Origin of the sequence: Acinetobacter sp. PK01, assembly GCF_022819285.1 — a bacterium.
Classification (GTDB): Bacteria; Pseudomonadota; Gammaproteobacteria; order Pseudomonadales; family Moraxellaceae; genus Acinetobacter; species Acinetobacter tandoii.
The window spans coordinates 1,499,458-1,557,128 of sequence record NZ_CP094643.1 but is presented as its reverse complement, the minus strand read 5'-3'; the positions used below and the strand labels follow the sequence as shown (position 1 = coordinate 1,557,128).

Sequence of the window (57,671 nt, the reverse complement as noted above, 5' to 3'; positions counted from 1 at the left end):
CCGTCAGCTTCACTCTAAGACACCGGGTCATCCAGAATTGGGTTATGCGCCTGGTATTGAAACTACAACTGGGCCGTTGGGTCAGGGTATTGCCAATGCTGTAGGTTTTGCGTTGGCTGAAAAAACTTTGGCAGCGCAGTTCAACAAAGAAGACTTGGCAGTTGTTGATCATTTCACTTATTGTTTCTTGGGTGATGGCTGTTTAATGGAAGGTGTTTCGCATGAAGCATGTTCACTAGCAGGTACTTTAGGTCTAGGTAAATTAATTGCTTACTACGACGACAATGGTATTTCAATTGACGGTGAAGTCGAAGGTTGGTTCTCTGACGATACAGAGCAACGTTTCAAATCTTACGGCTGGCAAGTACTTCGTGTAGACGGTCATGATAACGATGCGATTCGCGCAGCAACTTTAGAAGCGAAAGCGGAAACTAAAAAACCTACCATCATTATTTGTAAAACAATTATTGGTTTAGGTTCTCCAAACAAACAAGGTAAAGAAGACTGTCACGGTGCACCTTTAGGCAATGATGAAATTGCATTAACACGTGAAGCTTTAGGCTGGACAGAAGGTCCATTTGAAATTCCTGCTGACGTTTATGCAGCATGGGATGCAAAAGCAAAAGGTGCTGAATCTGAAGCAGCTTGGAATGCTGTATTTGCTCAATATCAAGCGAAGTATCCTACAGAAGCGGCTGAATTGTTACGTCGTATCGAAGGTGACTTGCCTGTTGAATTTATTGCTCAAGCAGATGCGTTCATTGCAGAAACTAATGCTAAAGCGGAAACAATTGCGACTCGTAAAGCAAGCCAAAATACTTTACAAGCGTTTGGTCCATTATTGCCTGAATTATTAGGTGGTTCTGCGGACTTAGCTGGTTCTAATTTAACACTTTGGAAAGGTTGCCAAGGTGTTCAAGATAACCCTGCCGGTAACTATGTACACTATGGCGTACGTGAATTTGGTATGACTGCAATAGCGAATGGTGTTGCATTGCATGGTGGTTTCATTCCTTACGTTGCTACATTCTTAATGTTTATGGAATATGCGCGTAATGCAGTTCGTATGTCTGCATTAATGAAACAACGTGTAATTCATGTATATACGCATGACTCTATTGGTTTGGGTGAAGATGGTCCTACACATCAACCAGTTGAACAAATTGCATCTTTACGTGGTACACCTAACTTAAATACATGGCGTCCATGTGACACTGTTGAAGCAGCTGTGTCTTGGAAATCTGCGCTTGTACGTAAAGAAGGTCCTTCTGCGTTAATCTTCTCTCGTCAAAACTTACCATTCCAAACTCGTACTCAAGCACAAATTGAAAACGTAGCAAAAGGTGGTTATGTTCTTGCAGAAGAAAAAGGCGAATTAAAAGCAATTATTATTGCAACAGGTTCTGAAGTGTCACTAGCGATGGAAGCATATGCACAACTTGAAGGTGTGCGTGTCGTTTCTATGCCATGTGCTGAAGAGTTCATGAAGCAAGATGCTGCTTACCGTGAAGCTGTATTGCCAGCTCATATTCGTGCGCGTGTTGCAGTTGAAGCTGCGCATGTCGACTACTGGTGGAAGTTTGTTGGTCTGGATGGCAAAGTAATTGGTATGACGACTTATGGTGAATCTGCACCTGCGAAAGACTTGTTCCAGTTCTTTGGTATTACGACTGAAGCAGTTGTAAATGCAGTAAAAGAATTGACAGCTTAATCGGTCATTTTTATAAAAAAACGCCTCTAATGTGAGGCGTTTTTTTATGGTTATAAGGTTCATAAATCATAGTAATAAAAGATCACAACAACAAAAGCAGATAAAACTAAATTTAAAATGGATCACAGTGCTAAAAGTCTTAGGGTTGTATATTCCGATTTATAAAAAAACGCCTCTAATGTGAGGCGTTTTTTTATGGTTATAAGGTTCATAAATCATAGTAATAAAAGATCACAACAACAAAAGCAGATAAAACTAAATTTAAAATGGATCACAGTGCTAAAAGTCTTAGGGTTGTATATTCCGAAGTGGATAGATCAACTGTTATTTGAAAAATACCAAAATGAAAATATAGATGATTAATTTAGTGAGGAATCTGTCACAATCGTTCTAATAAAATCCATAATAATATTAATCCTTTAAACTGTTCTAAATTTGAAACATATCGTCTTATCCATAACAGTGAATTATAATTTCAAAGGTATACACTAATAATCATTCTGAAACGAGATAAAATCACATGAATTTAAAAGCATTAACTTTGGGTTTAGCAGTTGCTTCAGTTGCAACATTTTCTATGGCAAAACCTGTGGCGTATCAAATTGATCCAACACACACGGCAACAGTATTTTCTTGGAGCCACTTTGGTTTTTCTACACCATCTGCAAACTTTAGCAATATTCAAGGCACAATCAATGTAGATAATGAAAAACCTGCGAATTCTTCAGTGAATGTGACTATTCCATTGTCTAGCTTAAATACCAATGTGGCTGCATTAGATGAGCATTTGAAAAAAGCTGAATTTTTTGATGCGATTAATTATCCAAACATCACGTTCAAAAGTACTAAGGTAGAATCTTTAGGCAATAACCAATATAAAATTACAGGTAACTTAACTGTTAAAGATGTCACTAAACCTGTTGTGCTTGATGCTGTAATGAACAAGCAAGGTGAACATCCAATGACTAAACTACAGTCGATTGGTTTCAATGCTACAACTTCATTTGACCGTTCTGCGTTTGGTGTCGGAGCATACGTGCCAAATGTTGGCGATAAAATTACAGTAAATATCACTACTGAAGCATCAGTTCCTGCGAAGAAATAATCTCCCCACGATTTCTTCGGGAAAGTAAAAGGCACTCTGATTGAGTGCCTTTTTTATGTCTGTTGATTCTTGGGGTAATAGAGGATCGATTTGATTGAGCAGTCTTACTCAATATGCTGCATAAAAAACTCAAGCACTTGTGGTGCATGTTGCTCTAAATCAGGTGCAAAACGTTGGTTATCGGCACGTAGGCTAGGAATATCAATTTTTGCATGGCGTAATTCGCAGGTATGACCAATCAGCCATTTTTCCATTGCATCCGCAGCGACTTCAACATGAAATTGTAGTGCTAAAATATTATTACCAATTTTAAACGCTTGGTTTGGATATAGGGTAGAACTTGCCAGAAGTTCTGCATTTTGCGGTAAATCGAATGTATCGCCGTGCCAATGTAAAACTGGCGTATCAGCTAGGCTTGTGAGAGGATTCTGTGCGACAGGCTTGATTTCTAAACGACTCCATCCAATTTCTTTTTGTGATCCCGCATAGACTTTGGCACCTAACGCATGGGCAATCAATTGAGCACCTAGACAAATGCCGAGTGTCGGTAAATTGCGTGTTAGTCGCTGCTTGAGTAGCTCAATTTCTTGTGTAAGAAAAGGATAATCTTCGGTTTCATAGACCCCAATTGGCCCGCCTAAAATTACTGTCAGCCCTTTATGCTCTAGGGCTTTACGCAGGTCATCAACACCTGCCTCTACATATCGAACGCGAAAGCCAAGTTGATAAAAAGTATCCTCTAAAGCACCTAGGTCTTCAAAAGCAAGATGTTGAATGGCATAAATGGTCTCAGGAAAATCGGGATCTGTTGTTTTCATACGCTTTAAATTGTGATGAATAAACGAAATGGTTTTGAATATATACCAAAATAATAAAGCTAAGTAAGTAATAAAGTTTAAACATTAAGGCTTGCTTTTAAAAAAGCTTTGCTAGATTCGATCACTTGTTTTTGTATATTTTCATCTGCCATACCACGCGCAAGACTAATCGCACCCACCAGTTGGCAAAGTACAGCCCATGCTTTGTCTTCACTACCTAAATGTTGAGTAAATAGGGCATGCCCGCGCAGTAATTCTTGTTGATAAATCTGTTTGATGTCGATATCCGAGCGGGCTACTTCACTGGCAAGCGCAGGTAAAATACAACCATGATCTGCATGCTGCACATGAGAGATATTGAGGTAACGGTTTAACTCAAAATCTAGCCATTCATGCGGACTATTGTGAGGATTATTTTCCCATCTGGAAAAACTTTGCTGTAGTTCTGACTCTAATAAAGCTTTTAATAACGTATGTTTGGAAGCAAAGTGTGAATAGAAAGCTCCACTGGTTACACCAGCAGCTTTCATGAAGCCATCCACGCCTGTTGCAGCAAAGCCTTGCTGTTTAGCCAGTTGACCACTGATATACAGTAATTCTTTGCGTTTTTCTTGTTTGTAGCCTGGTTTATATCGCATGTGAATGACTCATAAACGAGATTTGACGATAAATAAATTATAACATAGTATTCGTTATGGTAACGATCGTTATTCAATAGAATGCAAAAAATGAATGAGAAAAATGAGCCAGGAATTGGACAAAAGGGTGTTGCCCTAGTTATTGGTGCAGGTGATGCAACAGGGGGGGAGATTGCAAAACGCTTTGCGCGTGGCGGATATATAGCATGTATGACACGCCGTAATGCTAATAAGTTACAGCCTTTAATTGATGAAATTGAAACCATGGGAGGTACGGCTTACGGTTTTGCTTCCGATGCACGTAAAGAAGAACAAGTGATTGAATTAATTGAACAGATAGAAAGTTCAATAGGTCCGATTGAAGTGATGGTCTTTAATATTGGGGCGAATGTACCGTGCAGTATTTTAGAAGAAACCGCGCGTAAATATTTCAAAATTTGGGAAATGGCATGCTTTAGTGCTTTTTTAGTTGGACGAGAGGTTGCTAAGCGTATGGTGCAGCGTGAACAAGGCAGCATTATTTTTACAGGGGCAACGGCTGGTGTTCGAGGTGCTGCAAATTTTGCCGCCTTTGCAGGTGCTAAACATGCATTACGGGCTTTGGCACAAAGTATGGCACGTGAATTAGGACCAAAGAACATTCATGTTGCACATGTTGTAGTCGATGGAGCAATTGATACAGATTTTATTGAAACCACCTTTCCTGAACTTTATGCACTTAAGTCGCAAGATGGCATATTAAACCCCGCGCATATTGCAGAAAATTATTGGCATTTGGCACATCAACCTCGTGATGCATGGACACATGAATTAGACTTAAGACCTTGGATTGAACGTTGGTAATGCAAATATTTCAAAATGTTAAATAGGGAGATTTAAAAATGCAAACAATAGAATTTTATTTTGATTTAGGCAGTCCATATAGTTATATAGGTTTTCATCGTATCCAAAAAATAGCTGCAGACAGACATGCCAACATTCTTTGGAAACCGATGCTTTTGGGCGGGGTATTCAAGGCAACGGGTAACAGCAGCCCCATGATTGTTCCCGCAAAGGCACAATATGCCATGAAAGATTTAAAGCGCTGGTCGAAGCTCTGGCAGATTCCCATGCAAATGAATCCTTATTTCCCAATTAATACTTTACAATTAATGCGCTTAGTCACTGCTGTACAGATTTATCAACCTGAGCAATTTTTGCGTGTACTTACAGGTGTATTTCATGCCATGTTTGGTGAGCCACGTAATCTGAATGATCTACAAGAGTTTAAAAAAATGCTTATAGATTTGGACTTGGATGTACAACAGGTACAAGATTGGTTGGAAGATGAGCAAGTCAAACAACAGTTAAAATCGGTTACTGAAGAAGCTGTACAACGCGGGGTGTTTGGGGCGCCGACGTGGTTTAGTCAGAATGAAATGTACTGGGGTATTGATCATCTGCACTTTTTAGAACATGCATTAACTTCCGCTTAAATTATATTAATAGTTTCAGAGCAAATCTCTTGGATGGTTTTTCAGGAGATTTTTTCATTCGCATTCTTCAATATTTAACTTTTAAAAGACATTCATTCCTTTCAAATAGATGAATTTTAGTTTGCAATTTTATATTCATTTTTATAAATTAGGTAGATCGGTATACCTATTAGGGTTGTTAGCATGAGTAATAAGTCGGCAAAGGAAAAAATTTTAGATGCAGCAGCCACCTTGTTTTATAACGATGGTATTGCCAATACAGGGATTAATGCGATAACTGATCGGGCGGGTGTAGCTAAAATGTCGCTCTACAATAATTTCCCGACCAAATCTGATTTGATTGCTACTTATATACAAGCTCGTCATCAAGAATGGCTAGACCTGTATGCCAAGCGATTAGTCGATTGTAATTCTGCTTATGAAAAAATTTTGGCTGTATTCGATGCCTATCAAGATCATGCGGAATGTGCATACGAAAAGGGATTTAGAGGTTGCGGTTTATTGAATGCAGCGGCGGAGTTTCCTGCTGCTAGTCCAGAGCGGCTCACGGTGAAGCAACATAAAGATGAAGTTGAGCAGATTTTAGTAGAGCATTTAAATGCAATCTTTCAGGATCAAAATAAAGCTCAAGAATTAGCATTATTCATTTCTTTTGTTTTAGAGGGTTCGATTGCCCGTGCAGGTTTGGAAGGCAATGGAACGAAGGTACATGCTGCGAAGCAAATGATAGAGCGCCTTTTACAACAGGAGTTGAATGTGTGAGCCAGAAGTTTGATTTAAGTCCACATTATGGTTTTATCGCGGTACTGGTTGCCTCAGTATTATGGGGAACTACAGGTACAGCTGCATCATTTGCTCCTCATTTAAGTCCCTTGGCAATTGGAGCTTTGGCTATGGGTGGTGGTGGGCTTCTACAGGCATTATTAGCTAGAAAGAAAATTGCAAAACATCTTCAAGACATTCCTAAAAATAAAGGCATATTATTAGGTGCTCTTTCTGTGGCAATTTACCCGCTAGCCTTCTATAGTTCTATGCATTTGGCAGGCATTACCATTGGGACTGTGGTGTCTATAGGTACAGCGCCTTTATTTACAGCCTTGCTAGAGCGTATTTTTGATCAAAAGCAATTATCTAAACGATGGTTCTTAAGTTGTTTTCTGGGCATATTTGGAGTGTTGTTACTCTCACTCGGCGAGTCACATGCTACGACTCAGTTACAACATTCAACCGATCAGAAAATTGTAGGGGTTATTCTAGGTTTAGTCGCTGGACTGACTTATTCGCTGTATTCATGGGCTGCCAAAAAACTTATTGATCGCGGTGTAGAAGCGAAAGCATCAATTGGTTTAATTTTTGGATTCGGTGCAGCATTATTACTTTCTACAGCCTTTTACACCGGGGCAAATCTGTTTGATCAAGCCATTCATGTGTATGTTGTTGGTTATATGATGCTGATTCCAATGTTTTTGGGCTATTTATTATTTGGTTATGGACTCAAAACTGTGCCTGCAAGTCGTGCAGTGACTTTGACCTTGTTTGAACCATTTATGGCTGCTGTATTTGCAATGCTGATTGTCGGAGAGAAATTAGATGGATTTGGTTGGTTAGGAATGGGACTAATTTTTGTTTGTTTGATGATTTTATTTAAAGAAGAACCTGCAACTGAACCAAATCATACGATTGTTTCCACTTAATGTAAGTAAACAGTAAATAACAGATTCAAAAATGAAAACAGCGAACCTAGGTTCGCTGTTTTCATTTTCGTGCAAAGGAAACAGGTTTCAATAGAGGAGATTAGAAGAAACCTGCTGGTTTGGTCGAGTAGCTCACTAACAAGTTTTTAGTTTGTTGGTAATGATCAAGCATCATTCTGTGGTTCTCACGACCAATACCTGATTTCTTGTAGCCACCGAACGCCGCGTGCGCAGGGTAGATGTGGTAACAGTTGGTCCATACACGACCTGCTTCAATCGCGCGACCAGCACGATAAGAAGTGTGTGCTGAACGTGACCATACACCTGCACCTAAGCCATAAATGGTGTCATTGGCAATTTTGATGGCTTCATCAAAGTCTTTGAAGGTAGTTACAGACAAGACAGGTCCAAAAATTTCTTCTTGGAAAATCTTCATGCTGTTATTACCTTTGAAGATGGTTGGTTCAATGTAGAAACCACTACCGACTTCGTTACGTGCACCACCGCCAGTAAGTACTTCTGCACCTTCGCCACGACCTGTTGCAATACAGCCCAAGATTTTTTCTTGCTGCTCTTGAGAAGCTTGCGCACCAATCATGGTGTCTGTGTCTAATGGATGTCCTGTTTTAATACGTTTTACACGTTCAATAGCTTTTTCAAGGAATTTGTCTGCAATGCTTTCTTGAACGAGAGCGCGTGAAGGACATGTACATACTTCACCTTGGTTTAAAGCGAACATTGCAAAACCTTCAAGGGCTTTGTCTAGGTAGTCATCTTCACGATCCATGATATCTTCAAAGAAAATGTTTGGAGATTTACCACCAAGTTCCAGCGTTACAGGAATAATGTTTTCAGTCGCATATTGCATAATTAACTGACCTACTTGCGTAGAACCAGTAAATGCGATTTTTGCAATACGTGGGCTAGTTGCAAGTGGACGGCCCACTTCAGCACCAAAGCCATTGACGATGTTCAAGACTCCTTCTGGTAATATGTCTTGAATTAATTCAGCAACCAATAAAATACCGACTGGGGTTTGTTCGGCAGGCTTAAGAACAATACAGTTGCCAGCTGCCAGTGCTGGAGCAAGTTTCCATGCTGCCATAAGAATTGGGAAGTTCCATGGGATAATTTGACCCACTACACCCAATGGTTCATGGAAATGGTAAGCAATTGTATCTTCATCAATCTCAGAAATTCCGCCTTCTTGTGCACGAATACAACCTGCAAAATAACGGAAGTGATCAATCGCTAGAGGAATGTCTGCCGCAAGTGTTTCGCGGACAGGTTTACCATTGTCCCAAGTTTCTGCAACCGCCAGTAATTCAAGATTTTGTTCTAAACGATCTGCAATTTTAAGTAACAGATTTGAACGCGTTGTAGGAGAGGATTTGTTCCATTGAGCCTTAGCTTTGTGCGCTGCATCAAGCGCAAGTTCGATATCTTCAACCGTTGAGCGAGGAATTTTTGTGAATACTTTGCCATCGACAGGCGAGATGTTTTCGAAGTATTCTCCTTTAATAGGTGCAACCCATTGGCCACCAATAAAGTTTTCGTATTGTGCTTTAAATTGAACCTTAGAACCAGGTTGATTAGGATCGACGTAACGCATATATAATTTCCTTTGCTTGTTGTTTATCTCAGCTTCTACAGCTTTGGTATAAGGTACAACAGTACATTATTTGTTTAGCATAACTAGCATAAGGTTGGAGAAAGGTTGGAAAGTAGAAGGTTTACAACAGGACGACAAATGCTTACAAAAACAGTTAAGTACAGGACGTCGAATCATTAGTTGTTGAGAGAAAGCAATGATGAATAAGCAAGCATTATTAGAAAAAAGACAAAGGATTGATCAGTTTCGCCAAAGCAGTAGCCTTTCGCCATTACATGCAGAACAATTAGGGCAAAGTATTGCAAGTTCATGGCAGCGTTCTGCTTCGGCAGCGATTCCTAAAGACCGTATGGCAGCGCCAATTAATCATCAGCATCGTCGTGGTTTAAACGGTGCATTAGAGCATGCCTTACAACTTTGCACGGAAGATCTCAAACATATTGCACAGCAATCTTCCATGGTGATTGCTGTGGGCGATATCGGTAGTACCATTGTGTGGTCGGCATCGAGCCATCAAATGCAGAGAGCTGCTGAAAGTGTACACTTTGTTGAAGGTGGGCAGTGGCGAGAAGAGTTGGTCGGTACTAATGCATTAGCATTATCGTTAAAAACCCAGCAATCGAGTTGTGTGTTTTCTAATGAGCACTACATGACTTCTATACAGGACTGGGTGTGTTATGCGGCACCTATTATTGATCCTTATTCAAAGCAACTCTTGGGGGTCATCGACTTATCGACCACATGGAAAAACCACAATAGCTTGGGACTTTTGGCTGCTGAGCGCTGTTCTTCGATTATTCAATCCGCTTTATTGGAATATCAAAAGCAACAGTTATTTATTCGTGCATTTGCTGTGCCACAAATTTTGTTTAATGGTAAAGCCTTGGTACTGACGCCGCGTCAAATTGAGATTCTGGCGATTTTGGCTTTGTGTCCTCAAGGGCTAACTTTGGATACCTTACATCAAGCGCTATATGGAGAACGTAAGGTCAGTGTGGGAACGTTAAAAGCGGAAATGTCACAACTTCGTGATATTTTGGGAGGCATGTTAGGCTCAAGACCTTACCGTTTGTTGGTCAATGTCGATGCGGATTTTTTACAGGCTGAGCAAGCTTTAGACGCTGGATATTTGGAAACCGCTTTAAGGTTGTATACAGGCGTGTTCTTGGCGAAAACCGAAAGTCCATTTTTATGTGCTTGGCGGGATTGTTTGGAGTCACGTTTAAGTGATGCCATTTTTAAAGCCAACGAAACTGATGTATTACTAAAACACGTGGCGCATTTTCCAGAAGCAATAGATGCGGTAGAGCGTTTGATTGAACTGATGCCTAAGACACATCCTGTTCATCAAACGCTATTGAAATTTAAGGATAGAGAGAACTTTTAATTCAGATTCCTTTCTCCTTTATCCAAGCAAATAAGTTCTGATAAACCTGCTCACGAACTTTAGGTGCGGATAAAACCAAATCGTGCAAACCATTTTCAATGGTTTGAATACTGATATCTCCGATCATTTTCTCGGCGTATTTTTGAATGTCATTAACGTTTAAAATCACGTCACTGGTCTGAGCTTCAATCCCCCATTTTTTCGGGTTGGTGGTTTGATGTGAATGCATGACTAGGGTGGGAATAGTGAGTGTTACACCTGCGTGAATCTCTTTTTGAGCTTCATGGATGGCTCGAACAAAGCTGAGTTTTACCATTTTATAGCTTGGTTGTTTCCACTCCAGATTAAAATTCCATTCACCGTGATAGTGACAATGTAGGCTAGGGACGTACCATTTATTCAAACCGCTTGGAATAGTGAGATTCGGAAGCAATCGACCTAGTTTGCTAAGTTGAGGCAGCGCCTTATTTTTCTCAAACTCGCTCATATTGAAATCATAAAAAGGACTGTTTGCCCATAAACCCTTAATCAATGAATGCTGCGGGTGATGGGCTGCAAATAAGGTACAAATGAGGCCTCCCGTTGAATGCCCGCTTAACAACACAGCATCATGACCTTCAGCTTGAATAATTTCTAACGCTTTATTAATTTCTGCATCGTATTCACTTAAATCACGAACATTATAGAGTTGTTGATGCCCTAAACGGGAACGTCCATATTTGCGTAAATCCAGTGCGTAGAAATCAAAACCCTGCTGATTGAATTGATCTGCCATTTCAGTTTGAAAAAAATAATCAATAAAACCATGAATGTACAGAATTGCTTTGGTGGTGGCTTGAGTATTTTTTTTGCGGACTAAAGTCGCAACGACTTTGCCTTCATAATCATCGGGGAATTCAAGCACAAACTGTTGATAATCTGGTCCCAGAACATCGGCTTGATAGGTGGTAGGAATTTTGAGCGATGTCATTTTTATACTCATCAAGATTTATTATGGTTTAATCCTTGATGATGTTGGAACATTTGTCAAATTGAATTGATTGTAAAATAAAAAAATGCAACCCAGTGCCTTCTTCTGTAAAGAATCTAGACTGCAGCCAATGGTTAGTCAACATTGGCTACATTCCATGCCCGATTCAAACAGAACTGGGTTGCCAAAAGCAAAAAGTAAGAGATTGGAGAGACTTACACCGCTGCTTTAAAATCTACAACTTCAGCGCCACTTTTTAATGCCGCTTTGAAAATATCAACCACTTGAGCATGAGTAGCTTTACGTGGGTTAGTCAACATACAAGCATCTTTTTGAGCATTTTCAGACATAATGCCTAAATCTTGCTCTTTCACACCGAGTTCAGATAGGTTTGATGGAATACCGATAGAAGATGACAACTCACGGATTGCTTCAATCGCAGCATAGGCAGCTTCAGTCACGGTAAATCCAGTGGTGTTAACACCCATTAACTCGGCAATACGTGCATAACGGTCAGGGCAGGCAATTAAGTTGAATTCGCATACATGTGGTAGTAATACCGCATTACATACACCATGTGGTAGGTTATAGAAGCCGCCTAATTGGTGTGCCATGGCATGAACATAACCTAAAGAGGCATTGTTGAATGCCATACCTGCAAGATACTGTGCATAGCTCATTGCATCACGTGCTTCAAGGTTTTCACCGTTGGCAACCGCTGGGCGCAACCATTCACTGATCATTGAAATCGCTTTTTCAGCACATGCATCGGTAATTGGATTTGCAGCAGTAGAAACATATGCTTCTACAGCATGAGTCAATGCATCCATACCTGTAGCAGCAGTTAAGCTAGCTGGTTTTGCAATCATGAGTTTAGGGTCATCAATTGCAATCAGTGGAGTGCAGCGCCAATCGACAATTGCCATTTTTACATGCGTGTCTGTGTTGGTAATAATACAGAAGCGCGTCATTTCAGATGCTGTACCAGCAGTTGTATTTACTGCAATCAGAGGAGTCATTGGGACAGAGCTTTTATCAATGCCTTCATAATCACGAATATGACCGCCACCTGCTGTTACCAGACCAATGCCTTTTGCACAGTCATGTGATGAACCACCACCTAGTGAGACAATAAAGTCACAGGCATGGTCATTGTAAGCTTGTACACCGTTATGTACGTTAATATCTGTTGGGTTTGGTTCTGCACCTGGGAAGATGTGACTGTCGACACCCGCATCTTTTAGATAGCTTGCAATCATGTCTGCTACACCAAACTTAAATAAGCCAGCATCGGTAACAATCAGTGCTTTTTTAGCACCTAAATTTTGTGCTTTGGTCCCAATCTCTTTAGCACAGCCTGGACCAAAGAGTGAAACACATGGAATGTAAAAACCGTTTGTTTGATCTGCAATATTTTTAAAAGCCATGGTGCGATTCCTTCTACCATTGTTATGTTTTAAGCGGTGACCCTCACCGTGGTTTGAGTATTAAATGAAGACACATTTAAGCCTACCTACCAAACACCTACCATCATATTTAGATTGGAAAATTGTCGTGGAGAGGTAGGATGCTGTTGAAAATTAATACTGTAATATTTTTATCTAATATTTTGAAAAATAACAAAATATGTGAATTTTTTTCTTTAGGTGCTTTTTTAAAAAATTTGATTACAATAAAGAGAGGCATTATACAAAAGTAGAATGAGGGGCGTGTATGGAACAAGAGCGTTTAATACCGCAACAACGTCAAATTGCTCAGTTGATTCTGAGTTTTTCTCCAGATTTGATGACCATGCAGCATCAACAATGGCAAATCTTGGGGGATATTAATGCGCAAAATATGTTTCGGATAGATCAAGAGAAACATACCATCTATATAATGAATGAGATGTTTCATCTTTCTTTTGAGTTAGTCCAAAATCAACAGACGCCTTTTATTCAATATAACTTCCATTATCAAGATCAACATGCAGAATTACTTGAAGATTTTTTTTTGAATGATGTCGGTTTTTTGACTGATCAATTGAATGAACAACATTCCTTATTTCTTAAAAATAAAGCGCAGCAATTACGTGAACTTATTGCGAAACAAATTTATCAGTGGGTGGATGGATCTACACGTGTCATTACATGTTTAAACCACATGAGCTTGGCGCAAGCTGAGTTGTTAGATCGGCGTTTAATGGTACTTGGAATGGCAAAATACGCTTGTTTTGCCCAGTCTAAACAAATGGGAATTGATTTGGATCCTGCATTACAACAACATTTTAGCCAGCTTTGTGCTTTACATATTGTGAATGGAGATGATTTTTTACCTTTGCAGGGTTTAATGGATTGTTATGATGAGCTTTGTCACAGTGCAGCGCAGTTTTTACCTTCAGCACTGTATCGGATAGCGACTTTAACTTTTGAACAAAAATTTAATTTAGATGAGTTGCTTGATCATCAAATGGATTTTGCATTACTGCAACCTTATGCCTTACAGCAAAGTCATGTTTTATCTTTTGTGCGTTTGATGAATCGGGAGTTGTGGCATAAAGATGATTTATTGGCTAAACAGAATTTTTTGCAGCCAAATGCGCAGATTTGGCAAAAAAAAGTGGCGCGTTTACCTATATTTGACTATTCCAGAACGGTCAATTGGCTGTTTAAGCAAGACGCAATGGTACTGGACTGGTTAAGTACACACATTCAACACAGTCATGTACGCGTCGCCGTTACCGCTTTAAGTTTTGTCGATACTAGTCAAATTCACCCTTGTATCATTTTATTAACATTACAATATTTTCAACATACCTGTGCGCGGATGTTCATTCAAAGTTGTGATATTCATGCGACCACAGAACAATGGTTTGAACACCAGAACAATCAAAGCGTGGTGCTGAAAGGACAACAGCAAACGGTAGAGGATCAGCGTATCGCCATCAGTCCATCTATTTTATATTTGGATGAATGGATGAATTTACTGCGTAATGTTGCCAATAAAAATGAAACCATAGTGAAGCAAGTCTACAAGAAAATTAGCCGTGTCATGCAGGCATATATGTTGCATTTACATCATATTGTGCAAGATTTACCTCATGAGTTATTGAATTATGTACATCCAAGTACACACCAAAATCGGGGGTTTTATCGTACCTTACGTCGGCATCATGTCCCTGTGAATGAGTTTAGGGCTTTATTTTATTTAAGATATCAGAATTTAAGAGTGTCTGTATTTGATGCTTATGTTCGAGATTACTTGATCTATTGTTTTAATGAAAATCGTGAAATTGCCAAAAATAGTACATGGCTAGGTCTGTTTCACCATGCCGTAGAATGGCATCGGCAGTTACATAAAGATGAAATTTTAGCGCGGTTAAAACAAAATTTTGCAGTGAATACTTGGAATGCTGTATCGCCTCAAACTATTTTGCAATATTCAGGTTGGAGTTTTGAGGAACTGCATCATATTGAAAGAATAATTGAAGAGTCGAATGTATTTCATCATTGCTTGGCGATGAGTTATGCGGAACGGATTATGCAAGGAGAATATGTTGCTTTTCATATGTCATCACCGCATTACGCGCAGTCTTTAACACTAGGTTGCCATATTCAGGCAGGTAAATTGTTGTTTGATCAATTGGAGTATCCAAATAATCAAAAAGCGGAGCAATTGTTGGTGACGATTGCAGAACAATTCATTCAATGGTTTAACGAACATTTTTCACCAGCACTGAAATAAACTTCATAAAAGTTAAACAATCAACAAAAACTATTTTGCTTCATTTAAAAATTGATAGATAAGCTTTTGTAATTTATTGGAGTAATCTAGAAAAAGATAACTGTGTTTCTTCTCAGACTTAACTTTTAACGCAAAACTCGTTAGGCTATAGCCGTTATTTATTGGTTATCGGTCATATGAAACAAGAAACTGCACTTAAGCTCCTTAAAGCTGGCGAAAATGTCTTCCTTACAGGTTCGGCTGGTGCAGGAAAAACCTATACTTTAAATCAGTACATCAATTATTTGAAAGCGCGTAAGGTGCCTGTTGCGATTACGGCGTCTACAGGTATTGCTGCAACGCATATGAATGGCATGACCATTCATACTTGGGCGGGTATTGGTATTAAAGATAGCCTAAGCGATGATGATCTTAAGCGTATGAAAGAACGTAAATACCTCAAAGAACATTTAGAAAATGCACAGGTATTAATTATTGATGAAATTTCGATGTTGCATGCAAAACAACTCAATTTAGTCAATCAGGTTTTAAAATACTTCAAAGAAAGTGACGATGCTTTTGGCGGCATTCAGGTGATTGTTGCGGGTGACTTTTTTCAGTTGCCGCCCGTTGGGAAAAAAGAAGAGCTGAATCGGGATAAATTCTGCTTTATGTCTGAGGCGTGGGTTGAGGCCAAGTTTCGTGTTTGCTACCTGACCGAGCAACATCGTCAAGGCAATGATTATCTCAATGATATTTTGAATGCAATTCGTAGTCAGAGTATTACTTCGGAACATATACGTGTATTAGAACAAACGCGTTCACAAGATATTGGTGATACATTTACGCGTCTTTATACCCATAACATGGATGTCGATTCAATTAATTTTCAGCATTTAAATGCCATTGAGCAGCAAGGTCATGAATTCATGGCAGTCTGTGATGGTAATGATAAATTAATTGAAACCCTGAAATCTTCTGTACGTGCACCAGAAGCGTTAACTTTAAAAAAGAATGCCAAAGTGATGTTTGTGAAAAATAACTTTGACATGGGATATATCAATGGCAGTTTAGGTGAAGTCATTGGTTTTGAAGAAGATGATGATCATGGTATTTTGCCAAAAGTGAAACTCACTGATGGTTCAGTCTTATTGGTTGAACCAGAAACATGGTCGGTGGATAACGAAGCGGGGAAGAGTATTGCCAGTTTGCAGCAAATTCCACTGCGTCTGGCATGGGCAATTACTATTCATAAATCACAAGGTATGACCTTGGCAGCGGCAGAAATAAACTTAAGTCATACTTTCGAGAAAGGACAAGGTTATGTTGCGTTATCACGTCTAAAATCATTAGATGGTTTAAAATTGCTGGGCTTTAACATGCAAGCTTTGGAATTAGACAGTCTTGCTATTAAAGCAGATCGACGCTTTCAAGAACTCTCTGCTGAAGCTGAAACAAATTTTGCTGATACTGATTTAAGCGTACAACATAAAGCTTTTATTCGACATTGCGGTGGAACGTTAAATGAAGTTGAAATTGAGCGAAATGAAAAGAAAATTGCTCGGAGTGCGGGTAAGCAAAACTATGCTTCGGCAACTTTAGACGAAACTCGAGAACTATTTGAATCTGGCTATGAGATTGAAGATATTGCAACAGAACGTGGGCTCACTCCTGCCACCATTATTAATCATTTAGGGCGTTTACATAAAGAGCAAGGTTTGGATATTTCTGTCGCGCATCCAGGTGAAGAGGTTGTAGAGGAAGTCCGTAAAATCTATAAACGTTTACAGAAGCGTCAAAGCCCAGATCATTTCGCAGATGATGGTGCAATCAAATTACGTCCAATTGTGGAAGCAACTAATCCACGTATGGGCTATGACCAAGTACGTTTAGCGTTACTTTATATAGAATAAAACTTAAATGAGAGAAAAGAGTAGGCAAGAGGAATTCTTGCTTACTTTAAATTAAAGTTCATATACACTGATTTATAAGCGATAAGAATAACTTAGAACAGCAATGAAATTTACGGCATGGTATACGCTACGCAAGTTTGTTTATAACAATTTGCACAATGAAGATTATGAAACCCGCTTAAGTCGTGCGATTAATTATTTTCTGATAGCACTCATTATGAGTAATGCTGCTGCGGTATTACTTGAGTCAGTACATCAATATTATGTACGTTACGAAGCTTTTTTTTATTATTTTGAACTTTTTTCAATTTTTATTTTTACCACAGAATACATTTTACGTTTTTGGTCAGTTGCAGAGTCAGACAGTTTTGAATCGGCTTGGAAAAATCGTTTAAATTGGGTTAAAAGTGGCGGGGCGATTATTGATTTACTGGCTATTTTGCCTGCATATCTCAATTTCTTTGTTCATTTCGACCTAAGATTCCTCCGAATTGTCCGTTTACTGCGATTATTAAAACTGACTCGATATTTTGTTTCATTGCAAATTTTATTACGAGTCATCGAACGCGAAAAAGGTTCATTCCAAGCCGTCATTTTTATCTTGGTGATTATGATTATTATGGCGGCAGCAGGTGTGTATTTGATTGAAAGTCGGGTACAACCTGATGTTTTTAGTTCAATCCCAGCATCGATGTGGTGGGCGGTCGTGACTTTAACTACGGTGGGGTATGGTGATGTGACTCCTGTAACGCCGCTTGGCCGTTTTTTAGGGGCACTGATTACCATTTTAGGTGTGGGCTTGGCCGCTTTACCCGCGGGTATTCTAGCCAATGGTTTGGCAAATGAGCTTGAATTGCGAAAACAAGAATTGGAACTCAGATTTCGTGAATTGATTCAAAACAGTGATATTGATTTTATTCTAGAAAAAGAAAAGATTGAGGAAATACGTAAAGAAGTGGGACTGACTCAAGAGCAGACCCAAGATATTATTCTTCAGTTGATTCGAGAGCAAAAAGAGGAATCTTTGAAACAGGAACGTGAACAATATGCTTATTGTCCACATTGTGGTAAAAAATTACCTGAATAATATTTAAAAATTGAGAGTCAAGCGATGGGTAAAGCAATGAAAACAGAAAGCACTTTCATTGCTTATTTCACATATGAACACGTCTAGGCATTGTGTTAGATAGATTCATGACATGATGAAACGACTAGATTATTTTTCTCATGCTGAAAAGCACAAAATAAAATAATTAAACCACCGAAACTCAGTAATGTACCAACCCAAATGGGCGCGAGCCACCCCAAGTTTTGACTAATTAACCAACCGCCCAGAAAAGCACCAAAAGCATTGGCAATATTGAATGCTGAATGATTCAGAGAAGCTGCCAAACTCTGAGCATTACCTGCAACATCCATGAGGCGCGTTTGCAGCAATGGTCCTAAACCTGCAATGCTAAAACTGACTAAGAATAATGCAGCAAATGCCGTATAGAGGTTGCCTATCGTGAGTGCGCAAATAATATAAGAGCCAGCATTTGAAAGGAGTACCCAAATAATTGCCTTATTCAGATTTCTATCAGCGAAATGTCCTGCAACTAAACCACCAAGTACTAAACCTAAACCAATACTTGCAAGTGCAAAAGGGACGATTTCAATACGGGCATGTGTGTATTCAGTCAAAATTGGTGAAACGTAACTATATACCGAGAAAAGACCGCCAAAACCAATAGCACCGACAGCTAAAGTTAACCACATTTGCGTATTTTTAAGTCCGCGAAGTTCATTTTGAATGCTGGCAGTGTGGTCGAGTTGAATTTTTGGCAAGCAAAAACAAATTGCAATCACTGTTACAAATGCAATTGAAGCTGAAAATTCAAACCCAGTACGCCAACCATAATGTTGTCCCAACCATGTCGCAAAAGGCACGCCAATAACCGTTGCAACATTTAAGCCCATCATGAGTTTGGCAACAGCAGAAGCACGTTTTTGTTTGCCTGCAAATTCAGCAACAACTAAGGCTGCGATACCGAAATAAGCACCGTGAGGCAACCCTGCGATAAAACGTGATAGCAACATACTTTCATAGCTATTTGTTAAAGCAGTGATGACATTGGCGATACCATAAAAAAGCATCAACCCAATCAATAAGATTTTTCGGGGTACTTTAGCCGCTAAGATTGCGATGATTGGAGCACCAATAGTGACGCCTAAGGCGTAAGCACTAATAAAATGACCCGCAACAGGAATACTCACATTTAAATTATGTGAAATTTCTTGGATAAGACCCATCGCGACAAATTCAGTTGTGCCTATACAAAAACCACCTAAGGCAAGTGCAAGAATAACCCACAATAGGCGATAGGATGGCGTAGGATCAGTCGCCGTATTTATATCCACAGAGATCATTTTTAATAGAAACATTGGGAGGGGGAGAATGAACAATTATAGGTGAAATGAACGAATAATGTTAAGTAATTCACTCGGAATTTATTGTAATTTGAACGTAATTGAAATTTTGAATGTTAGATTGGCTGTTTTAAATTAATGAATTTAATCATATAGATGAGATAATTTTTTGTATATTTTTGATATAAATTAAAGGATATGTTCAGTATTTTTTTAAAGAAAAAGTATTAAAAAATCTCACTTGATGCCTGAGTGTATTTAACCTAAAGATTAAGGAAAATATATGTAAATGCGATCTAATAAAGAGATGCTGAAATGAACAAGTGGTGAAATATATTAATTTATTTTGTGATAGAATGAGTTAAATTCATTTTTTTTGATTTTTGTTTTTAATTATATCAATCAACATTTATGTCGTTGCTCGCTCGGTTTGCGGTATTTCATCCGATTTAAACTATTACGCAGACATTTTATTTTTGATTTTTTGCGGACTGATAATAAACATGCTTGAAATTCGACATCTAAAAACATTACTCGCACTTCGTGAACATGGCTCTTTGGTTGCAGCCGCCAATGATTTGTGTTTGACGCCTTCGGCTATTTCGCATCAATTAAAAGAGTTAGATCATTGGTACGGGGTAGAGGTGGTGAATCGTCGTAGCCGTCCTGTCTCATTTTCCAATGTAGGACAACGTCTGTTAAAGCTTGCAGACGATGTTTTGCCACAAATTCAAATTGCACAAACTGATATTACGCGAATTGTACATGGTCAAACTGGACGTATTATTTTCTCCTCAGAATGTCATAGTTGTTTTGATTGGCTCATGCCATTGTTAAATCAATATCGCCAGCAATATCCAGATGTAGATTTAGATTTTGCTTCTGGCTTCGAAGCCAATCCGCATGAGTTGTTACAAAATGGCGAGTTTGATTTGCTTATTACCGCAGATCCAATTGCTTTAAAAGGGGTGGATTACTTTCCAATCTTTGAATACGAATCGCGCTTAGTATTATCCAATACACACCCTTTGGTACGTGCTGAAAAGATTACAGTACAGGATTTGGCTGAAGAAACTCTTATTACTTATCCAGTTGATAAACATCGCTTAGATATTATGTCTAAGCTATTCATTCCAGCGAATATTCTACCTAAACAGATCCGTACCACGGACTTAACTCAAATGTTAATTCAATTGGTGGCAAGTGGGCGTGGTATTGCGGCTTTGCCTGATTGGGTTGTGAATGAGTATGAGCAAAAAGGCTGGGTAACATCACGTCGTTTGGATTGTGTTTCTGAAAGAGGTCTGCGTAGGACATTATATGCTGGCTATCGAACTGAGGAAAAAGAGAAGAATTATTTTGAAGGCTTCTTGAAACAGTTGGATAAATTTTCACAGAAGCGTCATCAGTATTATTTGTCTTAATCTAATAGATATGTTTGCTGTGATGGTGCAATTCAAAGATTGCATCATCACATTCAATTGAATTGGGCTAAGAGTGTCCTATAAATAATGACAACACGCCTGCGGCAATTAAAGGACCTACAGGTACCCCACGTAACAGAGCAACCCCTGCTACAGTTCCAATCAGTAAACCTGCAACTATATTGGGTTGATGGGTCATCAGTTTGACCCCACGTCCACCTAACCAAGCCACAAATACGCCGATTGCAATTGCAAGTAATGATTTCCAGCTTAAAAATGATTTAAGAATGGCTTCACCAGGGATTTTGCCACTGGCAATTGGGGTTAAAACACCGATGGTTAAAATAACAATACCAATATTTAAACCGTGTTGTTGTAATAGCGGGAAAAACTCACTTAATGGTGTTATTTTGAAGACAATCAGTACAGCAGCGGCAATGGTAACAGCAGAGTTGTGACTGAAAATACCACAAGCCACTAAAACCAAAAGTACTATCAGATTTAAATCTAAATTAGGCATGAGATGCAGGGAGAATGTGTGAAAATGCAACTATTGTAACGACTTTTTATACATTGCATTCAGAAAATCAGCGGGAAATTAGAAAATTGTTTAAAATGCAGCACTTTGATATAAGGTTTTAAATTATGTATTTGGAAAAAATGTTGCAATCTCAAGGTTTTGGTTCGCGTAAGCATTGCCAGCAATTAATCAAATCTGGAGTTGTTAGCATTGACCAAGACATTATGCAAAATCCTAAGCAAAAGCTAAATTTAGAAAACTTAGTTTTTGATGTGTATGGAAAGCGCTATCAATATCGAGAAAACATTTATATTGCGCTAAATAAACCTGCGGGCTATGAATGTTCTCATCAGGCAACGCATCATTTTAGTGTATTTGACTTGTTTGATGATGTACTGTTGAATCGTGGATTACAATGCGTTGGACGTTTAGATCAAGACACCACTGGCTTATTGCTGCTTACGGATGATGGTCAATTTCTTCAAGCATTAACCCATCCCAAAAAGCATGTGGGTAAAGTTTACCGTATGCAAACTGCTGATCCAATTTCCTCTGAACAGATTGAGCAGCTTAAACAGGGGGTTGAGTTACGTAATGAACAAGGTACTTTTGCAGCTACAGATGTACAGCAATTGGCAGCCTGTGAGTTGCAAATGACAATTCATCAAGGCGTTTATCATCAAGTGAAAAGAATGTTGGCTGCAGTGGGCAATAAAGTAGAACAGCTGCATCGTGTGCAAATTGGTGCGTTAGAGTGCCCTGAGCTAAAAGAAGGCGAATGGATTTATTTGACACCTGAGCAGATAGCGTTAGCACGTACCCGAGAAGCTATTTGAGGAAACAATGGTAGGTTCTAAACTCATTATCAGCAATAAAACCCATAGCTTCATATAGCCGATGAGATTCACGATTGGTTTTTTGCGTTTCGAGGCTAATGCGAAGCGCATTTTCATGTCGTGCAAACAAAATGGCAGTATCAATAAGTTGTTTGGCTGAGCCTTGACGGCGAAATTGGGGTGTTACATAAACATCGTCTAAAATATAGTAGGTTGAACAGGCAACAGAAGAGAAACCTAAATAAAGCAAAATGAAACCTGTAAATACTTCATCTTTGATATGAATAAAAATGACACTTTCTTGGTTTTCAAAGCGTTGTTTTAAAAATTGTTGGGAAAGATTTAAATTGGAAGAAGCACCATAAAATTGGCGGTATTCATCAAATAAAACTGCAAGTTGATTGAGATCATCTAATGTCGCTCTTTTTACAATCATTGATTGCTCCATGCATTTTTTATTGTCATTGCATGAAGCATACCTAAGTTTTTAAATGAAAAAATTTAAATAATGTATAAAAATGCAACAGGGTTAATTTTTATCACCTTCACCCAAGATTGCGTTAAGTTCTTCAAATAAGTCTAGATGGTCATCATCAATGAGAAATTCATCGTTATGTTGAATGCTGTTTGAGCTGTCATTGCTTTCATGCGTAACAGCAGCCGTTTTCTGCTCTTGTTTGAGTCGTCTTAACTTAATCAATTGCTCTAAATTGATATTCTGATTTTCAATAGAAAAGGGGATGGACTTTGTCAGTACAACTTGTTTGAAAAAAAGCCGCACCGCTTGTGCTGGCGTGATCCCCAACTGTTTAAAGACAGCAAAAGCCTGTTTCTTTTCCTGTGAATCGAGACGAATTTGATAAACTTCGGTTTTTCTCATGATTTTTATAAATTTGAAGATTAAAATTTTAGACTTCATTTTAATCAATTTTATTGTAATTTCAATATTCTTGAGCTTAAAACTTTATTTTTTTGTAATGACAAACAAACTACAGTGTCAGTTCAAAATTGGATGAAAAGTCCATAGACTTGTTTGTAACAGGATCGATGAATTGAATTCGCTTAGCCAGTAGTTGTAATGGGTTAGAGAAATCATCATCAGATTTGTGCTGCACTATTGGGTAAAAAGGATCATTTTTAATGGCTATGCCTAAATGATTCAGGTGAACCCGTAATTGATGCTGTTTTCCAGTTTCGGGTTTTAGTAGATATTTCGCCCATTGAGAGTTGTGTTCCAAAATATCAATCTGGGTTTCGCTGTTTGGTTCACCTTCTACAATTGTCATGGTGTAAAAAGGTTGACCTTTGTCCATTCTTAAACAAACGGTACGTGGGAATTCAAGAGTGGAATGATAAGCTGCAATCGCATGATAAGTCTTTTTAACTTCACGGTGAGCAAACATTTGTTGGTAAATACCACGCGTTGCTGGCCGTTTAGAAAATAAAACCAGTCCTGCCGTTTCACGGTCTAAACGATGTATCGGGGTTAAGTCCGCATTTCCCGTTTGATTTTTTAAGCGAACTAATAAAGTTTCCTGCACATACTGCCCTGTAGGGCTCATGGTCAGGAAATGTGGTTTATCAACGATATATAAATCATCCGTTTCATACAAAATATGATGCTGAAATGGAACATGGATTTCGTGTGCTAAAAAACGATAGTAATAAATATGTTGATTGGCAAGATAAGCGCTATCTAAACTTAGAATTGTACCGTCGGCTGCATAAATCAATTGGTCTTGAAAACGTTGTTGCCACTCTTGTGCTGAAATATGTGAAAACTGTTGGCAGAGATAATCATACAAACGCTGTGGCGCAGGTTGTAAAGCTGGTAAGAACAGTTTGCTTGCAGTTACTCCGCGAATCATCGGCGGAACAAAGTCATGCGCAGTCATAAGATATCAATCACAACAGGTTGGCAGAATGCATGTGCTGTATTAAAAATACACATTTCGTATGCATGGCATAGGTATTAACAGCGTGGCGATGCTATCATAATTCTACTTTTGAATCATGTTGTGAGTCATATGTCGTATTCATTTCATTTGCCCCTAAACTCTGAAGCAGATACCCAGCAACTTGCACGTGTGGTTGCACAACATTTTACTGAGGGTGTAATTTATTTAATTGGCGATTTAGGTGCAGGGAAAACGACATTCACTCGTTATTTGTTACAACAACTTGGGCATCAAGGTTCAGTAAAAAGTCCAACATATACTTTGGTGGAACCATACAGCATTCAGAATAAACAGGTATTTCATTTTGATTTGTATCGACTGAATGATCCCTATGAACTTGAGTTAATGGGTATTCGCGATTATTTGGATACACCCAACGCTTTATTCTTATTTGAATGGCCAAGTAAAGGTGGTGAAGAAATTCCTACAGCAGATTTAACTATTGAGATATTAAAGTCCGAAGACGAGCTAACTCGTCATGCCACATTGAGCTTTAAAGATGAAGTGCTCTATAAAGCACTTGAGCAGGCATTTCAACATGCATGATGAAGTTTCTGTTCGCCGCATTCACACTTTAGATCCCGCACTTGCCAACCAGATTGCTGCGGGTGAAGTAATTGAACGACCAGCTTCTGTCGTCAAAGAGCTGTTGGAAAACTCAATTGATGCAGGTGCAACAGAACTGATCATTCGTGTTGAACAAGGTGGTAGTACGCTGATTGAAATTATCGACAATGGTCGAGGTATTCATCCTGATGATTTGTCTTTGGCGGTGATGCGTCATGCGACCAGTAAGATTCAAACCGCAGAAGATTTACATGCGATTGTGAGTTTGGGTTTTCGTGGCGAAGCATTAGCATCGATAGCAGCAGTTTCTCGTTTAACCTTGACCAGTAGTCAAGTAGACGATGGTATTGGTTATCAGGTTGAAGTGAATGGCACTGCATTTCAACACCAACAAATTCAAGCTGTAGCAGCATCGCGTGGCACACAGATTCGAGTACAGGATTTATTTTTTAATGTCCCTGCGCGCCGAAAATTCTTAAAAAAACCAGGCACGGAATTCGGTCATATCGAAGAAATTGTGCGCCGCTTAGCGCTTACTCATTTTGATATTCGTTTTGTGCTAGAACATAACAATAATATTCGGTTGAATTTGCCCGTTGCCGATAGTGGTGCATTACGCTTTCAGCGGGTACAACAATTACTGGGGCGTCAATTCACAGAAAATGCGTATTGGATTGACGCAGACAGCGTCAATATGCGTCTTAGTGGTTGGTTGGGTCATCCTTCGGATGCAAGAGCACAAGCAGATTTACAGTATGTCTATGTCAATGGACGGATTGTCAAAGATAAAACGATTTCTCACGCTTTACGCATGGCTTATGATGGTATTTTGCACGGGCATCAACACTCTGCATATTTGTTATTTTTAGAAGTTGATCCTGAAAATATTGATGTCAATGTTCATCCAACTAAGCATGAAATCCGTTTTCTGAATCAACGCGAGGTTCATGAGTTTGTACGTCATTTTGCAAAAGACACGCTGTCTCAATTTCAAACTGCGAGCGCAGATTTAGCCCAAGCATTGAAAGTTGAGCCAACAAGCCCAACTAATACACAGCAACCGCGTTATCAGGAGCAGTTCCAACTGCATCGTTCGGTAGAGTCTACACCAACACCTGAGTCTGTCGCCATATTAACAGACTTCGAGTCTTCACAGCCACATGCTGTGCAATATGTGGCGCAAGATTCCCGAGCGTATCAAGTCAATCCTACATCAAGGATAAATGCTGCTGCTTTACAGAGCTACCTCGCACCATTACGTACAGTAGCTGAGTCTACTGATGATGTTGTAATTGATGATGTGGCACCTAAGGTAGATGAACATCCCTTAGGGATTGCAATTGCACAGTTGCACGGCATTTATATTTTGGCACAGAACACCGAAGGTCTGATTATTGTTGATATGCATGCTGCGCATGAACGGATTTTATTACAACAAATGAAATCTGCTTGGGAAAATCCAGAGTTTTGGATCTCTCAGCAGTTATTGATTCCAAAAGTAGTTAATGTGAATAGGATGCAGGCCCTTCGAGTAGAAGATTTGAAAGAACCTTTAGCACGCTTGGGTTTGGAAATTGATCAATATGGAGATGAACAAGTCATTGTTCGTGGTGTGCCTGCTATTTTACACAAAGCTGATTTTTCGGCTTTGATTCCCGAATTACTCAACGATTTGGATCCAACAGATGAGGTGCGTGGGCTATTGCAGAAACGTGATCAGATCTTGGCGGGTATGGCGTGCCATGGTGCTGTGCGTGCGCATCGATTATTAAGCCTTTCTGAAATGAATGCCTTGCTTCGTCAAATGGAGCAGACGGAATTTGCGAGTCAATGTAACCATGGTCGACCAACTTGGCGTGCATTCCCATTGGCTCAGCTAGATAAACTTTTTGCTCGAGGAGAGTAAACCTAAATGTCGAATCAATTGTCTGTCATCAATTTGATGGGACCTACAGCCAGCGGTAAAACGGCTTTAGCATGTGAGTTATATGAACAGGGCAATTTTGAATTGATTTCTGTTGACTCGGCATTGGTTTATCGAGATATGGATATTGGGACAGCGAAACCAAGTAAAGCTGAGCAGGTGCATTATCCACATCATTTGATTGATATTATAAGCCCGTTAGAAGTGTATTCTGCTGCGCAATTTGTAGAAGATGTATCTAAACTTATTGATGGCATACATGCCAAAGGGAAAACGCCGATTTTGGTCGGTGGAACGATGTTGTATTTCAAGGCTTTGCTAGAAGGCTTATCAAGCAATCTACCAAGTGCGGACTATGCTATTCGAGCAGAAATTGAGGCACAAGGTGAGCGTGAGGGCTGGGAGGCTGTATACGCATCGCTATGCGCAGTGGATCCATTGGCGGGCGAAAAGTTCAAGGTGAGTGACAAGCAACGTATTATTCGTGCGCTCGAGGTGTTTCGTATTACAGGGCAACCGATTACCAAACTACAAGCAGAACAACCTAAAAATGTACCATATCGTTACACTTTTCATAATTATGCTTTGTTACCAGATCGGTTAGAATTGCATAAGCGAATTGAAAAACGCTTAGAAATTATGTGGGATATCGGTTTTTTAAATGAGGTCGAGTCACTAATTGAAAAATACGATCTAACCGATGATTTGCCTTCAATGAGATCAGTAGGTTATCGACAAGCCTTAGATTTTTTATTAAAAAGCGACAAAAGTCTCGAAAATAAGAAAGAAATGGAGGATAAAGCCCTTTTTGCGACACGACAACTTGCCAAACGTCAATATACTTGGTTAAGATCTTTGCAACAGTCGCATAAATTTAAAACATATTTAACAATAAAGCAGGCTCAAGAAGACTTGCGAAACTGTTACGGATAAAGCAAAATTTACATACTGTCTTTTTTATAATTTTTAATTGAAAAATAAAGATAGTTTTTTGCGCTGATTTTTAATATTTTTGGAGTTGTATAACATGTCTAAAGGTCAAACTTTGCAAGATCCGTTCTTGAATTCTCTCCGTAAAGAACGTATTCCTGTATCTATCTTCCTTGTAAACGGTATTAAGTTACAAGGTCATATTGAATCTTTTGACCAATATGTTGTTCTGTTGAAAAATACTGTAAGCCAAATGGTTTATAAACACGCTATTTCTACGGTTGTTCCTGCACGTAACCCTCGTCCTGCTGGTGCTCCTGCTGGTGCACAAGGTGCTGGCTTTGGTGGCGGTCAAGGCGGTGGCTTTGGTGGCGGTCAAGGCGGTGGCTTTGGTGGCGGTCAAGGTGGCGGCTTTGGTGGTGGTCAAGGCAGTGGCTTTGGTGGTCAAGGTGGCTTTGGCGGTCAAGGTGGTGGTTTCGGCGGTCAAGGTGGCTTCGGTGGCCAAGGTGGCTTCGGTGGTCAAGGTGGCTTTGGTGGTCAAGGTGGCTTTGGTGGCCAAGGTGGTTTTGATAGCGAAACTAAATTTGATGACTCTCAAGAAGACGACAACAATCGTTAATTGATATTCATGAAAAAAGCCTCTCAAATGAGAGGCTTTTTTTTAATAAAAAATACGGGAATTTAAGAAATTGTTCGGGATAGATGTTACAGGATAAGGTTCATGCAAAGTTAATAATAAGTATAGAAGGTGTACAAAATTTTTATAAATGGCAAATGAATTACATAACTGTAGTAAAAAAAGCCAGTCATTTGACTGGCTTTTCAAGTTACCAATTAAGATGTTTTATTGTTCTTACGATCCAAGTTTGGGTCTTTAATTTCAACAAAAGCATTATTACGAATTTCACGTAACCAACTATCTAATTCGGCATCAAATTGGCGCTCACCTAGAATTTGGCGAGCCATGCGCTCTTGATATTCCTGTGTCATATCTTGCTGGCGCGTCTCAGTCACTTGAAGAATATGCCAGCCAAACTGGGTTTGGAAAGGTTGGCTAATTTGACCTACAGGAGTGCTCTTCATTTGCTCTTCAAATTGAGGAACCATCATACCTGGGCTTACCCAACCTAAGCTACCGCCATCACGAGCAGAGCCAGAATCATTTGAGAATGTAGCTGCCAACACTGCAAAATCTTCACCCGCTTTAAGTCGGTTGTAAATGCTATCAATCATTTGTTTGGCGCCTTCAGGACTTACAACTTCAGAAGTTTGAATCAAAATATGACGCGTTTGATATTGTGGAATAATGGCTTTTTGTTCAGACCCTTTGCGTTCTAATAGCTTAATCACATGAATACCATCACGTGCGGTAATCAGTTCACTGGTTTGACCAACTTGGAGGGGAGTAACACGTGCAGCAAGTTCAGTGGGAATTTCAGAAAGATTTCTGAACCCCATATCTGCACCTTCAACTTTAACGCTGTTGGTACTGAATTGCTTGCTAATCGCTGCAATATCATCGCTGCTGGCTAAAGCAGTGCGTACTTGTTTGGCAACGGCTTCTACATTGCTGTCACCCGCTATACGCGCATGAATGACATGAACTTGGCTGCCCAGAGCTGCTTGTCCTTGCGGGGTTTTAAGGAAATTGGCAACGTCTTGATCGCTAATTTTAATACGTGACATCACAATCTGTTGGCGTAAACGAGTGATCGCTAAATCTTCTGCAATACGTTTGCGGAGAGATTCGTAGGTGCCTGGTGCCATTTTGTCTAACTTTTGCTGGAATGCTTCTAACGAGTTGATTCCAGATTGATTGGCTACTTTAAGCACAGCTTCATTTAAGCTCTTTTCATCGGCTTTAATGTTATAGCGTTTTACTTGCTCTAATTGAGTTTGACGTAAGATAAGTTGCTCGAGTGCTTGTTGCTCAAGATACTGCTCTGGCGGAACAGGGCGCTTTTGAGCTTCTAATTGATGTTTAGCTTCGGCAACATTCTGCTGTAAATCACTGCGTAAAATGACACTGTTGTCGACAACTGCTACAACTTCATCTGAAGTTTGGGCAAATGTCGGCATTGATGAAGAAAGGGCAATTGCTAGTGCAGTCGCCTTAAAGAATTGTTTTAACTGTTTTGTCTTCATTAACATCGTGTCCAAATTAATTAATATGATCGTAACCTAAAATTCGATTTTCAAGCATGGATGCCAGTTTATTATTGAAACCAGCTAAACCTTTCAGGTTAATTTCAGCCATAAAAGCACGTTTTGGTTTAACGCTAGAATCGCTTACATCATCCAAGTCGTTGTAGTAAGAACGTCCGTAGAGAGAAAGCCCCCAACAGCACGATTCGTAATTCACACCGAGTAAGTATTCACGCGCAACATTATTGTCCATGTCATATTGAGCGTGGCCCATAATACGCCAGTTGTTGTGAATAGGTTGTATAAATGATGCAACAAATTGGTCATATTTTTCTTGGCGGTTAGCAATTTCCTTGCGATAGAAATAACCTGCACTATAAATATTCCCTTGGTCGCCCATGTAGTAAATTTGCACATCACGTTGAGCATTGTCTCCATTTGCCATCCAAGCTGAGTTGGCGCTTACACGATAATGCTGCGAGAGTTGGCTTGAAAGACTAACAATTGGGCCCGTATGTGATTCTGTATTTAACTCATCTGTTGTGCCATCTAAAGTGACTCGGCGATCATCAAAATAGAAACTTTGGCCTACGCTCGCTTTGATGCGTTCTAAGCCAATATCATCAAATAAGCTATAACTTAAGCCCAATGATAAGAAATTGTTGTCCTCTAAACGGTCATGACCATAGAAACGTCTTGAACTAAACAATTGATCATAGTTGATTGAGGCGCTAATAGTGTCGAAGTTTGGATAATCCGCTTGATTTTCATAAGGCGAATATGCATAGAAGGCACGTGGTGTAATGGTTTGTAAGTATTTGCCATCTTTTTCGAATGTTAAACCGGTGTCCAAGCTAAATTGCGGAACGACGACAGATTTGTTTTGGTCAGCATTACTGACACTTGTGGTCTGATTCTGCTGTGCTGTAATCGTGTCTTGGTCGTAGAAGGTATTAATACTGCGTACCGATACTTCTGGGATAACAAACGACCAAGGATTGCGGTAATTGTAGCGTACAGCAAAATCGTTATAGAACCTTGTGCCGCTTGGTTCTGAAGTTGCTGAGGTTGTACTGCCAATATTCTTTTTGAAATAAGCAGTGTCGTTATTAAATTCATACTGGAAACCTTGTGGATTTCCACCTTTGTAGGTGAGTAAGAATTGAGGTAGACGCGCGTAAGGACGGTCTTCATCAGAAACGGTTTTATCTAAAGTCTGGAAATCTTCAACTTTTAATTGTGCAGTAAGACCAGGGATGCCGTTTTTGTAATTAAGTTCCCAAGCGCGGCGTAAGTTCAGGTCGGTTTTGGTGTTTGGATTATTATTTAGGTCGGTAAAGTAGTCTTTATCCGATGCATAGTTGTATTCGAGGTTGGTTGAGAAGCTGTCGTTGATTTGCCATTTGTGGATAACGTGCAAATCTTTACGATCTTGATTTTTATAGCTTTCATCTGAAGGTAAATAGCCACCCCAAATTTTACCTTCACCAAAGTTTTCTGTTAAATAACGGAACTCAGCATCTATCATGGCGCCACGGTCGCTCATATAGCGTGGTGTCAGTGTGGCATCATAATTCGGTGCAAGGTTTAAATAAACAGGAACTGAAAACTCGATACCACCATCGTTGGTATAGCCAAAACCAGGAGTCAGAATTCCTGTAGTTCGACGGTCATCAATCGGAAAGTTGAAATATGGTACAGCTAAAACAGGAACATCCTTCACATATAACTTAGTGCCTTTGGTAACACCACGTCCAGTGTCTTGATTCAATTCAATTGTATTGGCTTGAATTTTCCAAGTTGGTTTTTGTTCCGGTGGGCAAGTGCTATAGGTGGCATTGCTTAATACGACAACATTTTCAGAGGTGCGAGCAATTTTGGCTGCGTGACCATGCGCATGTTGTTCTTCGGCAATATAGTAACTGTTATTTAAATCACCCTGTTGGGTTTTTAAATTGTAATTAATTTGGTCACTTTGCGCCAAAAGACCAGCTTGTGCCATTTGCACACGTCCTTGCGCATTGGCGAAAGTTTGTGTTTTATCAATGGTAATTTTATCGGCACGAATTTGACGTCCTTCTTGATCTATCAGGACATTACCTTCAAGAACAGAATCGCCGTTCGGGTCATAGTGGCCATAATCGGCCGTAACCACAGAGGTTGCTTTACTTGGATCAACCGCTGCTGTATTCGAAGCAATTGGAGTGACCCATGCGCCTTGACAATAAGCTGCACTCAGTGATTTACCCTGACGTTGCTGTGCTTCTGGGGCGGATTTGTCGACATAGTATTGTTCAAAAAAATGCTGCCCCGCATAGGCTTCATTTATACTTGCTTTCAGTTGTGCATTGGTTAGGGATGAAACAGTATTAGATGTATCTGCGTATGCCGTAATCGAGCTTCCGCATAAGAGGCTGAAAATAGCAGTCGCTAAAGGATTGAATTTAAACTGATGCTTCATTTGTATCATTAACCAAGTATGCTTAATCGCAATTAATTATTGTCGCATCATAGAGAAAAAGTTGATAAGTGGCTACACTTAGCACTTTAAAAACTCAGCCTGTATTAGAATTTATCGCAAATGAATACACAACGTGAACAATTGATACAAACATGGATTACATCTGTACTTGGTTCAGATCAATTTGAAATTAATTTTTTAGCAGGCGATGCAAGCTTCCGTCGTTATGCACGAATCAATTTGAATCATAAAACATTTATGTTGATGGATGCACCTCCTGAGAAAGAAGATTGTGTACCTTTTGTGTCGATTGATGAATTTTTTGATGCACATGGTGTACGTGTACCCCATATTGTGGCGAAAGATTTAGAGCAAGGTCTGTTGTTGCTTGAAGATTTTGGCGATGTGTTGTTATCAACCCAGTTAGATGAAAACACCGTCGATGCACATTATGAGCAAAGCTTTAAACAGTTGATTCAATTACAGTCAATTAATGGTGAGGGACATTTCCCCGCATATTCTTATGAAAAGTTAATGACTGAAATGTCGTTATTAACCGATTGGCTGCTGCCAAGTTTACAGATTCAACCTTCGGAAGAGGAATCTGCGCTGATTAAAAGAACATTTGCGATTTTAGCTAATGCTGCTTTGGCCCAGCCACAAGTGATTGTACATCGTGATTTCCATAGTCGTAATCTCATGCTTTTGGCAGACGAGCAAGAGCAAGGTGTGATTGACTTTCAAGATGCGGTGATTGGTGCAGATACTTATGATCTAATTTCAATTACGCGTGATGCTTATGTACAGTGGGATCCTGTGCGCGTGTATGGTTGGTTTAAAGTGTTTTATGACTTATTGCCTGTTTCTGCGAAAGAAGGTCGTGACTTTGAGCAGTTTAAGCAAGATGCAGACCTAATGGCGATTCAGCGCCACATCAAGATTTTAGGCATTTTTGTACGTTTGTTTGAACGCGATGGAAAATCGGGGTATCTCAAAGATTTACCGCGAGTGATGTGGTATTTGCTGGAAGAAAGCAAGCCATATGCAGAATTACAACCATTTATGCAGTTCATTCGGGTTAAAGTTATGCCAAAATTTGAACAAAAATATGGCAAATACGAGGTCGTTGCTGCATGAAAGCCATGATTTTAGCTGCGGGATTGGGCAATCGGATGCGTCCCTTAACGCTGTATAAACCTAAGCCTTTACTCGAAGTTGGTGGTAAGCCACTGATTGTATGGCATATTGAAAAACTCAAAGAAATTGGTGTGACAGACATCGTGATCAATTCTGCATGGTTGGCTGATGTGTTGATTGGTGCATTAGGTGATGGCTCGCAATTTGGTGTAAATATTTTTTGGACACGCGAAGAAGAAGGTTTAGAAACAGCGGGTGGCATTATTAATGCATTGCCTTTATTGGGAACAGAACCTTTTATTCTAGTCAATGGTGATGTCTGGACGACCTTTGACTTTGCTTCATTACTGGAAATACAACTTGATCAGGATTTGGCGCATTTGGTCTTTGTGAAAAATCCCCCACAGCATTTACAGGGTGATTTCACATTGGTGAATGGACGAGCATATACTTTTGAACAAGCACAGCAAGGCGAAGATTTAACCTATAGTGGTGTGGCTGTTTTACATCCGCAGATGTTTGCTGGCTTGGAAAATGGTAAACGTCCTTTGGCGCCTTTATTGAAACAGGCGATGCTAGATGGTCGAGTTTCTGCAGAAAAAATGCATGCTTCATGGGTTGATGTGGGCACGCCAGAGCGTTTAACTGCTCTAGATTTGCAGATTCGACAAGGCATGTATGCTTAAGTGAATATTCACTAAGCACAAGCCACTATGACTTCATGGATAAATCGGTATACTTCACCTAACATTTTCGAGACGTTAATTGTATATGCACATGTTTTTTCAAGAACTAAAGCAGGGTAGTCAAACTTTAGGTTTAGAGCTCAGCGAAGAGACTTTAAATTTATTACTCAAATACCAAGACGCTTTAGTCCTTTGGAATAAGGCGTATAACTTGACAGCAATTCGTGATCCTAAAGAAATGCTGGTCAAGCATTTGCTTGATAGCCTCAGTATTTTAAAAGACTTGCCAGAAGGTCGCTTGCTCGATATTGGTACTGGTGGTGGTATGCCAGGCATGATCATTGCATTATGTCAGCCTGAACGTAGCTGTGTGTTATTAGACTCGAACGGTAAAAAAATTCGTTTCTTAAAGCAGTTTATTGCAGACTTAAAATTAAAAAATGTGGTTGCTGTACAAACGCGTGTTGAAGATGAAGGTAGTATTCAAAATTTAGGAAAGTTTGATGTCATTACCAGTCGAGCATTTGCTTCGCTGACTGACTTTGTAACTGCATCTAAGCCATATATGCATGAAAAGAGCATCATTGCATCAATGAAAGGTTTGATTCCTCAAGATGAAATTATCGCGTTAAAAGATGAATATAGTTGTGAAGTGATCGAGTTAAAAGTTCCTCGATTAGATGAGCAACGCCATTTATTATTATTGAAACAGATTTAATTATTTTCGAAGGACTGGGGTTACCATGGCTCAAATTATTGCGATTGCGAACCAAAAAGGTGGCGTAGGAAAAACCACAACCGCAGTTAATTTGGCAGCATCATTAGCCGTGCTGAAAAAAAGAGTTTTACTTGTGGACATGGATTCACAGGGTAACGCCACAATGGGGTCAGGCATTCAAAAGAATGACCTATTATATTCAGTAACAGATGTACTTTTGGGTGAAGTGCCAATTGAAACGGCAATTACCAAAGCAGAAGTAGGTTATAAAGTTCTTGGGGCAAACCGAGATTTGGCGGGTGTAGAGCTTGCAATTGCCGAGCAAGAGGGTCGTGAGTTCATTTTGCGTGATGCTTTACAAAGTATTGATCATGCCTTTGATTATATTATTGTGGACTGTGCGCCAAGTTTAAGCTTAATTACAGTAAATGCATTAGCTGCCGTTCAAGGTGTCATTATTCCAATGCAATGTGAATATTATGCATTAGAAGGCTTGGCAGACTTAACCCAGACCATTGACCGTATTCAACAGGCTTTGAATCCGCAGTTAGAAATTGTGGGTGTGTTACGCACCATGTATGACGGTCGTAATGCTTTAACCCGTGATGTATCAGCTGAACTAGAACAGTATTTTGGTAAAAAGCTATATGACTGTGTGATTCCGCGTAATGTACGTCTGGCTGAAGCACCTGCTCACGGTTTACCGATTATTTATTTTGAAAAAAGTTCCAAGGGTGCAGTTGCCTATTTAAATTTAGCAGCTGAGATTTTAAAGAAAAGCAAAGTGAAGAAAGGAAGTAAAGCATGACCTTAAAAAAACGCGGACTTGCCAAAGGTCGTGGTTTGGATGCCTTACTTGGGTCAATCCAAAAAGAAAAACTACAACTTGAAGTGCAAGCATTAGATCATGGTCAGCTAAAACAAATTGATGTTAATTTGCTTAGACGTGGCGAATATCAACCGCGTCGATTTATTCAGGAAAATGATTTACAAGAATTAGCTGCATCCATTAAAAAACATGGCGTGATGCAACCAATTGTGATTCGTCCGATTGCCGATGAAGAGTACCCGTACGAGATCATTGCGGGTGAGCGTCGTTGGCGTGCAGCTCAATTGGCGGGATTGACTGAAATTCCAGCATTAGTTCGTGATTTGAATGATCAAGTCGCAATTGCTTTGGCGTTGATTGAAAATATTCAACGTCAAGATTTGAACCCAATTGATCAAGCACTTGCCTTACAGCGCTTCCATGATGAATTTGGTTTAAGTCATCAAGAAATTGCAGACACTGTGGGTAAAGCACGTACCACAGTGAGTAATTTGTTGCGTTTGTTGACGCTGGCTGAATCTGTCAAAGATATGATGCAACAAGGTCAACTTGATATGGGGCATGCGCGAGCAATTCTGACTTTGAAGGCGAAAGAACAAATAAAAGTCGCAGAGTTGGTGATTGCTAAAAGCTTATCGGTACGTCAAACAGAGCAACTTGTACGTGATTTGACTGCACCAAAAACTGAAAAAGCGAAAACTGAGATTGCACCAGATTTACAGCAGCTTACACAGCGTTTAGCTGAGCGCTTTAGTGCAGATGTAAAAATTGATCATAATAAACAGGGTAAAGGCAAACTCGTGATTCATTATCATTCACTCGATGAGCTGGATGGTATTTTGAATATTTGTTTAGCTGATTAATATTTTAAAATTCTTGGGGAAGAATAATGTGGGAATTAGTAAAAGCTGGTGGATGGTTAATGATTCCACTGGTTTTGTGTTCCATTTTTACAGTAGCGATCACCATTGAGCGTTTTATTCGTTTGAAACGTTCAATGGTATTACCAAAAGAGTTGTTGTTGAGTGGTGGGCAGGATGTACATCAAGTCGTACAACAATTACAAAATAATCAAAACTTGCAGTTAAGTAGTCTTGGACGCATTTTAGTTTCTGGTTTAAATAGTCAAAAGCAAACAGAGCAATATGCACGTGCCCAAATGGAAGCAACAGCATCACAAGAAATTGGTTTTTTAGAAAAAAATATTAATTTCTTAGGCACTTTAAGTGCGGTTGCGCCACTCTTGGGATTATTGGGAACAGTTGTGGGGATTATTGAATCCTTTTTAGTCATTGATATGGGAAGCAACAGTAACCCAACCATGATGATTCCAGGGATTTCAAAAGCTTTAATTACCACAGCTGCGGGCATGTTGATCGCAATTCCAGCTTTATTTGCCTATCGTTATTTTCAGCGTTTGGTACAGGAATATGTAGCAGAATTAGAGCAGCAATCTACCTTATTTCATGCAGCACTTTACTACCAAAACTCTGCTGTTGAAGAGCAAGAACTTCGTAAAGCAGGCTAAGGTGAAATATGAAATTCAAGCGTAGGCAAGTTGAAGATATTCATATTAATTTGACACCAATGATTGACTGTTTATTGTTTATCTTGGTGTTTTTACTGTTATCGACCACATTTAATCAGTTTAGTCGCATGAACCTGACGTTGCCCGATGCGCAAGGCGTTCCACCGAAGCAATACAATCAAAAGATTGAAGTGATTGTGGACTCTTCAGGGCACTATGCCGTGAATGGACAGGCCTTATCGAGTAAAGAAGTTGCTGATTTAAGTACTGCAATTAAACAGATCTCTAATGAGCGACGTGATTTAATGTTTGTGATTGCTGCTGATGCAAAAGCTACGCATCAAGATGTCATCCGTGTCATGGATGTTGCAGGGCAACTCGGTTTTGTGAATATTAATATCAGTACCAAAGTACCATCTCGAGGTTATTAGTGAATCAGGATTTCAAGGTCTATCTGCGTCTTCTGAGCTATCTGAAGCGATTTTGGGGCGTAGCGATTTTAATCGTCATTGGTTTTGCTATTAACGCAGCAACCGAAGTATCAATTGCCAAGTTGCTGGAAAAAATTATTACAGCCATTCAACATCGGGATCAGGGTTTTACCAACCTTATCCCATTTTTGGTTGTGTTATTGATGTTCTTTCGAGGTGTAGGATCCTTCATTGGTGGCTATTTTACGGCGGTTATTTCACGAAATTTAGTTTTTGATATTCGTCAGGAAGTGTTTGCCAAGCTATTACGTTTGCCTTCGCAATACTACTTAGACAATACCAGCGGACACATTACCGCCAAAATTATGTATAACGTGGAGCAGCTCACCGCTGCTTCATCTGAATCGCTAAAGACCATTGTTCAACAGGGCTTAATTACCTTGGGGTTGTTGGGATATTTGATTTATACCAACTGGCGCTTAACCTTAATTATTCTGATTTTCGCGCCATTAATTGGTTTGTTGATTCGTAAAGCATCAAAACGTATGCGTAAATTGTCATTACAAGTGCAAGACACGATGGGTGACGTTAACCATGTCGTGCAAGAAACGGTCAATGGTAATGTGGTGGTGAAAGGTTTTGGTGGACAAGCTTATGAACAAGAGCGTTTTAAAGCGACATCTGTTGAAAACCTAAAACGTGGTTTGAAAATGGTTGTGGTACAGCAGTTGAACAGCCCAGTAGTGCAGTTCATTATGTCCATTGCTATGAGTATTATTATGTGGATTGCCTTGCGTCCTGAAATTTTGCGAGATACCACAGCGGGCGAATTCGTTGCCTATATTACTGCTGCAGGTATGCTAAGTAAGCCAATTAAAGCTTTAACCGATGTGAATGAAAAACTGCAACGTGGTATGGCGGCTGCGCATTCAGTTTTTGAATTAATTGATTTACCAGAAGAAAAAAATACGGGGACTTTAACACCAGTATTACAAGGTAATATCCAGTTTAAAGATGTTAACTTGGTTTATTCTGATGGTCATCATGCCATTCATGATTTTAATTTGCAGGTTAAAGCAGGTGAAACGGTTGCGTTGGTTGGACGGTCGGGTGCGGGTAAAACATCTTTAGTCAACTTGTTGCCACGTTTTCAAGAGTTAAGTTCGGGTCAGCTATTGTTAGATCAATATCCAATTGATGACATTGAAGTGAATTGTTTGCGTTCGCAAATTGCGATGGTGAATCAGCAAGTTGTGTTATTTAACCGTACAGTGCGTGAAAATATTGCCTATGGTTTATTGCAAGATGCAACTGACGAGCAAGTGATTACTGCTGCGAAAGCCGCTTATGCACATGATTTTATTATGGCGTTACCGCAGGGTTATGATACGCAACTTGGTGCGCAAGGCTTAAATTTATCGGGTGGACAACGACAACGAATTGCAATCGCACGTGCGATTTTGAAAAACGCACCGATTTTAATTTTAGATGAAGCAACTAGCGCATTAGATAACGAATCGGAATACTTTATTCAGCGAGCGTTTGATTCAGCAATGCAAAACCGGACTACGATTGTTATTGCACATCGATTATCAACAATTGAGAGTGCTGATCGAATTGTGGTGATGGATCAGGGGCGTATTGTTGAGCATGGCTCTCACGTAGAGTTAATCGAAAAACGTGGTGCATACTTCCAGTTACATCAACGTAATTTTGAGGAAAATTAAGCATGTCGGTGGCACAACTTATTCAAAATGCTTGGAATAGACAAGCAAAGTGGTTAATTGTGCTACGTCCTTTGTCATGCTTGTATCATTTTGGTTTTTGGGTGAATCAAAAGCTTTATGAAAAAGGGATAAAATCAGTTTATACAGCACCAGTGCCAGTCATGATTATTGGTAACATTACTGTGGGGGGAAGTGGAAAAACACCGCTCTTAATCCATTTAGTGAATTACTTACAGTCCCAAAATGTACGCGTAGGAATTATTAGTCGCGGTTATGGTGGCAAAGGGCCATTCCCTGCATATGTAGGGTTGGATGCTACACCAGATCAAGTGGGTGACGAACCGTGTCTGATTGTACAATCTACTGGCGCTGCGATGGCAGTGGGGTCAAATCGTCAACAAAGCATAGAGCTGCTGTTGGCTAAGCATGAGCTAGATCTCATTATTAGTGATGATGGTTTACAACATCACGCGCTTGCACGACAACTTGAATGGATTGTATTAGATCGTAATCGTGGTTTAGGTAATGAAAAATTGTTGCCTGAAGGTTATTTACGTGAACCGAAAAGCCGTTTAAATACTGGAACAGTGATTGAACATGCTGCTCAGCCTGAAACAGAGCTGAATATGCACTTAGAAGTTGCAACACCTTACTTGCTGAATGCCTATGAAGCGCGAACCTTTGATCCTACACAAGATTTTTATGCCGTTGTGGGGATTGGCTTTCCGCAGCGTTTTTACCATACGCTTGAGTCTTTAGGTGTGGAACAGTTTCAGTGCCATGAATTTCCAGATCATTATGATTATGATCTAACAGATTTACAGTTTGAAGATACCAATCCGATTATTACTACGGAAAAAGATGCAGTTAAACTGCTGCCTATTTTAAAACATCACCCAGATTTTAATCGTGAAATTTGGGTAGTGCCCGTTGAAGCTGTACTTTCAAGTGCATGTTATCGTGTGCTTAATCAGCAACTGGCTGATTTAGGCATTTCAATTGAATAAGAGTAAATTATGAAGCATATCGTCATTCCTGCGCGTTTTTCCAGTTCAAGATTACCAGGTAAACCATTATTAGAAATTCATGGTCGTCCAATGATTTTACGTGTGGTTGATCAAGCAAAAAAAGTGCAAGGTTTCGATGATTTGTGTGTGGCGACAGACGATGTACGTATTGCTGAAGTGTGTCGTGCGGAAGGTGTAGATGTTGTACTGACCAGTGCAGACCACCCATCAGGTACAGACCGTTTAAGTGAAGTGGCGCGTTTAAAAGGTTGGGATAAAGACGATATCATTGTGAATGTACAGGGCGATGAACCATTGTTGCCTGCGACATTGGTGAAGCAGGTAGCGGAGCTTTTGGTTGCGCAACCTGATTGTTCGATGTCCACTTTGTGTGAGCCAATACATAGTCTAGATGAATTCCAGCGCGACAGCATTGTGAAGGTGGTCAAATCTAAGTTTAATCAGGCGCTTTATTTTAGTCGTGCGACCATTCCTTATGACAGAGATGGAGCTAAACTGAGTCATCCAGAGCTGCATCAACAAGCGTTTCGTCATTTAGGTTTATATGCCTACCGTGTTAGTTTATTGCAAGAATATGTCACTTGGGACATGGGTGTTTTAGAAAAATTAGAAAGTCTTGAGCAACTACGTGTATTGGAAAATGGACATCGTATTGCCATTGCTGTTGCAGAAGCGAATTTACCACCTGGTGTAGATACGCAAGCGGATTTAGATCGCTTAAACAGCATGGATGTTGCACATTTTGAATAAGACTGATAGATGATGCAAACCGATATTCAACCACAAGTTTTCTCATGGCAACAACATGTGTGGGACACCTTAACGGGGCGTTTCCCGCAGTTGGGGCATGGTTTATTGTTTTATGGCAAAAAAGGCTGCGGTAAAGAAGCGTTTACCCAATATTTTTTGGCGTGGATTTTGTGCCAACAACGACATCTGCATAATGCACCTTGTGGAGAGTGTGGCAGTTGTCAGTGGTTGAAATCGGATACACATCCGAATTCTGTGTATATCTCTACGGACGAAGAAAATAAAAAGCAGAATGCTAAAATTAAAATTGAAAAAATTCGAGAATTATTGCCATTTGTGCAGCAAACCGTCGATGGTTGGCGAGTAATTGTGATTGATCCAGCCGAAGCCTTAAATACTGCTTCTGCAAATGCGTTGTTAAAAACTCTGGAAGAACCAGGTGATCGAGTTGTCATTATTTTGTTGGCAGAACATTACTTAAAACTACCTGCCACAATTCGTAGTCGATTGCAGCATTTTGCACTAGATCGTATCAGTACAGAGCAAACACAAGCATATTTGTCAGCACATCTTGCTTCAGAGCTGACAGCAGAGCAATTGAACCTATTACTCAATTTATCTAATGATATGCCCTTGCAAGCTTTAGAGTTGGCGCAAAGTCAATGGTTGAATTTACGTCAAGATTTTCTAAATGATTGGCAAAAATTAGTTCAAGATAAACATATGCCTATGGCTATCGCGACTAAATGGCAGAAAGCCTTGCCCTTTGATGATTTTAGTCGCATGTTTGAATACTTGTTGGCTGACCTGATTTGTGTCAAGCTAAATCAACCGATAAAAAATATAGATTTGGAATTGGTGCAGCTTTCTGAGCAATATTCTTTAGAAACGCTTTTTAATTTGTATTCAGATTTACAACAGTCCAAGCAGTTTATTGAGCAAAACGTACAAACAAACTTAGTACTCGATCAACTGTGTATAAAACTAATGAATGTTTAAAGGGGAAAACAATGCAACCACGTATGGGCGGTATTATTCAGGCAAATATTCCAGATAAGGAAACCTTGTACCAATCGTATATGCCTTATGTTGTAGGCGGCGGTTTATTCATTCCTTCAAAACAAGCAGTTAAGTTAGGTGATGAGGTTTTCGTACTCACGACATTGCCAGAACAATCTCAGAAAATTCCCTTAACGGGTAAAGTGATTTGGATATCACAGAAACAAAATGGCATTAAACCACAAGGTTTTGGTATGCAATTATCGGGTGAAAAAGGGGTTTACTTCAAAACCGAAGCTGAAAAAATTCTGGCAGGCTTTAAAGCTGAAGGTCGTTATAGTTACACCATGTAAAGTGGTTGAAAAATAGGAAAAAATTGTGTTTGTAGATACTCATTGTCATTTAACTATGCTAGATCTAACTCCATATGATGGAAATTTGGATATGGCATTGGCACAAGCCCGCGAAGCGGGTGTAACCAAATTCATGGGTATCTCGGTCGATTTAGATGACCATATTGCTTTAGCGCAAATTGCAGCAAGACATGCTGATGTGGGTTATACCGTGGGTGTACATCCATGTGAAGATGCGGCGACCATGGCGCGAGCAACAACTGAATATCTAGTTGAGTTAGCACAAGCAGAAAAGGTTTGGGCACTCGGTGAGACAGGGTTGGATTATTTTCATAGTACCGATTTTGTTCAAGCACAAAAAGAATGTTTTGCCCGTCATATTCATGCTTCTCAAATTGTGAAAAAACCAGTTGTGGTGCATACCCGTTCAGCGAAACATGACACAATTGATATTATTCGTGCAGAAAAATCAACACATGGTATTTTGCATTGTTTTACAGAGGACTGGCCGACAGCGAAAGCTGTTTTAGATTGCGGCTATTATATTTCTTTCTCAGGCATTGTTTCTTTTAAAAATGCGCAGGATTTAAGAGATGTCGCAAAACAAGTTCCTTTAGATCGCGTGCTGATTGAAACGGATAGTCCATATCTGGCACCTGTGCCTTATCGTGGTAAAACAAATGAGCCAAAATATGTGCCATATGTAGCCAAAGCTTTGGCTGATGTATATGATAAGTCACTGGAAGAAATGGCATTGATTACCACACAAAATTTTGAAAACTTGCTGCAATTAAAGTAATAGATTGTGTGGCTTTAGACTGAATATAAGAATTGAAGAGAGTGTAGAGTGAAGATGGATCGTCAAGCTCAGTTTCGAGCAAGAGAAACTTTAATTTTTCAAGTGGCTGAGCAATTATTGCTAGAAAATGGTGAATCAGGCATGACACTCGATGCCTTGGCTGCTGAACTTGATTTAGCCAAAGGCACACTCTACAAACATTTTCAAAGCAAAGATGAGCTGTATATGCTGCTTATTATTCGTAATGAGCGAATGTTGCTAGAGATGATTATGGATTCGGGAAAAGCCTTTCCTGAACACCTTGCATTTTTCATGCTTCATCATCTTCATCATCCTGAACGTACTGTCCTTTTTCATCAAATCGAAGAGCGCCTTTCAATTACAGGGCAAGGTATTCAGCACTTATTCAGTGAGTTATACAAAGTGCGACGTCACCGCTTGCGACTCATTATTAATATGACAGAAACCTATTTGGATTCGATTCAGAGTTTAATGTCTGTACGCGATTATCTGGCGTCAATTTGGTCTTTGACTCATGGTGCTGCTGCGATTTTGAATTCTAGCTTCTATCAGCGCTATCTTGGCTCGCGTGATACTTTACGTGTTGCTTATATTGATCAAGCTCTTGCATTACCCAAACAAGTCAATTCGTAGACATTTAAATCATGAAATACCATCAATATGCTTCGAGTCGAGGTTTTACACTGATTGAGGTAATGGTGGTCATTGTGGTTGTCGCTATTGTGACATCATTAATCATGATGAATTTTGGTGGAATTGATCAGCGTAAAGCCATGCAAGCACGTGAAATTTTCATGATGAATCTGCAACGTATTGCTCGTGAGGCGAACGATCAATCGCTTGTTTTGGCTTTGAATGTACAACCAGCAACAGATGTAAACCCTTTTCGATATACCGTTGTTGAATATCATCCTGCACAAACTGAAGTAAATATGGTTGAGAATCAGCCCACGTGGACTGAGTATTCTGCTTTTAAAATACAGTCTTTACCAGAAGATGTTAGCTTTCAAATACAATCGACAGATTATCAATATGATAAGGCACAGAATTCAACTTTGTTAGATGCTAAGGCACCCCAGTTAATTTGGTTGGGTAATGGCGAAGTTAAACCTGTCAGAATACAATTTTATTTTGCGCAGCAACCGATTGGATCTGAAATTGAAATTGACCATTTAGGTAAAATGAATGAAATCTAAAGGGTTTACACTATTAGAAGTCATGGTGGCTTTGGCGATTTTTGCAACAGCGGCAATTGCATTGACCAAAGTCGCAATGCAATATACGCAAGCAACAGCACAGGCAATTTTACGAACGAAAGCTCAGTTTGTTGCACAGAATGAAATTGCTGAAATGCAAATTAAAGGTGAATGGTTGGATGGTACTCAATCAGAACAACTTTCCCAACAGGGTGAGCATTGGCAAGTAGAGAAAAGCGCACAATCCACAATTAGCCCTAATGTGCAACGCGTAGAAATACAAGTACGTTTGTTTAATACAGAAACTGGTAAGGCAGAAGCGGGAGTTACCCATCTGGTCTTTTTTAATAATAGAACATAATTATGCACAAACGAGCTGGTTTTACTCTGGTTGAGCTGTTGGTTGCTATTGCAATTTTTGCAGTATTATCTGCTTTGGGGTGGAAAGTTTTTGATTATTTAATAAAAGTAAAAGAACGTAATGCTCAACATGAACAAAAACTGGCGAATTTACAACAAGCCTATCAGCAGATTTTAAAAGATAGTATTCAGATTGCACCGTTGACCTCAAATATAAATGGTGAAATTGAACCTGCTTTGGTTTTGCAGAATGAACGTTTTGCTTTTAGTAAAATAGGCGTCACAGATCCGCTATTACAGGGTATTCCAGCAGAGGAACGTATCCAATATCAATATCAGGCAGATACACAACGATTAAATCGATTACGTTCACGTGGTTTAAATGCAGCAACACAGATACAACCTGAGTCGAGTGTATTGCTTGAAAATGTTGAGCAATTTCAGGTGAGAGTATTGAACCCGAATGAACTCACGACTTGGCCTGAATTTGCAGAACAGCAAGATGATTTGGTGCAAAAAAAGAAACTACCAAAGGGAATAAAAATAAATTTAACAGTCAATGGTGTGGCCTATGAATGGGTATTTAGTCTGCTGAATACAGATTATTTAGAGCAGAAACAAAAGAGTTAAAGCGCAGTCAATGTTCATGAATGCACACAATGGGATGTCAAATGAATAAGCAAAAAGGTATCGCATTAATCACGATATTGGTGATGGTGGCTTTAGCTACTATTTTGGCTGCAACGATCGGTCAACGTCAAAAGTTTACAGCAGATAATACAGCTTATTTGATGAGACAAAATCAATCATTGTGGTATGCAAAAAGTGCGGAAACTTTTTTTGCGGAAATGTTAAAAGAAGATGCTGAAAATGCAGGTGATGTGGATTATTTACAAGAAAATTGGGCAAAACCCATGCCTGCATTCCCTGTTGAAGATGGCTACGTGACTGGGCAACTCTATGACGAATCAGGTAAATTTAATCTGAATAATCTGGTGGATGATTCAGGACAAGTCAATGTGGCAGCAAAACAATGGTTCGAGCGATTACTTGTGAATGCGGGGTTAACAGCAGAATTAAGTGAAGCTGTGATTGATTGGCAGGATGCTGATAATGATAATGTAGGGCCGATGGGAGCTGAAGAAAGCTATTATCGTGGGCTTAATAATGCGTATTTGCCAGCAAATACTAAATTTCATGCGGTAGATGAGCTAAAAATGGTTCGAGGGTTTGAAGGTGAAAATTACCTGAAAATTGCACCCTACGTCAGTGCTATATCGGTGAAAGATGCCAAAGTGAATGTGAATACTGCACCTGCAATCGTATTGGCGAGTTTAGGTGAGCATTTAGATGTAAAAGCAGTCCAAGCTGCATTGGAAACCAAGCGACAGAATATGGAGCATTTTTCTAATTTAGAAGAGTTCTGGAAGTTAGAGCCTTTTAATCAGGTTAATTCGGATATACAGAGCTCAGTGCAAGGTCTACTTGGAGTCAAGTCGAGCTATTTTCGTGCCAAAATTGAAGTGATGCTCAGTGAAAGGAAGCGGAAGTTTCAGACATTTTTTTTGAGAGAAGATAAGAAAATTTCAGTATTAAGTCGTTCTCTTACTCCTGAATAAGTAAATTAGAATAGACCGATCATGTTAAATGGGAAAATTAATGTGCTTTGGGTCACTTTTGTTCTATAATTAGCATTATTTCATTGATGACTGATACCATTAAGGCACATGTTAATTCGTAAGTTATTTAAGTTCGAAAATGCGCATATAGTGCGAAATTGCACATCAGATCGCTGCAAGCGTTCGATTCATGGGCATAGCTATAAAGTTGAATTATTACTTAAAGCTTCGAAGTTGGATCATGGTCAAATGGTATATGACTTTGGTTTACTTAAAGGTTTAATCAAAGATATTTTTGACAGTTTTGATCATGCAATTTGTTTTTGGCAACATGATGACTTGGAATATATTCAAGCATGTCAAAAATTTAGTGCACGTTGGGTCTCATTACCAGTTTCGCCATCAGCAGAACAGTTTTCTAGAATATTTTTCTTTTTAGCACAACAAATTTTAGCATCGACTGAAACCCAAAATGGTGAAGGTGATGTTGAAGTTTATTCTGTGATTGTGCATGAAACTGATACAGGTTATGCACAAAGCTTTTTGGAAGATATTGAAAATGAGCAAATGGGAATTTTACGCCTAGACGAAATTATATTTTCTGAGCAAGTACAATCAGAATGGACTGATCCATTCATGTACGACAAGCTGAAACAAGGCTTTAAATTCCAAAATCCAAGTGTGGATTTACAAGTAAAAATTTAATTTAAAAACTAAGAAAGAATTCAAAGGGATTAGGAAATAAGCATGTCTTATACCGATCAACAACTCTACAAGTTGGACAAAGTTCAGCTTGAAGCCAGTTGGAAATATGGACTCAGTGATTTCTTACTCAGCTCAAAAATGGATGAGTTAAGAGATTTTTTGGTGTCAGAAAAACAAGCGCAGAAAGAAATTTATCCACCGAATAGCTTGATTTTTAATGCGTTTAATATGACACCTTTAGAGCAAGTCAAGGTGGTGATTTTGGGGCAAGACCCATATCATGGACCAAATCAGGCGCATGGCTTAAGTTTTTCTGTGCAAAGAGGTGTTGCATTACCTCCATCCTTACGTAATATTTTTCATGAATTACATGCGGATGTTGGTGTAGAAATTCCTCGGCATGGCGATTTAACCCGTTGGGCGGAACAAGGGGTGCTCTTATTAAACAGTGTGCTTACCGTTGAAGCAGGTCAGCCGACTTCACATCAAAAGCGTGGTTGGGAAAATTTTACCGATCATGTTATTGATGTATTAAATGAACAACGTGAACACATCGTATTTATTCTTTGGGGCGCATATGCTCAACGTAAAGGACAAAGAATAGATCCAAATAAGCACCTCATTTTAAAAGCAGCACATCCATCTCCGTTGGCTGCAAATCGTGGTGGTTTTTTTGGATGCAAAGTTTTTTCGAAAACAAATAATTATCTCAAACATAATGGCATTGAGCCTATAAATTGGCAGCTGGACGCATGACACATTCTCCCGTAGTAAAAAATTATCATCCTGACATCCTCGTACAAGAAGCGATTAATGGCTGGCGTATTGTGCGTTTGAATCGCCCAAAGTCATTACATGCTTTAGATGAATCAATCGTCACGGCATTATTGGAAGTATTTCAAGATTTCCATCATGACGATCAAGTAAAAGCTATTTGGTTGGATTCAACCACACCAAAAGCATTTTGTGCGGGTGGAGATGTACGTAAATTGCGTCAGTTGGTCATTAATTCTGAAGTTGCTGCTGCAAATAAATTCTTTGAACAAGAATATGCGCTTGACTTGCTTTTACATAACTATGCAAAGCCTGTATTAGTTTGGGGTGAAGGCTATGTCATGGGTGGTGGCTTAGGATTGTTTATGGCCGCTCCATTCCGTATGGTGACACCATACTCACGTTTAGCGATGCCTGAAATTAATATTGGTTTATATCCTGATGTTGGGGCTACACGTTTCTTGGCAGATCGTGGAGCGATTGGATTATTTACTGGTTTGACTGGTTCGATTATGACGGCTGCTGGTGCTTATAGTATTGGTTGGGCGACGCATATTTGTGATGCACATCGTGATAAAGTGCTAGATAAGCTCATCAATATTGATTGGGGACATTACCCAGCAGGTGATTTCCGTGCAATTGATGACACTTTGAATAGTCTACATAGACCTGTTGGACCCGGGCCATTACAAAACTCTCTGGATGTGATTCAAAGTGTTTGTCGTGGTGTGAATTTTGAACATGATTATGAGTCAATCATAGGGTTACGTGATGCGCGTAGCGATTGGTTGCGTCAAGCCAGTGAAAATTTACAAAAAGGGTCGCCTGCAACTGCTGCACTCACTTGGCTATTATGGCAATGGGGTAAGCAGATTCACTCTTGGAATGAAGTATTTGAATTAGAAACGCAAATTTCTGATTGGAAAATTCGCCATGCAGACTTTGTGGAAGGTGTACGTGCACGTTTGGTAGATAAAGATTTAGCACCTGAATGGACAAAAGGAACAGATTTGTCCCTAAAAGGAATTTTATCTGCAAACCCGCCTGTAACAACGATTGAAAGCTGGAATCAATTGCTGAAACAGTATGGTGTGATTGCCTAATTGAATGGCTGAGTTTGAACTTTATTCCGATGAATATTGGATGCAGCTTGCTTACGAGCAGGCTGCTATAGCTGCATCAGAACAAGAAATTCCTGTGGGCGCTGTTTTAGTGAGTCAGAATCAAATTCTTGGAATGGGACATAATGCACCTATTTCAAAGATCGACCCAACAGCACACGCGGAAATACAAGCAATTCGACAAGCCTGCCTTAATCTGCAAAATTATCGTTTGCCTTCTGATGCAGTTCTATATGTAACTTTAGAGCCTTGTACAATGTGCGTTGGGGCTCTAATACATTCACGTGTTGCAAAGGTGGTATTTGCTGCGACCGAACCCAAAGCAGGTTCTTTGGTTAGTGCACGTAGGTTATTGGAAACAGGTTACTATAACCATCAGTTTGAAGTGGTTTCTGGATGTTTGCAGGAGCAATGTTCTCAGCAGTTGAGTGATTTCTTTAAAATGCGTCGTCAGCAGAAGAGAGAACAAAAAAGACAAGAAAAACTTCAGGGTTCAGATTAATTAAATAAATTCATGTAAAATCTAATGACAATAAAAATTGTCAAAATGGATATATGTATGAATTCAATTCAAGTAAAGAAGAAATTTGAAGCGCCAATTCAACAAGTTTTTGATTTATTAGCAAAACATGCAACATATAATGTTGCTTTTGCTCCCATTCAAGTCGAGCGAATAATCGACTCAAATGATCCACAAAGACCTGATGGTTTAGGTTCGGTTCGTCGAATGGGGATTGGTCCTGTAAAGCCATTGCGCGAAAAAATAACTTTAATGCAAGAAAACCAGCGGATTGAATATAAAATTATCCAAAATCCACTCATTAAGCACCATCTTGGGATTATTGAATTTGAAGCATTGACGCCAGATTCAACATTAGTCACCTATACGATTGAATTACAAGCACGTGTTCCTTTTGTGAATAAATTAATTCTTGCGCAGCTCAAATCTGCGATTAAACTAGGTTTTTCTAAACTCGCGAAATCTGTATAAGGCAACAACGGAAAAGCAATGACAGTTAAAATTATTACGATTGATGGACCTAGCGGTTCGGGTAAAGGTACTTTGGCGGCTAAATTAGCTGCACATTATCAATTTCATTTATTAGATTCTGGTGCTTTATATCGGTTGCTCGGCCTGTCATTGCATAAACAAGGCTTATTGGAAGAAATTGATTCCCATCTTGATCATTGTGCAGAAATTGCAACAAATTTAGACATACAATTTGTAACAACCCCAAATGAAACACAAATTTTGTTAGATGGTGAAGATGTCACTCAAACTATTCGTACGGAGCGAGTGGGTGAGTTTGCCTCAAAAGTTGCTGCAATTCCTGTGCTTAGAACAGCATTATTCGAGCGCCAGCGTGCCTTTGCACAAGCGCCAGGCTTGGTCGCAGATGGTCGCGATATGGCAACTTCAATTTTTCCAGAAGCGCCAGCGAAGATTTATTTGACTGCTTCAGCACAATCCAGAGCTGAGCGTCGGGTAAAACAGTTGCAGGGCATGGGGCTGGATGTTAAAATAAACGACATTTTAGCTAATATTGAAGCTCGCGATAAACGAGATATGGAACGTGAAGTCGCTCCACTCAGACCCGCAGTAGATGCTTTGATTATTGATAGCTCTGAATTAAACATTGATGAAGTGTTTAATCTTATGACTCAATATATCGATAAGCAGTTAGCCAAGTAAAGAAATTTTTAGCGAAAGCATAGCTTGATCAGTTTATAATGGACTATGTAGACGCTTAACTAAAACGGCCTTGTCTGATCCAAGACCGCATACTTTATCGGGTATATCATGACCGAATCTTTTGCAGCCCTCTTTGAAGAAAGTGAATTAAACCTCAACGTTGAAAAGGGTGCTGTCATCCAAGGCGTTGTAGTAAGCATCGACTCTGACTGGGTAACAGTTGACACTGGCCTTAAATCTGAAGGCGTAGTTGACCGTGCTGAATTCTTAAACGAACAACGTGAACTAGAAGTTCAAGTTGGCGATACAGTTGATGTTGTTGTTGAAGCTCTTGACAACGGTATGGGCCAAACTGTTTTATCACGTGAAAAAGCGAAACGTGCTGAAACTTGGACTAAACTTGAAAAAATCTTTGAAGATGGCGAAATCGTTACTGGTGTTATCTCTGGTAAAGTTAAAGGCGGTTTCACTGTTGACATCGGTCCAGTTCGTGCGTTCTTACCAGGTTCTTTGGTAGATACTCGTCCTATCCGTGACACGACTCACCTTGAAGGTAAAGAGTTAGAATTCAAAGTAATTAAACTTGATGCAAAACGTAACAACGTTGTTGTATCTCGTCGTGCTGTTATGGAAGCTGAATCTTCAGCTGACCGTGAAGCTCTTCTTGCTCAGCTTGAAGAAGGTCAAACAGTTACAGGTACTATTAAGAACCTTACTGACTACGGCGCGTTCGTTGACCTTGGCGGTATCGATGGTCTTCTTCACATCACGGACATGGCTTGGAAACGTATCAAGCACCCATCAGAAGTTGTTGAAGTTGGTCAAGAAGTTACTGTTAAAGTACTTAAATTTGACAAAGAGCGTAACCGCGTATCTTTAGGTCTTAAGCAATTAGGCGAAGATCCATGGTTAGCGATCATGAGTCGTTACCCTAAAGGTTCTATCGTTAAAGCTCGCGTAACTAACTTAACTGACTACGGTTGCTTTGCTGAAATCGCTGAAGGCGTTGAAGGCTTAGTACACGTTTCAGAAATGGATCACACAAACAAAAACATCCACCCATCTAAAGTTGTTCAGATTGGTGATGAAGTTGATGTTATGGTTCTTGAAGTTGATGAAGAACGTCGTCGTATTTCTCTTGGTATTAAACAAACTCGTGCTAACCCATGGGAAGAGTTTGCTAAGAACCACGACAAAGGCGAGAAAGTTTCTGGTACGATCAAATCTATCACTGACTTCGGTATCTTTATCGGTTTACCAGGTGGTATCGACGGTTTAGTTCACTTGTCTGATATTTCTTGGAACGAACAAGGTGAAGAAGCAATTCGTCGTTACAAGAAAGGTGACACTGTTGAAGCGGTTATCTTATCTGTAGACGCTGAAGGCAACCGTATCAGCCTTGGCATCAAGCAAATGAACAGCGATCCATTCAATGATTTCTTAGCTGCTAACGAACGCGGTGCTTTGGTTAAAGGTACTGTAACTGCAGTTGACGCTAAAGGCGCTACTGTTAAGTTGGCTGACGAAGTAGAAGCTCAATTAAAAGCTTCTGAAATCAACCGTGATCGCGTTGAAGATGCAACTAAATTCTTAGAAGTTGGTCAAGAAGTTGAAGCGAAAATCATCAACGTTGATCGTAAATCTCGCTCTATCAACTTGTCTATCAAAGCGAAAGACGAAGCTGAAGAGAAAGAAGCTGTTGCTAACTTGAAGACTGCATCTGCATCTCAAGACAATGGTCCTAAGACTATTGGTGACTTGATCAAAGCTCAAATGAACCACTAAGTAGGTCGTATAAATTGTATTGTTAATGTAATTTAACTAATACTTTTTACACAAATACTGTAAACGGTAGCGTAGTATTTAATTATTGCGCTACCGTTTTGTATTTAAACAGGTTATTATCAGTTTAGGTACAAGTAGCTTGATAATTAAAGAGGTCGCCGATGACTACTGAAGCACTTAATAAGTCTGACTTAATTGAGCGTATTTCTCTAAAAAACCCGCACTTAGCGGAGCCGTTAGTAGAAGAGGCTGTTAAGATCATGATTGATCAAATGATTGCATCCCTTTCATCTGATAGTCGTATTGAAATTCGTGGGTTTGGTAGCTTTGCATTGCATCATCGTGAGCCACGAATTGGTCGCAATCCGAAAACAGGAAAATCTGTTGAAGTGGCAGCAAAAGCAGTTCCACATTTCAAACCTGGTAAAGCATTACGTGACGCAGTGAATGAAGCTATAGAATAATAATAGGTGGGGTGTATATGCGTTATGTATTGGTCGCCATATTAATCATTTTATTTGGTTATTCATTGGCTTTGGTTTTACAGAATGGTACCGAAGTCACTGTCGATTTGTTATTTACACAAGTTCCAGCTATGCGCTTAGGTTTGGTTCTATTACTGACTTTAGCCTTAGGTGTGGTGGTCGGATTATTACTTGGTGTGCAAGTATTCCGCGTGTTTCAAACAAGTTGGGAGATTAAGCGCTTACGTAAAGATATTGATCACCTGCGTAAAGAACAAATTCAGGCTGCGCAATTGGCTGCTGCTGAAGCTGCTGCAAATGCAAGGCATGAAAAAACTGTATTTGATGTAACAAACGATAATAAAAGCCCATTATAATGGGCTTTCTTTTTGTCTAATCAAAGGTAAATTCTCTTGAGTATCATTGTTGCACTAGATGCTAAAAGCCAAATTGATGCATTGCACATTGCAGAGCAGTTAGATCCTGCATTATGTCGAGTAAAAGTTGGTAAAGAGTTATTTACTCATGAGGGACCATCTGTTGTTAAAGCTTTGCATGCAGAAGGGTTTGAGGTTTTCTTGGACCTAAAATTTCATGATATTCCAAATACCACAGCACAAGCAGTTTGTGCAGCTGCGGATTTGGGTGTATGGATGGTTAACGTGCATGCATCAGGTGGCCGTAAAATGATGGAAACCTGCGTAGAGCGTTTAAAAGCAGGGAATTATGCAACTCAGTTGATTGCTGTGACTGTTCTAACTTCTATGGGACGTGAGGACTTGCGTGATATTGGTTTGGATGTTGAGCCATTTGAACAGGTTAAGCGTTTGGCACAATTAACCAAAGAATCAGGTTTGGATGGTGTGGTGTGTTCTGCGCAAGAGGCAAAAATGTTGCGCGAATTGTTGGGGCAGGATTTTGCATTGGTGACACCTGGAATTCGTCCTGAGGGGGCTAATGCAGATGACCAAAAGCGAATTGTTACACCAAAGCAAGCAATGCTAGATGGTTCTACACATTTGGTGATTGGTCGTCCAATTACAAAATCTGAGAATCCACGTCAAACCTTAAAAGATATCTTGGCAACACTGTAATCTTTAATATTACGAATAATTGATAAAAGCCTTTCTAATGAAAGGCTTTTTTGTATGAATACACCATTAAAAAGGTGAATAGGTGGTAAATAAAAAATGTTAGAGTTCGATGAGATTGCTGAAGCGGAGAATTTTGCCACGTTACAGAACACGTTAGAAGAAACGAAGTTACTTGAAGAAAAGAAAGAAGGCTCTTCTACTGATTGGTCGGCTGGAATTGATTTGGTAGATATCGGATCTGCCATTATTGAAGCTGTGGGTGATATTATTGGTAATATTGATATAGACCTGTAGGGTGTCTGGTTCGATCTTATTAACTCCCTTGGCGTTAACTCTTAAATTAATACCAAGGGATGTCTTATTCTTAAAGTGCAGCAAGCACACTAACAGCAATCGGTGCAAGAATAGAGAGAATAAAACCGCTGACCATTGCATGAGGGATAAAGTCATTACCACAAGCTTGTTTGACCATTGGAAGGGAAACATCCATTGCAGTGGCTGCTGCTGAAGCGATTGCTGAACGCGGATAACGCCAGCCAATACAATACATGAGAATGATTGCAAAGATCTCTCTAAATAAATCATTAATTAGCGCAATACTGCCTAGGGCAGGATTTTTAAGTTCTGAAACAACAATTCCGCTCATGGAGTAGAAACCATAACCTTGAGATAGCATAATCAGATCTTTCAATTGTAGTTGTTTTAGAAAAATACTACACAGTAAGGCTCCAATAATAGAACCAACAATACAACCAATAGGCACTAAAAGAATTTTAAAATTTAACCAAGAGCGATCTAATGGGCTGAATGCAAGATCGAGTCCAATCAAAAACATGAAAACCAGAAGTAGATACCATGTATTTACTTGGGTTGGAATTCCTATATTTTCCAGTAATTTTGCTAAAAGAAATCCTACTGCTAGTGCTATACACGCGTAGGAGATACTCATGAAGGACTTGAATAATAATGACAGTGAAATTTTGCCAGAAACAGGTTGTATGCCAATAAATTTATAGAGAGCAAAACAACATAAAAATGACCCTATTGTTGTAAAAAAAGCCAGTGCGGTTGCACTACTTAATATTTGAGAAGAGCCATGAATATTTTCAAGGGCATGGGTGAATTCCATGCTAATCCCAATCAAGAGCAAATAAGAAAAGTAAGGTAAGACTTTAAAGCATAGTTTAATTAAACTACTTGGAATTTTTTTTGCAAAGAAATATCCAGCGGCTAAGCACAAAAGAAGCTGAGATATAAGAATAAATGCTTGCATAGGTAAAGCGATATTTTAATGATGTGCCATCATAGCCTAAGTATGCAAATGTTGCAGTGGTTGATATCGATATGATCGAAATTTTGACATTAGATTCGGGCGGCACGAAATCCTACATCTTTATATACGATTGTAGTTTGATAGATTCGGCAATTTTCAAATACGGGGAATTGAGTTAAAAAAGGGTTCTTATCTTTATTGACACAAATATGAAAAGATCGATTCTCAGTCTCATGTATTTAATACAAGCGATGCGTAAAGCTGGGATTGATGTTGATCAGCAGTTAAAAGGCATTGGTTTAAGTGTCGATACCTTGGACCCGACTGCGATTATTCACCCCAGTTTAGAGTGTGATGTATTGATGGTCTTGGGTGAGCATATTTCGTCTGAGCAAGGCTTAAATATTGGGCAACATTATACGTTAGCAGGGTATGGTCCTTTATTGATGCTATTGGTGACCAGTGACAATATTAGAGTTGCCCTTGAAAAAGTGATTGCATATCAGCCGCTAACACATCTTACAGCTAAACTGAGTTTAAAATTTCAAAATCATCAGGTGGCATTGTGTTATGAAGCCAATGATTTAACTGATGAGCTAAATATGCTACGTACGCAATCTGAATTGGCGGGTACATATAAGTTTATTCAGGAGTTGTATAAGAAGATGGGGCTAAGCGTGCCTCAGCTAAAAGTTGAGTTACCCTTTGATCCGCCTGAAAATACTGAGATTTTGGCAATGTATCAAGCATACTATGGGATGGATATTACCTTTTCAAAGCCTTATGCTGCATTTTGGTTTGATGAGGCTGTTTTGGGGATTAAAATTCCTTCGGCTGATCAAATGACATTCCGTATTTATGATTATAAATGTCAGGCTGAAATGAAGCGATTGTCTCAGCAATCAGCAGTACCTGATTTGGTGGAGCGCGTTCAGGACTATTTGGACTTGCAGCAAGGTGTTATTCCAACAATGGCGGAAACAGCACAAGCATTACATGTTCCAGAGCGCACACTGAGACATCAGTTGCAGCAGCTAAATAGTAGTTATAAGCAGATTAGAGAACAATTAATTAAGGAAAAAGCGCTGAGGTTAATTGAATATCAGGAGTACACCATTGAAATGATTGCTGAATTATTGGGCTATTCTGAACCAGCGGCATTTAACCATGCCTTTAAACGTTGGTTTGGACGCAGTCCTCGGCAATATTCCAAGTAGTGTTACTCATGCCAAAGTTTTATTTATTGTTCCCTAATTTTCGTTATACTTTCGTCAGACCAAAATAGTAATCAAGATATGTCGGATTTAAATCTTCACAGCACCGCCTTTGCTCCATTATCACCAGCTGAACGTTACGCGCAAGCTTTGGCTTCTGGGCAATTTATGCCTGATGAAGCTCAAGCACAGGCCGTACATGAATTAGACCGTGTCTGGCAAGAACTGATTCAGCGCTATAAGGCATCAAAGAAGGCATTTCGTCGCTTTCGTCGTCAGACATCTCCACAAGGTGTTTATATGTGGGGTGGGGTGGGTCGCGGTAAAACATGGTTAATGGACCAGTTTTATGATTCGATTCCATTCCGTCGTAAAACACGCATGCATTTTCATCATTTTATGCAGCATGTGCATCGTGAGCTAAATAAATTGTCTGGTCAGCGTAATCCCCTAGATGCGGTTGCGGATCAGATTTATAAAGATGCCGTGATTATCTGTTTTGATGAATTCTTTGTTACCAATGTCACGGATGCAATGATTCTGAGTGAGCTATTCCAGAAGTTGTTTAGCCGTGGTGTAACTTTGGTTGCGACATCAAATATTGCTCCAGATGGTTTGTATAAAAATGGAATCCATCGTGATCGTTTTATTCCAACCATTGAGATGGTGAAGAAAAACTGTGTCATCTTAAACGTAGATGCGGGTGTGGATTATCGTTTGCGTGTACTTAAGCAGGCACAATTGTTTAAGCATCCTTTAACACATGATCATAAAGTTTGGATAGCTCAGCGTTTTACAGCATTGACGCAAACACAACTTCAGTCGCAAGAGCCGATTGTAATTAATAATCGCTTGGTGGAAACAATTGGCCATACCGAGGATGTATTGTGGTGTGAGTTTTCTGAACTGTGCTTGAAACCTCGCAGTCCAGCCGATTTTATTGAAATTGCGAATATCTATAACACGGTATTGGTGAGTAATGTTCCACATTTGACCGATTATCTTTCTGAGGGAACGCGTCGTTTCATCTATTTAGTGGATGAATTCTATGACCGTGGAGTCAAATTATTGCTGACTTCGGAGGATACGATTATTGATATTTATCAGGGTGAAAAACTAGCATTCGAAATTGAGCGGACACGTTCACGCTTACTTGAAATGCAATCCG

The 57,671-nt window shown here is 39.5% G+C and carries 60 protein-coding genes (2 of these 60 only partly in view); 47 read left to right on the top strand and 13 right to left on the bottom strand.

Annotated features, from left to right (window positions below; translation table 11 throughout):
- Both tkt and MP622_RS07465 read left to right on the top strand, forming a co-directional pair.
- Window positions 1–1,711 carry the 3' portion of a transketolase gene (gene tkt, locus MP622_RS07470; protein WP_104442240.1) on the top strand. 278 nt of this gene lie to the left of the window's left edge, so 1,711 of the gene's 1,989 nt are visible here — the last part of the coding sequence; its start codon lies beyond the left edge, outside the window; its stop codon occupies window positions 1,709–1,711.
- A 520-nt stretch (window positions 1,712–2,231) separates the two neighbouring features.
- The gene (locus MP622_RS07465) at window positions 2,232–2,816 is read left to right on the top strand and encodes a YceI family protein (protein WP_044739839.1); all 585 of its coding nucleotides are present in this window, start codon (window positions 2,232–2,234) and stop codon (window positions 2,814–2,816) included.
- Between the two features lie 104 nt (window positions 2,817–2,920).
- Here MP622_RS07465 and MP622_RS07460 read toward each other — a convergent pair whose 3' ends face one another.
- A complete protein-coding gene (locus MP622_RS07460) occupies window positions 2,921–3,634 on the bottom strand; it encodes a glutamine amidotransferase (protein WP_243793271.1) in 714 nt (237 codons plus the stop codon).
- Window positions 3,635–3,711: 77 nt separating this feature from the next.
- On the bottom strand, window positions 3,712–4,272 hold the full coding sequence (locus tag MP622_RS07455; protein WP_044739837.1) for a TetR/AcrR family transcriptional regulator: 561 nt from the start codon (window positions 4,270–4,272) through the stop codon (window positions 3,712–3,714).
- Window positions 4,273–4,362: 90 nt separating this feature from the next.
- On the opposite strand from MP622_RS07455, the gene MP622_RS07450 reads away from it, so the two are divergent.
- The 4 genes from MP622_RS07450 to MP622_RS07435 all read left to right on the top strand — a co-directional run bounded on the left by MP622_RS07450 (window position 4,363) and on the right by MP622_RS07435 (window position 7,441).
- Window positions 4,363–5,115: an SDR family oxidoreductase gene (locus MP622_RS07450; RefSeq protein ID WP_104442238.1), complete on the top strand. Its 753-nt coding sequence runs from the start codon at window positions 4,363–4,365 to the stop codon at window positions 5,113–5,115.
- A 38-nt stretch (window positions 5,116–5,153) separates the two neighbouring features.
- Window positions 5,154–5,747, top strand: a complete 594-nt coding sequence (locus MP622_RS07445) for a 2-hydroxychromene-2-carboxylate isomerase (protein ID WP_104442237.1) — start codon at window positions 5,154–5,156, stop codon at window positions 5,745–5,747.
- Window positions 5,748–5,930: 183 nt separating this feature from the next.
- A complete protein-coding gene (locus MP622_RS07440; RefSeq protein WP_044739834.1) occupies window positions 5,931–6,509 on the top strand; it encodes a TetR/AcrR family transcriptional regulator in 579 nt (192 codons plus the stop codon).
- Window positions 6,506–7,441 (top strand): EamA family transporter, encoded by a 936-nt coding sequence (locus tag MP622_RS07435; protein ID WP_243793270.1) that lies wholly within the window; start codon window positions 6,506–6,508, stop codon window positions 7,439–7,441. Before MP622_RS07440 ends, MP622_RS07435 begins: the two co-directional genes overlap by 4 nt.
- Before the next feature lie 100 nt (window positions 7,442–7,541).
- On the opposite strand, the gene MP622_RS07430 is transcribed toward MP622_RS07435, so the two are convergent.
- Entirely contained in the window at window positions 7,542–9,053 is a 1,512-nt protein-coding gene (locus MP622_RS07430; protein WP_044739832.1) for an aldehyde dehydrogenase family protein, read from the bottom strand.
- A 196-nt stretch (window positions 9,054–9,249) separates the two neighbouring features.
- On the opposite strand from MP622_RS07430, the gene MP622_RS07425 reads away from it, so the two are divergent.
- Window positions 9,250–10,440: a transcriptional regulator gene (locus tag MP622_RS07425; protein ID WP_243793269.1), complete on the top strand. Its 1,191-nt coding sequence runs from the start codon at window positions 9,250–9,252 to the stop codon at window positions 10,438–10,440.
- Between the two features lies 1 nt (window position 10,441).
- Here the strand turns inward: MP622_RS07425 and MP622_RS07420 are convergent, their stop codons facing one another.
- Window positions 10,442–11,410, bottom strand: a complete 969-nt coding sequence (locus MP622_RS07420) for an alpha/beta hydrolase (protein ID WP_104442234.1) — start codon at window positions 11,408–11,410, stop codon at window positions 10,442–10,444.
- Between the two features lie 215 nt (window positions 11,411–11,625).
- Window positions 11,626–12,837: an iron-containing alcohol dehydrogenase gene (locus MP622_RS07415; RefSeq protein WP_044739830.1), complete on the bottom strand. Its 1,212-nt coding sequence runs from the start codon at window positions 12,835–12,837 to the stop codon at window positions 11,626–11,628.
- 286 nt (window positions 12,838–13,123) lie between these two features.
- Here MP622_RS07415 and MP622_RS07410 point away from each other — a divergent pair, with 286 nt between their 5' ends.
- From MP622_RS07410 to MP622_RS07400, 3 genes are all read left to right on the top strand, one after another.
- Window positions 13,124–15,133 carry a hypothetical protein gene (locus MP622_RS07410; RefSeq protein ID WP_044739829.1) on the top strand — a complete coding sequence of 670 codons (2,010 nt, stop codon included), beginning with the start codon at window positions 13,124–13,126 and terminating at the stop codon, window positions 15,131–15,133.
- A gap of 176 nt (window positions 15,134–15,309) precedes the next feature.
- The gene (locus tag MP622_RS07405) at window positions 15,310–17,025 is read left to right on the top strand and encodes an AAA family ATPase (RefSeq protein ID WP_243793268.1); all 1,716 of its coding nucleotides are present in this window, start codon (window positions 15,310–15,312) and stop codon (window positions 17,023–17,025) included.
- 103 nt (window positions 17,026–17,128) lie between these two features.
- Entirely contained in the window at window positions 17,129–18,112 is a 984-nt protein-coding gene (locus MP622_RS07400; RefSeq protein ID WP_243793267.1) for an ion transporter, read from the top strand.
- A 95-nt stretch (window positions 18,113–18,207) separates the two neighbouring features.
- On the opposite strand, the gene MP622_RS07395 is transcribed toward MP622_RS07400, so the two are convergent.
- A complete protein-coding gene (locus tag MP622_RS07395) occupies window positions 18,208–19,419 on the bottom strand; it encodes an MFS transporter (protein ID WP_228155373.1) in 1,212 nt (403 codons plus the stop codon).
- A gap of 518 nt (window positions 19,420–19,937) precedes the next feature.
- On the opposite strand from MP622_RS07395, the gene MP622_RS07390 reads away from it, so the two are divergent.
- Window positions 19,938–20,858, top strand: coding sequence for a LysR family transcriptional regulator (locus MP622_RS07390; protein WP_016167657.1), 921 nt, complete (start codon window positions 19,938–19,940; stop codon window positions 20,856–20,858).
- A 67-nt stretch (window positions 20,859–20,925) separates the two neighbouring features.
- On the opposite strand, the gene MP622_RS07385 is transcribed toward MP622_RS07390, so the two are convergent.
- Window positions 20,926–21,378: a DUF441 domain-containing protein gene (locus MP622_RS07385; protein WP_016167658.1), complete on the bottom strand. Its 453-nt coding sequence runs from the start codon at window positions 21,376–21,378 to the stop codon at window positions 20,926–20,928.
- A 125-nt stretch (window positions 21,379–21,503) separates the two neighbouring features.
- Between MP622_RS07385 and MP622_RS07380 the strand changes: the two genes are divergently transcribed.
- Window positions 21,504–22,214 carry a 16S rRNA pseudouridine(516) synthase gene (locus tag MP622_RS07380; protein ID WP_243793266.1) on the top strand — a complete coding sequence of 237 codons (711 nt, stop codon included), beginning with the start codon at window positions 21,504–21,506 and terminating at the stop codon, window positions 22,212–22,214.
- On the opposite strand, the gene MP622_RS07375 is transcribed toward MP622_RS07380, so the two are convergent.
- The 3 genes from MP622_RS07375 to MP622_RS07365 all read right to left on the bottom strand — a co-directional run bounded on the left by MP622_RS07375 (window position 22,207) and on the right by MP622_RS07365 (window position 24,109).
- Window positions 22,207–22,650 carry a GNAT family N-acetyltransferase gene (locus tag MP622_RS07375; protein ID WP_016167660.1) on the bottom strand — a complete coding sequence of 148 codons (444 nt, stop codon included), beginning with the start codon at window positions 22,648–22,650 and terminating at the stop codon, window positions 22,207–22,209. The two genes, MP622_RS07380 and MP622_RS07375, sit on opposite strands and share 8 nt — an antisense overlap.
- A gap of 93 nt (window positions 22,651–22,743) precedes the next feature.
- Window positions 22,744–23,094 (bottom strand): type II toxin-antitoxin system RelB/DinJ family antitoxin, encoded by a 351-nt coding sequence (locus tag MP622_RS07370; protein WP_016167661.1) that lies wholly within the window; start codon window positions 23,092–23,094, stop codon window positions 22,744–22,746.
- Window positions 23,095–23,203: 109 nt separating this feature from the next.
- The gene (locus MP622_RS07365; protein ID WP_243793264.1) at window positions 23,204–24,109 is read right to left on the bottom strand and encodes a pseudouridine synthase; all 906 of its coding nucleotides are present in this window, start codon (window positions 24,107–24,109) and stop codon (window positions 23,204–23,206) included.
- 132 nt (window positions 24,110–24,241) lie between these two features.
- Between MP622_RS07365 and tsaE the strand changes: the two genes are divergently transcribed.
- The 4 genes from tsaE to hfq all read left to right on the top strand — a co-directional run bounded on the left by tsaE (window position 24,242) and on the right by hfq (window position 28,212).
- Window positions 24,242–24,718 (top strand): tRNA (adenosine(37)-N6)-threonylcarbamoyltransferase complex ATPase subunit type 1 TsaE, encoded by a 477-nt coding sequence (tsaE, locus tag MP622_RS07360; protein WP_243793263.1) that lies wholly within the window; start codon window positions 24,242–24,244, stop codon window positions 24,716–24,718.
- Window positions 24,711–26,645: a DNA mismatch repair endonuclease MutL gene (mutL, locus tag MP622_RS07355; RefSeq protein WP_243793262.1), complete on the top strand. Its 1,935-nt coding sequence runs from the start codon at window positions 24,711–24,713 to the stop codon at window positions 26,643–26,645. The genes tsaE and mutL overlap by 8 nt, the downstream gene beginning before the upstream one ends.
- A gap of 6 nt (window positions 26,646–26,651) precedes the next feature.
- Window positions 26,652–27,596 (top strand): tRNA (adenosine(37)-N6)-dimethylallyltransferase MiaA, encoded by a 945-nt coding sequence (gene miaA / locus MP622_RS07350; RefSeq protein ID WP_243793261.1) that lies wholly within the window; start codon window positions 26,652–26,654, stop codon window positions 27,594–27,596.
- A 94-nt stretch (window positions 27,597–27,690) separates the two neighbouring features.
- Window positions 27,691–28,212 carry an RNA chaperone Hfq gene (gene hfq / locus MP622_RS07345; protein ID WP_044740042.1) on the top strand — a complete coding sequence of 174 codons (522 nt, stop codon included), beginning with the start codon at window positions 27,691–27,693 and terminating at the stop codon, window positions 28,210–28,212.
- Between the two features lie 215 nt (window positions 28,213–28,427).
- Here the strand turns inward: hfq and MP622_RS07340 are convergent, their stop codons facing one another.
- Both MP622_RS07340 and MP622_RS07335 read right to left on the bottom strand, forming a co-directional pair.
- Window positions 28,428–29,738, bottom strand: coding sequence for a peptidylprolyl isomerase (locus MP622_RS07340; RefSeq protein ID WP_243793260.1), 1,311 nt, complete (start codon window positions 29,736–29,738; stop codon window positions 28,428–28,430).
- Between the two features lie 16 nt (window positions 29,739–29,754).
- On the bottom strand, window positions 29,755–32,199 hold the full coding sequence (locus MP622_RS07335) for an LPS-assembly protein LptD (RefSeq protein WP_243793259.1): 2,445 nt from the start codon (window positions 32,197–32,199) through the stop codon (window positions 29,755–29,757).
- 120 nt (window positions 32,200–32,319) lie between these two features.
- Here MP622_RS07335 and MP622_RS07330 point away from each other — a divergent pair, with 120 nt between their 5' ends.
- From MP622_RS07330 to MP622_RS07190, 29 genes are all read left to right on the top strand, one after another.
- A complete protein-coding gene (locus MP622_RS07330; RefSeq protein ID WP_016167669.1) occupies window positions 32,320–33,336 on the top strand; it encodes a phosphotransferase in 1,017 nt (338 codons plus the stop codon).
- Entirely contained in the window at window positions 33,333–34,022 is a 690-nt protein-coding gene (murU, locus tag MP622_RS07325) for an N-acetylmuramate alpha-1-phosphate uridylyltransferase MurU (protein WP_243793258.1), read from the top strand. Before MP622_RS07330 ends, murU begins: the two co-directional genes overlap by 4 nt.
- An 85-nt stretch (window positions 34,023–34,107) precedes the next feature.
- Entirely contained in the window at window positions 34,108–34,740 is a 633-nt protein-coding gene (gene rsmG, locus MP622_RS07320) for a 16S rRNA (guanine(527)-N(7))-methyltransferase RsmG (RefSeq protein ID WP_104442222.1), read from the top strand.
- A 25-nt stretch (window positions 34,741–34,765) separates the two neighbouring features.
- A complete protein-coding gene (locus tag MP622_RS07315; RefSeq protein ID WP_151504901.1) occupies window positions 34,766–35,548 on the top strand; it encodes a ParA family protein in 783 nt (260 codons plus the stop codon).
- Window positions 35,545–36,432, top strand: a complete 888-nt coding sequence (locus MP622_RS07310; RefSeq protein WP_243793257.1) for a ParB/RepB/Spo0J family partition protein — start codon at window positions 35,545–35,547, stop codon at window positions 36,430–36,432. Before MP622_RS07315 ends, MP622_RS07310 begins: the two co-directional genes overlap by 4 nt.
- Window positions 36,433–36,458: 26 nt before the next feature.
- Window positions 36,459–37,097 carry a MotA/TolQ/ExbB proton channel family protein gene (locus MP622_RS07305; RefSeq protein WP_044740038.1) on the top strand — a complete coding sequence of 213 codons (639 nt, stop codon included), beginning with the start codon at window positions 36,459–36,461 and terminating at the stop codon, window positions 37,095–37,097.
- 8 nt (window positions 37,098–37,105) lie between these two features.
- Window positions 37,106–37,528, top strand: coding sequence for a biopolymer transporter ExbD (locus tag MP622_RS07300; RefSeq protein ID WP_016167675.1), 423 nt, complete (start codon window positions 37,106–37,108; stop codon window positions 37,526–37,528).
- Entirely contained in the window at window positions 37,528–39,255 is a 1,728-nt protein-coding gene (gene msbA / locus MP622_RS07295; protein WP_243793256.1) for a lipid A export permease/ATP-binding protein MsbA, read from the top strand. Before MP622_RS07300 ends, msbA begins: the two co-directional genes overlap by 1 nt.
- 2 nt (window positions 39,256–39,257) lie before the next feature.
- Window positions 39,258–40,262, top strand: a complete 1,005-nt coding sequence (lpxK, locus tag MP622_RS07290) for a tetraacyldisaccharide 4'-kinase (protein ID WP_243793254.1) — start codon at window positions 39,258–39,260, stop codon at window positions 40,260–40,262.
- Between the two features lie 9 nt (window positions 40,263–40,271).
- Entirely contained in the window at window positions 40,272–41,033 is a 762-nt protein-coding gene (kdsB, locus tag MP622_RS07285) for a 3-deoxy-manno-octulosonate cytidylyltransferase (RefSeq protein WP_044740035.1), read from the top strand.
- A gap of 12 nt (window positions 41,034–41,045) precedes the next feature.
- On the top strand, window positions 41,046–42,032 hold the full coding sequence (locus MP622_RS07280) for a DNA polymerase III subunit delta' (protein WP_243793483.1): 987 nt from the start codon (window positions 41,046–41,048) through the stop codon (window positions 42,030–42,032).
- A gap of 11 nt (window positions 42,033–42,043) precedes the next feature.
- On the top strand, window positions 42,044–42,385 hold the full coding sequence (locus tag MP622_RS07275; RefSeq protein ID WP_016167680.1) for a PilZ domain-containing protein: 342 nt from the start codon (window positions 42,044–42,046) through the stop codon (window positions 42,383–42,385).
- A gap of 25 nt (window positions 42,386–42,410) precedes the next feature.
- Window positions 42,411–43,184, top strand: coding sequence for a TatD family hydrolase (locus MP622_RS07270; protein WP_044740034.1), 774 nt, complete (start codon window positions 42,411–42,413; stop codon window positions 43,182–43,184).
- Window positions 43,185–43,238: 54 nt separating this feature from the next.
- Window positions 43,239–43,838, top strand: a complete 600-nt coding sequence (locus MP622_RS07265; protein ID WP_016167682.1) for a TetR/AcrR family transcriptional regulator — start codon at window positions 43,239–43,241, stop codon at window positions 43,836–43,838.
- 11 nt (window positions 43,839–43,849) lie between these two features.
- Window positions 43,850–44,401 carry a prepilin-type N-terminal cleavage/methylation domain-containing protein gene (locus tag MP622_RS07260; protein ID WP_243793253.1) on the top strand — a complete coding sequence of 184 codons (552 nt, stop codon included), beginning with the start codon at window positions 43,850–43,852 and terminating at the stop codon, window positions 44,399–44,401.
- Window positions 44,391–44,762, top strand: a complete 372-nt coding sequence (gene gspI / locus MP622_RS07255) for a type II secretion system minor pseudopilin GspI (RefSeq protein WP_243793251.1) — start codon at window positions 44,391–44,393, stop codon at window positions 44,760–44,762. The genes MP622_RS07260 and gspI overlap by 11 nt, the downstream gene beginning before the upstream one ends.
- Window positions 44,763–44,764: 2 nt before the next feature.
- Window positions 44,765–45,391 (top strand): type II secretion system minor pseudopilin GspJ, encoded by a 627-nt coding sequence (gene gspJ, locus MP622_RS07250; RefSeq protein ID WP_044740030.1) that lies wholly within the window; start codon window positions 44,765–44,767, stop codon window positions 45,389–45,391.
- Window positions 45,392–45,432: 41 nt separating this feature from the next.
- Complete coding sequence (gene gspK / locus MP622_RS07245; RefSeq protein ID WP_044740029.1) at window positions 45,433–46,380, top strand: type II secretion system minor pseudopilin GspK; 948 nt, start codon at window positions 45,433–45,435, stop codon at window positions 46,378–46,380.
- Window positions 46,381–46,488: 108 nt separating this feature from the next.
- A complete protein-coding gene (locus MP622_RS07240) occupies window positions 46,489–47,085 on the top strand; it encodes a 6-carboxytetrahydropterin synthase (protein ID WP_044740028.1) in 597 nt (198 codons plus the stop codon).
- Window positions 47,086–47,127: 42 nt separating this feature from the next.
- Complete coding sequence (gene ung / locus MP622_RS07235; protein ID WP_104442218.1) at window positions 47,128–47,841, top strand: uracil-DNA glycosylase; 714 nt, start codon at window positions 47,128–47,130, stop codon at window positions 47,839–47,841.
- Window positions 47,838–48,962: an enoyl-CoA hydratase/isomerase family protein gene (locus MP622_RS07230; RefSeq protein ID WP_016167689.1), complete on the top strand. Its 1,125-nt coding sequence runs from the start codon at window positions 47,838–47,840 to the stop codon at window positions 48,960–48,962. The genes ung and MP622_RS07230 overlap by 4 nt, the downstream gene beginning before the upstream one ends.
- Window positions 48,963–48,966: 4 nt before the next feature.
- Complete coding sequence (tadA, locus tag MP622_RS07225) at window positions 48,967–49,482, top strand: tRNA adenosine(34) deaminase TadA (protein WP_243793249.1); 516 nt, start codon at window positions 48,967–48,969, stop codon at window positions 49,480–49,482.
- A gap of 57 nt (window positions 49,483–49,539) precedes the next feature.
- The gene (locus MP622_RS07220) at window positions 49,540–49,971 is read left to right on the top strand and encodes an SRPBCC family protein (RefSeq protein ID WP_243793245.1); all 432 of its coding nucleotides are present in this window, start codon (window positions 49,540–49,542) and stop codon (window positions 49,969–49,971) included.
- Between the two features lie 18 nt (window positions 49,972–49,989).
- The gene (gene cmk / locus MP622_RS07215; RefSeq protein WP_243793243.1) at window positions 49,990–50,673 is read left to right on the top strand and encodes a (d)CMP kinase; all 684 of its coding nucleotides are present in this window, start codon (window positions 49,990–49,992) and stop codon (window positions 50,671–50,673) included.
- 108 nt (window positions 50,674–50,781) lie between these two features.
- Entirely contained in the window at window positions 50,782–52,458 is a 1,677-nt protein-coding gene (rpsA, locus tag MP622_RS07210; RefSeq protein ID WP_016167693.1) for a 30S ribosomal protein S1, read from the top strand.
- Between the two features lie 161 nt (window positions 52,459–52,619).
- Window positions 52,620–52,922, top strand: a complete 303-nt coding sequence (locus tag MP622_RS07205; protein ID WP_016167694.1) for an integration host factor subunit beta — start codon at window positions 52,620–52,622, stop codon at window positions 52,920–52,922.
- Between the two features lie 17 nt (window positions 52,923–52,939).
- Window positions 52,940–53,299, top strand: a complete 360-nt coding sequence (locus MP622_RS07200) for a lipopolysaccharide assembly protein LapA domain-containing protein (protein ID WP_044740024.1) — start codon at window positions 52,940–52,942, stop codon at window positions 53,297–53,299.
- Between the two features lie 36 nt (window positions 53,300–53,335).
- Entirely contained in the window at window positions 53,336–54,016 is a 681-nt protein-coding gene (gene pyrF, locus MP622_RS07195) for an orotidine-5'-phosphate decarboxylase (protein ID WP_044740023.1), read from the top strand.
- 96 nt (window positions 54,017–54,112) lie between these two features.
- Window positions 54,113–54,310 carry a hypothetical protein gene (locus MP622_RS07190; protein ID WP_044740022.1) on the top strand — a complete coding sequence of 66 codons (198 nt, stop codon included), beginning with the start codon at window positions 54,113–54,115 and terminating at the stop codon, window positions 54,308–54,310.
- Between the two features lie 70 nt (window positions 54,311–54,380).
- On the opposite strand, the gene MP622_RS07185 is transcribed toward MP622_RS07190, so the two are convergent.
- The gene (locus tag MP622_RS07185) at window positions 54,381–55,289 is read right to left on the bottom strand and encodes a lysine exporter LysO family protein (protein WP_104442215.1); all 909 of its coding nucleotides are present in this window, start codon (window positions 55,287–55,289) and stop codon (window positions 54,381–54,383) included.
- Window positions 55,290–55,498: 209 nt separating this feature from the next.
- On the opposite strand from MP622_RS07185, the gene MP622_RS07180 reads away from it, so the two are divergent.
- Together MP622_RS07180 and zapE are read left to right on the top strand one after the other, a co-directional pair.
- Entirely contained in the window at window positions 55,499–56,506 is a 1,008-nt protein-coding gene (locus MP622_RS07180; protein WP_104442214.1) for an AraC family transcriptional regulator, read from the top strand.
- Between the two features lie 78 nt (window positions 56,507–56,584).
- Window positions 56,585–57,671: the 5' portion of a cell division protein ZapE gene (gene zapE / locus MP622_RS07175; RefSeq protein ID WP_016167700.1), read on the top strand. It continues 62 nt past the right edge of the window; the window shows 1,087 of its 1,149 coding nt (coding positions 1–1,087); it begins with the start codon at window positions 56,585–56,587; its stop codon lies off the right edge, out of view.

Bases quoted from the DNA above. Each gene is read 5' to 3' on its own strand.
- MP622_RS07340 (WP_243793260.1), bottom strand. From the start codon at position 29,738: ATGAAGACAAAACAGTTAAAACAATTCTTTAAGGCGACTGCACTAGCA.
- MP622_RS07390 (WP_016167657.1), top strand. From the start codon at position 19,938: ATGCTTGAAATTCGACATCTAAAAACATTACTCGCACTTCGTGAACAT.
- lpxK (WP_243793254.1), top strand. From the start codon at position 39,258: ATGTCGGTGGCACAACTTATTCAAAATGCTTGGAATAGACAAGCAAAG.
- gspJ (WP_044740030.1), top strand. From the start codon at position 44,765: ATGCACAAACGAGCTGGTTTTACTCTGGTTGAGCTGTTGGTTGCTATT.
- MP622_RS07275 (WP_016167680.1), top strand. From the start codon at position 42,044: ATGCAACCACGTATGGGCGGTATTATTCAGGCAAATATTCCAGATAAG.
- MP622_RS07240 (WP_044740028.1), top strand. From the start codon at position 46,489: ATGTTAATTCGTAAGTTATTTAAGTTCGAAAATGCGCATATAGTGCGA.
- MP622_RS07405 (WP_243793268.1), top strand. From the start codon at position 15,310: ATGAAACAAGAAACTGCACTTAAGCTCCTTAAAGCTGGCGAAAATGTC.
- MP622_RS07330 (WP_016167669.1), top strand. From the start codon at position 32,320: ATGAATACACAACGTGAACAATTGATACAAACATGGATTACATCTGTA.
- MP622_RS07410 (WP_044739829.1), top strand. From the start codon at position 13,124: ATGGAACAAGAGCGTTTAATACCGCAACAACGTCAAATTGCTCAGTTG.
- MP622_RS07460 (WP_243793271.1), bottom strand. From the start codon at position 3,634: ATGAAAACAACAGATCCCGATTTTCCTGAGACCATTTATGCCATTCAA.
- MP622_RS07365 (WP_243793264.1), bottom strand. From the start codon at position 24,109: ATGACTGCGCATGACTTTGTTCCGCCGATGATTCGCGGAGTAACTGCA.
- murU (WP_243793258.1), top strand. From the start codon at position 33,333: ATGAAAGCCATGATTTTAGCTGCGGGATTGGGCAATCGGATGCGTCCC.
- MP622_RS07375 (WP_016167660.1), bottom strand. From the start codon at position 22,650: ATGATTGTAAAAAGAGCGACATTAGATGATCTCAATCAACTTGCAGTT.
- MP622_RS07300 (WP_016167675.1), top strand. From the start codon at position 37,106: ATGAAATTCAAGCGTAGGCAAGTTGAAGATATTCATATTAATTTGACA.
- MP622_RS07200 (WP_044740024.1), top strand. From the start codon at position 52,940: ATGCGTTATGTATTGGTCGCCATATTAATCATTTTATTTGGTTATTCA.
- rsmG (WP_104442222.1), top strand. From the start codon at position 34,108: ATGCACATGTTTTTTCAAGAACTAAAGCAGGGTAGTCAAACTTTAGGT.
- MP622_RS07190 (WP_044740022.1), top strand. From the start codon at position 54,113: ATGTTAGAGTTCGATGAGATTGCTGAAGCGGAGAATTTTGCCACGTTA.
- gspK (WP_044740029.1), top strand. From the start codon at position 45,433: ATGAATAAGCAAAAAGGTATCGCATTAATCACGATATTGGTGATGGTG.
- mutL (WP_243793262.1), top strand. From the start codon at position 24,711: ATGCATGATGAAGTTTCTGTTCGCCGCATTCACACTTTAGATCCCGCA.
- MP622_RS07205 (WP_016167694.1), top strand. From the start codon at position 52,620: ATGACTACTGAAGCACTTAATAAGTCTGACTTAATTGAGCGTATTTCT.
- tsaE (WP_243793263.1), top strand. From the start codon at position 24,242: ATGTCGTATTCATTTCATTTGCCCCTAAACTCTGAAGCAGATACCCAG.
- hfq (WP_044740042.1), top strand. From the start codon at position 27,691: ATGTCTAAAGGTCAAACTTTGCAAGATCCGTTCTTGAATTCTCTCCGT.
- miaA (WP_243793261.1), top strand. From the start codon at position 26,652: ATGTCGAATCAATTGTCTGTCATCAATTTGATGGGACCTACAGCCAGC.
- ung (WP_104442218.1), top strand. From the start codon at position 47,128: ATGTCTTATACCGATCAACAACTCTACAAGTTGGACAAAGTTCAGCTT.
- MP622_RS07180 (WP_104442214.1), top strand. From the start codon at position 55,499: ATGAAAAGATCGATTCTCAGTCTCATGTATTTAATACAAGCGATGCGT.
- tadA (WP_243793249.1), top strand. From the start codon at position 48,967: ATGGCTGAGTTTGAACTTTATTCCGATGAATATTGGATGCAGCTTGCT.
- gspI (WP_243793251.1), top strand. From the start codon at position 44,391: ATGAAATCTAAAGGGTTTACACTATTAGAAGTCATGGTGGCTTTGGCG.
- MP622_RS07420 (WP_104442234.1), bottom strand. From the start codon at position 11,410: ATGACATCGCTCAAAATTCCTACCACCTATCAAGCCGATGTTCTGGGA.
- MP622_RS07315 (WP_151504901.1), top strand. From the start codon at position 34,766: ATGGCTCAAATTATTGCGATTGCGAACCAAAAAGGTGGCGTAGGAAAA.
- MP622_RS07450 (WP_104442238.1), top strand. From the start codon at position 4,363: ATGAATGAGAAAAATGAGCCAGGAATTGGACAAAAGGGTGTTGCCCTA.
- MP622_RS07220 (WP_243793245.1), top strand. From the start codon at position 49,540: ATGAATTCAATTCAAGTAAAGAAGAAATTTGAAGCGCCAATTCAACAA.
- MP622_RS07440 (WP_044739834.1), top strand. From the start codon at position 5,931: ATGAGTAATAAGTCGGCAAAGGAAAAAATTTTAGATGCAGCAGCCACC.
- MP622_RS07445 (WP_104442237.1), top strand. From the start codon at position 5,154: ATGCAAACAATAGAATTTTATTTTGATTTAGGCAGTCCATATAGTTAT.
- MP622_RS07260 (WP_243793253.1), top strand. From the start codon at position 43,850: ATGAAATACCATCAATATGCTTCGAGTCGAGGTTTTACACTGATTGAG.
- MP622_RS07310 (WP_243793257.1), top strand. From the start codon at position 35,545: ATGACCTTAAAAAAACGCGGACTTGCCAAAGGTCGTGGTTTGGATGCC.
- cmk (WP_243793243.1), top strand. From the start codon at position 49,990: ATGACAGTTAAAATTATTACGATTGATGGACCTAGCGGTTCGGGTAAA.
- MP622_RS07370 (WP_016167661.1), bottom strand. From the start codon at position 23,094: ATGAGAAAAACCGAAGTTTATCAAATTCGTCTCGATTCACAGGAAAAG.
- MP622_RS07385 (WP_016167658.1), bottom strand. From the start codon at position 21,378: ATGCCTAATTTAGATTTAAATCTGATAGTACTTTTGGTTTTAGTGGCT.
- MP622_RS07380 (WP_243793266.1), top strand. From the start codon at position 21,504: ATGTATTTGGAAAAAATGTTGCAATCTCAAGGTTTTGGTTCGCGTAAG.
- MP622_RS07425 (WP_243793269.1), top strand. From the start codon at position 9,250: ATGATGAATAAGCAAGCATTATTAGAAAAAAGACAAAGGATTGATCAG.
- kdsB (WP_044740035.1), top strand. From the start codon at position 40,272: ATGAAGCATATCGTCATTCCTGCGCGTTTTTCCAGTTCAAGATTACCA.
- MP622_RS07400 (WP_243793267.1), top strand. From the start codon at position 17,129: ATGAAATTTACGGCATGGTATACGCTACGCAAGTTTGTTTATAACAAT.
- MP622_RS07230 (WP_016167689.1), top strand. From the start codon at position 47,838: ATGACACATTCTCCCGTAGTAAAAAATTATCATCCTGACATCCTCGTA.
- MP622_RS07305 (WP_044740038.1), top strand. From the start codon at position 36,459: ATGTGGGAATTAGTAAAAGCTGGTGGATGGTTAATGATTCCACTGGTT.
- MP622_RS07335 (WP_243793259.1), bottom strand. From the start codon at position 32,199: ATGAAGCATCAGTTTAAATTCAATCCTTTAGCGACTGCTATTTTCAGC.
- MP622_RS07415 (WP_044739830.1), bottom strand. From the start codon at position 12,837: ATGGCTTTTAAAAATATTGCAGATCAAACAAACGGTTTTTACATTCCA.
- MP622_RS07465 (WP_044739839.1), top strand. From the start codon at position 2,232: ATGAATTTAAAAGCATTAACTTTGGGTTTAGCAGTTGCTTCAGTTGCA.
- MP622_RS07455 (WP_044739837.1), bottom strand. From the start codon at position 4,272: ATGCGATATAAACCAGGCTACAAACAAGAAAAACGCAAAGAATTACTG.
- MP622_RS07430 (WP_044739832.1), bottom strand. From the start codon at position 9,053: ATGCGTTACGTCGATCCTAATCAACCTGGTTCTAAGGTTCAATTTAAA.
- MP622_RS07185 (WP_104442215.1), bottom strand. From the start codon at position 55,289: ATGCAAGCATTTATTCTTATATCTCAGCTTCTTTTGTGCTTAGCCGCT.
- MP622_RS07265 (WP_016167682.1), top strand. From the start codon at position 43,239: ATGGATCGTCAAGCTCAGTTTCGAGCAAGAGAAACTTTAATTTTTCAA.
- MP622_RS07280 (WP_243793483.1), top strand. From the start codon at position 41,046: ATGCAAACCGATATTCAACCACAAGTTTTCTCATGGCAACAACATGTG.
- rpsA (WP_016167693.1), top strand. From the start codon at position 50,782: ATGACCGAATCTTTTGCAGCCCTCTTTGAAGAAAGTGAATTAAACCTC.